Here is a 55434-nt window from a genome sequence, read left to right as displayed (position 1 = left end):
CGTGGTGGCGGATGAAGTCCGGCAACTGGCTTCGCGCACCAGCCAGGCCACCGACGAAATCGTCCTCGTGGTGCGGCAGAACCAGGACATGGCGCGCAACGCCGTGGCGCTGATGACCGACGGCAAGCTTCAGGCCGAACAGGGCCTGGCACTGGCGGCGGAAGCGGGTACGGTGATTGTCGAGATTCAGGACGGCGCGCAGAAAGTGGTCAATGCGGTGGGGCAGTTTGCCAATCAGTTGTCCAACTAGTGTCTGATCGTTAAGAGATCGCAGCGTGCAGCAACATCCTACAGGATGTACGCCAATCCAATGTAGGAGCTGCCGCAGGCTGTGATCTTTTGACCTTTTGCTTTTCTACTCAGGCGGATCAATCCGATCCAGTGCCCGGTTCACCGCCAGTTCCCCCAACAGGATGACTTGCGCGATGCCCAGCAGGGTATTGCGACTCGATCCCTCCGTCCGGTCCGCCAGATCCATGGTCATGACGTTGGCCGAGGCCAGCGATTCGCAGGCATGGGCCAGCAGGGTTGCGGTATCGAGTTCCGGGTTGACGAAAAACAGCGTGCACAGTTTGCGTGGAGTGGCGCGGATGTCGGCGGCCGAGGGAATGCGGTCGGCGGGTTCGTGAGGGGTGTCCGGCGGATTCGGTGTGACCTTGAACATGGGAATTTTCTCCAGATAAGGGCCACAACCATCTCGCGACTAAACGAAAGGGTGGTGGCCGTGCGCAAGTTAGTCGACCGGTAAAGTTTCCCAAAACCCGGCGCGCCCGAAGACGCCATGCGCACAGCCACCATCAAGTGCAGGCGGATGCCTGACTGGATGACACTGATGCAACCGAGGAAAACTAGCCGGGCGACTAAACCCGATCACCGACAATCAGTGACGCGGAGCAAGTTACCGAGCGGTCCCCAAGCGCACAAGCCGGCGGATTCTGGGGTAACTGTAGGCAACGACGCAAGGCGCTGTGGCTTTCACGAAGTAACCTTGAGGGCTTTTAAACAAGCTCGGTTTACGCTCTGGAGTAGCCTTCGATCCGAACGGTTCAACCTTGTCAAAAAGCAGCCGCGGCACTGGGCGCCGACAAGATAACGAACAGTCCTACAGGTTAGGTGCGTCAACACTCGGATGCATCCTACGCGTACGCCGGAAACATCCTATATCAACCTTTTTTCCCTTCCTGAAAGCTGTCGAGCGCTTGAACGAGGGGGGTTAACGAAAAGCCTCCCCATCCGTTTCGATAGGCCAGGGAGGTCTGAATCTTGTCCAACGCACTGCGCCCCTTCTTCGACCACAGCCGCCACAAACTGCAAGTCGACGGCCTCGACACCGCCCTCGACGTCCTCGCCTTCGAGGGCGAAGAACACCTCAGCCAGCCGTTCACCTACACCGTCGAATTCACCGCCAGCCACCTCGACCTCGGCGCCGAACAACTGCTCGGCCAATACGCCCAATTCAGCCTGCACGCCGCGCCGTCAACCCTGCCCGTGATGGCCTGGGAAGTGCCCAAGCCGGTCAAACCGCTGCGCACGTTTTACGGCGTGATCAGCGGCTGCCAGCGCCTGTCCGGCTCGGTCGACGAAGCGCGCTACGAAATCACCCTGCAACCACGCCTGGGACGGCTCGCCCGTGGCCAGCAAACGCGCCTCTACCTGCAGCAGTCGGTGCCGGAAATCGTCGAGAGCATCCTGCGCAGCCGCCACGCCTTCCTCGGCCAGGACTTCTTCTTCCGCCTGCACCGCGAGTACCCGCGCCGCGAACAGGTGATGCAGTACAACGAAAGCGACCTGGACTTCATCACCCGGCTGCTGGCCGAGGTCGGCATCTGGTACCGCTGCACCAGCGACGAGCGGCTGAACATCGACGTCGTCGAGTTCTGCGACGACCAGCGCGGCTACCAGTTCGACGTCGCCTTGCCGATGCGCTCGCCCTCCGGCCTGAGCAGCAGCGGCGAGGACAGCGTCTGGGCCCTGCAAACCCGCCACCAGGTGGTGGAACAGCAGGTCAGTGTGCGCGCCTATCACCCGCGCGACGCCCGCGCCCACCTCGACGGCGAAGTCGACCAGACCCGCGGCGAGCCGGCCACCCATGGCGCGCCCCACACCTACGGCGAGGCCTACCACTACGCCGAGCCCTACAGCGTGCTCGGCAACGCCTACCACCAGGACGAAGACCTGCTCAGCGAAAGCGGCTACTTCTACGCGCGCCTGCGCCACGAGCGTTACCTCAACCAGCAGACCCACCTCAGCGGCATCAGCAGCAGCGCCACCCTGGCCCCCGGCCAGGTACTGAACATCAGCGGTGGCGCCCCCCAGGCCTTCGCCCCCGGCGCGGTGCTCACCGGCCTCACCACCCACGCCGCCCGCGACCGCAGCTTCGAATGCCACTTCCAGGCCATGCCCTACGCCGAACGCCTGTGCTTCCGTCCGCCGCCCCCGCCCAAACCGCAAATCGCCGGCACCCTCCCGGCACGGGTCACCAGCCCCAAGGCCAACGACCCCTACGCCGACATCGACCTGGAAGGACGCTACCGGGTCAAATTCCTCTTCGAGCGTGACACCTGGCCGCCCGGCCAGGAAAGCAAATGGCTGCGCCAGGCCCGCGCCTACGCCGGCGACACCCACGGCCTGCACCTGCCGCTGCTCGCCGGCACCGAAGTGGCGATCGCCTTCGAACAGGGCGACCTGGACAAACCCTACATCGCCCACGCCCTGCACGACGACCAGCACCCCGACCACGTGACCCTGGGCAAGCGCGACTACACCCGCAACGTCCTGCGTACCCCAGCCAACAACAAATTGCGCATGGAAGACCGGCGGGGGGAGGAGCACGTCAAGCTCAGTACCGAGTATGGGGGCAAGAGTCAGCTGAACCTGGGGCATCTGGTGGATGGCAAGAAGCAGAAGCGTGGGGAAGGGTTTGAGCTGCGCACGGATGGATGGGGGGCGATTCGTGGCGGTAAAGGCCTGTTCATCAGTGCCGATGCGCAGGCCAAGGCGCAGGGCCCGGTGCTCGATATGGACGCCGCCGTCGGCCGCCTGCAACAGGCCGGCGAACAGCTGCAACAGCTCTCGGTCGACGCCCAGGCCGCCCATGCCGAACCGGCGGACGTGGCCGCGCAGTTGAACCTGCTGCGCCAGGACCTCGAACAGCTCAAGTCCCAGGTCTTGCTGCTCAGCGCCCCGCAAGGCATCGCCTTCACCAGCGGGAAGCACCTGCAACTGGCGGCGCACGACAACCTGATGCTCAACGCCGGCGGCGCAGCGCACCTCAGCGTGGTCAAGCGCCTGTTCATCGGCGTCGGTCAGGGGCTGAGCCTGTTCGTGCGCAAGCTGGGGATCAAGCTGATCGCCAATCAGGGGCCGATAAGCGTCCAAGCGCAAAACGACAAGCTGGAACTGATCGCCCGGCATGGTCTGGACATCATCAGCACCGAAGACGAAATCCACATCACCGCGAAGAAGAAAATCGTCCTCAACGGCGGCGGCAGCTACCTCAGCCTGGAACAGAGCGGCATCGAATCGGGCACGGCGGGCGACCACAAGGTCAAGGCGGCGCATTTCGAATACAGCGGTGCGGCGAGCATGACGGCCACACATCCGGATTACCCGCAAAGCCTGTCCAAACAAATGTTGCGATTCAACGTATCGCAAGCCCCCAACGCCAACCGCCAAGTCTGGGCAGGCATGCCCTACACGCTTTACGCCGACGGTGCCGAGCTCAAGCAAGGTGTGCTGGACAGGACCGGGCAAGTGTCGATTGACCATCAGGTGGTGACACGGGGCTACCGGTTGGTCATGGCCAACGGTGTGACCTACCAGATCCCGGTGCCTACCGATTACCGCAATGCCGAACAGGCGCAACTGGCCAATCGCGGCTTGCATAACCATCCCTCGCGAGCCCACGCCGAGGTGAGTCAACCCACATCGCACACGGATCACCGAGGCCTGTATGCCACGGTGATTGAAGGAGCCAGTGATCAGGAAGGGAAAACACCATGAGCCAATACGAGATCGTCACGCCGGTCGCACTCCAGCACACCCAAGAGGTGACCTGTACCCCGCCATGGTATGTGCGCAATACCGAATACCCTCCCGCCATGGCGACTTATCAACCATTGATAAATGGGGAAGAAACGTTCCGGGCCGTGCACCTGGCCATTTCAAAGGCTAAGGCAACTGTCGACATCATCTGCTGGGGTTTCCAGCCGTCGATGTACTTCATCCGCAATGGCCAGGAGCCGTGTATCGGTGAATTACTGATGGCCATGGCACGCGAAGGCGTCAAGGTGCGGATCCTGGGGTGGGAAATGCCATTCAATACCGCCGGCAAAGCCGGAGAAGCCAACCTGCCCGGTAAAGGCCCATTCCGATACTACGATCGGGAGCTGCAACCCTCCACGGATGATCAATATGCCTACGACCGCCAGTGGTTTGCCAGATGCGCGTTCAGTGACCATCTGGCGCCTGCGATGCGGGTGGCGCGCAACGTGCCGGTATTCGTCAGTCGTGGTTTCAGCGTGTTTGAACGGGCCGAAATAGCCCATCAGGCGAAATACAGAAGTCTCGACCCGCAGGTCAGCGCCACTACGCAATTCATCCTGACGGCGACAGCGACCCATCATCAAAAAACGGTCCTCGTCGATTATGAACTGCCGGACCGCGCCGTCGGTTTCGTGATGGGTCACAACATGCTCGACGAGTACTGGGACACCAATGACCATTTTGCGGTGAACCGTGACAAGGACACCAAACCCGCCCCCAACAAGGGCCCGCGTGGCGATACCCCACGTCAGGACATTTCAAGCCAGGTCAGCGGACCGATTCTGGAACACCTACATCACAACTTCGCCAGCGCCTGGCGCAAGGAAACCGGTGAGGACTTGCTCGACCTGCGCCGAGCCAAAGAGGTAGGGCCGCAACTGCAATGCTCCCCGGACGCCAACCGACAGATCGCGCAGATCCTGCGCACCCAGGCCCAGGAGGGCAAACGGGATATCGAGAAGCTTTACCTGCAAGCGGTGAACAACGCGACCCAGTTCATCTATATCGAAAACCAGTATTTCCGCTGGCCGCCCCTGGCCGAATTGATCAAGGCCGTTGCCGCCGGCCAGACCAAGGCCGGGCGCGACCCCGCCATACACGGTCCCTTGCATCTGTTTGTGATCACCAATGCAAGCAAAGCCGGCATAGGCTCCGGCACCGTGAACACCCAGCGCATGCTCGAAAGCCTCGGGCGCGGCCATACCATGCCTGCAATCACCAAGTTACGGCGGATTGAAAAGGCAAAAGCCGAGGCCGCCGCGCTGGAGTCCGGTCTGGGCGAACGCCTGGAGCAGCATGCCTTGGTCACGCTAACGAAACTCACCGACGCATTGGGCGGAACCGATCTCAGCGACGAGGCCAAGGAAGCTCAGCGGCGCAAGACTCTGGACAACGATTGGCGCAAAGCCTCACTCCAGGGCCAAATCGAGGCAATCGAGGGTGAGACTTTTGCCCAACTCCCGGAACTCTCCGGTCTGAAAGTCCATGTGTGCTCACTGGTCGCCCCCGACTCACCGGCGGGCAAGGAATGGATGCCGGTGTACATCCACTCCAAGTTGATGATCGTCGACGATGTGTTCACCACTCACGGCTCAGCCAACATCAACACCCGCAGCATGCAGGTGGATAGCGAACTGAATATTGCGCATGAGTGGGCCTGTGTGACGCAGGCGATGCGGCGGCGGTTGTGGGACATGCATACGAATGGATTGGGCGCACAAGATGATCCGAAGGAGGCGTTCAAAGCCTGGGAAGACATCATCAAACGGAATAAGAATTTTCAATCCAAACAATTGATTCCCTATGCCCCCCTCGTCGAGTTCTATTTCGGCGAATCCGACCTGTCGGACCTCGACTGATGCGCCGGGTCTTGTTGCTGACATGTCTGCTGCTGGTCGCCTGCGATACCAGTAATCCTACTTCTACTTCGACCAAGGAGACGCCCTTGAACCCATTAACTGAAGTCAAGGCCAAGCTGGCTTTCAGCTGTGTACACGAGCAGGTCCCTGCGGCCTCCGCCGAAGCCGATGTGCTGTTCCATTACGCACGCTGGTTGCAAAAAAACAACCAGCTCAAGCAGGACAAGGCTGTTGATGCAGAGATCGAGCGCTTGTACCGCATCGCCAGTGAGAACGGCCACTACAAGGCCAATATCAATCTGCAGAACGGTGCCATGCGCGGGAATTTCGGACTCCGCGGTGAAGAGCAACTGCGCATGAGTGAACAACTGATCAACGCGGGAGTGGCAACGGGATATTACTTTGTTGGTATCTTCCTGCAGCACGGCGTGGCTGGGTTGAAGCAGGATCACGAAATGGCGTTGCGTTACTACCGTAAAGCCGCTGATGAAGGTAATCCGCTAGCTCAAGCCTATGTCGCAGACAAGTTGGCGCCGATCAACATTGCCCCGGACGTTGCCCGGAAAATGCGCCGTTGCGCGGCCGAGCAGGGGCACGGTGATGCAGCCTCCGACCTAGGTGTTGATCTGTCGACAGATGGTTATTATCAGGAAGCACTTGAAGGATTCCAACTTGGCGTTGCGGCCGGTGACAGTACTTCGGCGTCTTTTTTGAGCGAGGGCTTCCGTGGGCCGGAGCCGGATGATCGGTTGTACTACCTGGGCCAACAGGAAGACCTCGAACGAGCCGATCGCTACAAAAAAATCTGGAAAATCCTCTCGGGCTACTCCTACGCCAATCCCAAAGTCCCCGAGATCAATGAGATCGTCCCGCTGCCCCCTGCCAAACTGCCCGCCTGGGACGGCAAGCTCAAATGGCTTGAAGAACGTCTGGCCAATGTCCCACCTGAAAAACCCAGCGAAGTGCTGATCAACCAACTGGCCAAAGCCAAGCTTCTGGATCCGGCCACTGGACAGGGACTACCGGGATCGCCTGCATTCAGCCAATCTCATTTATCGGCACCGAACTGCTACAGCGGCCAAGTCTGTCCGGTAAGTGGGTACTGGAAGGTCGGCTGGCTTCCCCGCCACCACTCGGTAGACAGGAGCGTCGCTCGGTATTTCAAACAGGGCGAGATCTTGCCGACGCAGTTGGTCGAGCACTACCAGATGCGCACTTGGCCCTTTTCCGACAAGATCACACGACAAGAACAAGTGGTTGAATGGTACCTGCTTGGGTGACACGTCGATATCGTGCCGTGTCGCTATTAAGGTGCGCGCCCCAGGTCGGGAGCATTCCCGGCATACATGGCCCCTTGCACCTGTTCGTGATCACCGATGCCAGTGAAGACAGGGTAGGGCCAGAGGTGTAGCTGCCCAGTTTCTTTGGACCACTCTGTAGGAGCTGCCGCAGGCTGCGATCTTTTCATTTGGGATGTCGCTACAATCGGCTCATTTCCCCCTAGAGCAGACTTCCATGAGCGTTTCCCACCGCCGTCCGGTTCCCTTGTCCAAGGCTTATCGTCTGCTCAATCACGGGCCGACCGTGCTGGTCAGCGCAGCCCACGGTGGCCAGCGCAATATCATGGCGGCAGCCTGGGCCATGCCGCTGGATTTCGAACCACCGAAAATTGCCGTGGTGCTGGACAAGTCCACCTGGACTCGCCAGTTGCTGGAAGCCTCGGGCACTTTTGTACTGAACGTGCCGTGTGCTGCCCAGGCCGACATTGTGCAGACCGTCGGTTCGACCTCCGGCCTGGAATTGACCCAGGGCCAGGGGCGCGACAAGTTTGAGACCTACGACTTGCAGACGTTTACCGGCCAGTCGGTTGATGCGCCGATGCTCGAAGGCTGTGTGGCCTGGCTGGAATGTCGCCTGTTGCCGGAGCCGAACAACCACCAGCAGTACGATCTGTTCCTGGCCGAAGTGATTGCCGCCCAGGCTGACGAGCGCGTGTTCAGCGAAGGGCGTTGGCACTTCGAAGGGCAAGATGCCTTGCGCACCTTGCACCATGTGGCGGGCGGGCACTTCCTGACCATTGGTGAGCCGGTGGACGGCAAGACCTTGCAGGCCTAAGTCGGCCGGTGCTCAGATCCACACATCATTTTCTGCCGTGCGCTCGCCACCTTCGCTGCCCGTGTTGAGCACGCCCTTGGGTTCGATCAGCAGGAGTTTTACCTCCTGCCCGGCACAGGGTTTGTGCTCGACGCCTTTGGGCACCACATACATTTCCCCGGCGTTCACCAGCACATGGCCATCGCGAAAGTCGATGCGTAACTGGCCTTCGAGAACGATGAAGGTTTCGTCGGTATCAAGGTGGTCGTGCCAGATAAAGTCCCCCAGCAGCTTCACTACCTTGAACTGGTAGTCGTTCATTTCAGCGATGACCCGGGGCGACCAGTGCGAGTCGATCCGGTTGATTTTTTCAGCGAAGTTCAGGCTTTCGTAAGCGTTCATGAAACTGCTCTCGCGGTTGTTTGTGAACCCACGATAGCCAGCGACTCAACGCGCTTCTTGTACGATTGTGCGTGGCTCAACGGCGCAGCATTTTCATCCAGCGGGCCGGTGACAGGCCGTAGGTTTTGCTGAATTGTCGAGTCATGTGGCTCTGGTCGGTGAAGCCGGCGATCAGCGCGGCACTGACCAGCGTCTGACCCTGAATCAGTAGCGCACGGACCATGTCCAGGCGCCGCATGGTCAGGTAACGGTAGGGACTGGTGCCGAACAACAGGCGAAAATCCCGGGACAGGCTCCAGCGATCCCGGCCGCTATGCTGCGCCAGCTCATCGAGTGTCACGGTACGATCGAGGGCGCCGTGGATGTATTCCCGCGCGCGTTGCGCGGCCACGTAATCGAAACCCGAGCGTTTGCCCGATGCACCGGAAACCGTGCTCATGGCTTGCGCCAGATCGAACAGCGCATCCTGTTCTTCCAGCGGGTCGAGCGGGCAATCCAGGCTGCGCAGCAACGCGCCCGTGGCGGCGAAAAGGCGGGGATCGTTCGACAGCCCGGTCTTGATGAATGGCAGTGCTCGCCCGCCGAGCATCTGCTGGATCAGCGCCGGTTCAATGTACATCATCCGGTACTGGAAACCGGACTCGGTACCGGCCTCGCCATCGTGGGCTTCGTCCGGGTGCAGCACGATCGTTGCGCCTGGCTGGCTGTGACGCCAGCCACCGCGATACTGAAAACTCTGCACCCCGGCCAGGGTGTGGCCGATGGCATAGGTGTCGTGGCGGTGAAGATCGTAGCCATGGCCGGCAAAAAACGCCTCGAAACGCTGAAGCCCACCGACATCGGGCGCGCGAAGGAACCAGTCATTTCGAGGCGGACGCTTGGCCATGGTGATGATCGTCTTGAGCTTGATGCACAACACGGTAACCCAGGCAGCGGTTCCCTGTCTTCTGATCGGATGGCGGCTTGCCCGCTAGAAAACCAAGGGCAAATACTGCACTGTGGGGCGCATTCGCTACAGGTCGTTTTTTATTTGTCAGGATGAGGCCAGGTCATGAGCAAGCTGCGCGTGGGGATCATTTTCGGGGGCCGTTCGGCGGAGCATGAGGTGTCGCTGCAGTCGGCGAAAAACATCGTCGATGCGCTGGATCGTTCGCGCTTCGAGCCGGTGCTGATCGGCATCGACAAACAAGGCCACTGGCACCTCAACGACCCTTCCAACTTTTTGTTGAATCAGGAAAACCCGGCGCTGATCGCCCTCAATCAATCCAATCGCGAACTGGCAGTGGTGCCGGGTAAGGCCAGCCAGCAACTGGTGGAAACTTCCAGCCAGGAGCTGCTCGGCCACGTCGATGTGATCTTCCCGATCGTCCACGGCACCCTCGGTGAAGACGGTTGCCTGCAGGGTTTGCTGCGCATGGCCGATCTGCCGTTTGTCGGCTCCGATGTGCTCGGTTCGGCCGTCTGCATGGACAAGGACGTCAGCAAGCGCCTGCTGCGTGATGCCGGCCTGGCCGTGACGCCGTTCGTGACATTGACCCGCGCCACGGCGGCGCGTACCGGGTTTGCCGAGGTTCAATCCCGGCTCGGCTTGCCGCTGTTCGTCAAACCGGCGAATCAGGGCTCTTCCGTGGGCGTGAGCAAAGTCACCGACGAGGCCGAATACACCTCGGCGGTGGAGCTGGCTTTGAGTTTCGATACCAAGGTGTTGGTCGAATCTGCCGTCAGCGGCCGCGAGATTGAATGCGCAGTGCTCGGCAATGAAGACGCCATCGCCAGTGGCTGCGGCGAGATCGTGGTACGCAGCGGGTTCTATTCCTACGACAGCAAATACATCGACGACACAGCCGCTGAAGTGGTGGTGCCGGCCAATATCAGCGTCGAGGCCAGCGAGCGCATTCGCGCCCTGGCCGTCGAAGCGTTCCAGATACTGGGCTGCTCCGGCCTGGCCCGCGTCGATGTGTTCCTGACCGACAGCGGCGAAGTGCTGATCAACGAAATCAACTCGCTGCCCGGCTTCACCCGCATCAGCATGTACCCGAAACTGTGGCAGGCCACCGGCATGACCTACAGCGAACTGGTGACGCGATTGATCGAGCTGGCGCTGGAAAAGCACCAGGTTCGGCGGGGGTTGAAGATCAGTCGATAAGTGAGCGGCTGATTTTCGCTTGCTCATAAACAAAGGGCCTACCAACCGGTAAGCCCTTTCTCATTCCTGCGTGCGACTCAATCCCCCAGCGCTTGCCCCTCACGCCGCGGGTCGGCACCTCCTGTCAGCGACGCTTTCCCCTGGGCGTCCTTCACCCGAACGATCGCCTGGGTGCCGCTGGTCATGTCGATTTCGCTCACGTTGTGCCCTTTGTCTTTCATCGCCTGAATCAGCATCGGGCTGAACTGGCCCTGTTCCAGTTCGGTCGGGCCATTGCGGCTGCCGAAGTTGGGCAGGTTGATGGCGGCTTGCGCATCGAGGTTCCAGTCGAGCAGGCCGATGGTGGATTTGGCCACGTATTCGATGATTTGCGAGCCGCCGGGGGAGCCGACGGTGGCGAGGAATTCGCCGCTCTGGCGGTCGAAGATCAGGGTCGGGGCCATGGATGAGCGCGGGCGTTTGCCGGGTTCGACGCGGTTGGCGACTTTCTGCCCGTTTTCCTCGGGGATGAACGAGAAGTCGGTCATCTCGTTGTTGAGCATGAAACCCTGAACCATGATGTGGGAGCCGAACGCCGACTCGATGGTGGTGGTCATCGACACGGCGCCGCCTGCGTCATCGACGGCCACCACTTGCGAGGTGGAAATCCGCAGCGGTGAACGGTCCGGTGCGTAGGCCACTTGAATGCCCGGCGGAGTGCCGGGTTTGGCCGTGCCCATGCTGCGTTCGCCGATCAGGGCGGCGCGGCTGGCCAGGTAAGCCGGTTCGACCAGACCCTTGACCGGCACGGGTACGAAGTCTGTATCGGCGACGTACTGAGCGCGGTCGGCGTAGGCCAGGCGTTCGGCTTCGGAGATCAGGTGCACGGCTTGCGGGTCGGGTTCGATGCCGGCCGGGGCCTTGGTCTTGACCGGTTTCAACGGCGCCAGCGCCAAGCGTTTATCGCGAGTCTCCAGGGCCTGCAGCGTGCCGAGGATCTGCGCCACAGCGATCCCGCCTGACGACGGCGGCGGCATGCCGCAGACTTGCCAGCGCTTGTAGTCGGTACACAGTGGTGCGCGTTCCTTGGCCTGATAGTTGGCGAGGTCGCTCACGGACAAGCTGCCGGGGTTGGCGTGGCCCTGAACCCTGGCCGCGATTTCCTGGGCAACAGGGCCTTTGTACAAGGCATCCGGGCCTTCATGGGCGATGCGTTTGAACACGGCGGCCAGTGCCGGGTTCTTCAGGTTTGTGCCGACGGCTTTTGGGCTGCCATCGGCATTGCGGAAATAAGCCATCATTTCCGGGGAGCGCAGCATGGACGAATCCGCAGCGATCAACTGGTGCAGGCGCGGCGAAATGGCGAAGCCTTGCTCGGCGAGCCGGATGGCCGGTTCAAACAGCTGCGCCCAGGGCAGGCGTCCGTGTTTTTGATGGGCCAGTTCCAGGGCGCGCAGCACGCCGGGGGTACCCACCGAGCGACCACCGATTTGTGCCTGGGTGAACCCCATCGGTTGTCCGTTGGCTTGCAGGAACAGTTTCTCGGTGGCGCCGGCCGGGGCGGTTTCACGGCCGTCGTAGGTGCGCACGGCTTTGCCATCCCAAAGTACGATCAATGCGCCGCCACCGATGCCCGAAGACTGTGGTTCTACCAGCGTCAACACCGCCTGCATCGCAATCGCGGCATCAATGGCCGAGCCGCCCCGGCGCAGCATTTCCCGTCCGGCTTCGGCCGCCAGCGGGTTGGCTGCTGCCGCCATGTATTTTTCGGCGTGTTGGGTGCGCAGGTCGGTGCGGAACCCGGAAGCGCTTTCCGGAGCGAGCGGTAATGTCGGCACCGAAGCGTTGTTGCACGCGGCCAGGGTCAAGGCACTGGCGAGCAGAACCAGGGCGGGCAGGCGATAGCGGCGCAAAGGGAAGTTCGAGAACACGTGGGGGTACTCCGTCCATTGGATCTACGATCAATGGACTTTATCGGCCGACCGGGAGGGACGCAAACCAGGTCCTACTGCACCGACGTTTTTGTCCTTCATCAATGGCAGGATTTTCTGTAGGGTCGTTGCCAACAGACAGGCCAGAAAATCAACAAGAGGCAGACATGCAAACCGAGTTTCCAGCTCAACCCGGCTATCGCACCCAGCGCGAACAGTTCCTGGCCGCCGCGACCACGGCAGGCGCAACGCTGACGGAATATCCACACCCGCTCAAAGGTCCGTTCGGCGAATCGCTGAGTACCGATGTGGCGGTGCTCGGTGATCCGGGCGCCAAGCGCCTGTTGATTGCGCTGAGCGGCACTCATGGGGTCGAAGGCTTCTATGGCTCGGGCTGCCAGATCAAATGGCTGCAGGAGTTAGGCAAGCGTTCCCTGCCAACGGATGTCGCCGTGGTCATGATCCATGCCATCAACCCCTGGGGCATGGCGTGGTTGCGCCGGGTCAACGAAGACAACATCGACCTGAACCGCAATCACCTGGATTTCCAGCGACCGCTGCCGGACAACCAGGCCTACAACGCCCTGCACGAAATCTATGCCTGCCCGCAGTTGCATGGCCCCGCGCGAGATCGCGCCGATGCCATGCTCGACGAGCAGATTCGCCAGCACGGCTGGACGGCGGTGATGTCGATCGTCGAGGGCGGTCAGCATGCTCATCCCGACGGACTGTTTTTCGGCGGGCTGGCACCGAGCTGGTCGAACCGCACGTTGCACCGGATCGTGCAACAGCACGTGGCCCATGCCGAGGTCGCCATGTGCTTCGACTTGCACACTGGCGCTGGCGAGTATGGTCATCCGATGTTGCTGACGATTACCGAGGCAGCCTATCCGGCGCTGGCGGACGCGCAGGCGATTTACGGTCCGTGGCTCTACAGCCTGCAAACCGGCGCCGACACCGTCAGCGAAACCGGCGTGGCGGCAACGGCCACCGGTTACACCTCGCAGGCGCTGATCAATGCGCTGCCGCAGGTACGGTTGATGCCTTTCGTCATCGAGTGCGGGACGTATCCGGGACCGGACGTTCATCGTCATCTGCGTGATGACCACTGGCTGCATCTGCACGGCAACCCGAATGACGCCGTAGGACGCGGGATCAAGTTGAATCTGCTGGAGCAGTTCTATCCGGCCGACAGTGATTGGCAGGCGATGGTCTGGTTACGGACGTGGCAGATCTGGGAGCGGGCGTTGTCTGCATTGCCAGCGGTGTAGGAGCGAACTTGCTCCGGGCGGCGTTCCGACGATGGACTCAAGAGCGCCGCGTTTAACCAGTAAACACGCGTTATCGTTAACGACCATCGTCGGAACGCCGCCCGGAGCAAGCTCGCTCCTACAGGGATAAAAAACGAGGCATAAAAAAACGGCCTACCTTTCGGTAAGCCGTTTTTAGTACTTGGTGGCTACACAGGGACTTGAACCCCGGACCCCAGCATTATGAATGCTATGCTCTAACCAACTGAGCTATGTAGCCAAGTGGCGCGCATTATTCACCGGTAACGGGGATGCGTCAAGCACAAATCTAAAATATTTCTCTGCGCTTTCAACCGTTTATCAAAATCCCTCCTCTGAGCAGCGGTGAAGGGCAGCGCTGGAACCAGCGACTGGCCTGTTCATAGGCGTGTGCCAATTGCAGGACAGCGAAGTCGGCCTGGTGTCTGCCGATGATTTGCAGGCCCATGGGCAGACCGTTCTGGTTGAAGCCCACTTGCACGTTAGCCACCGGGCTCCCGGACAAAGTGCCGGGAATCACCACCTCCATCCAGCGGTGATAGGTGTCCATGGTCACGCTTTCGATGGAAGTGGGCCACGGTTGAGTCTTATCGAACGCAAACACCTGAGCGCTGGGCAGCAACAGGTAGTCGTATTGTTCGAACAGCCTGGAGATCGCCCGATACCAGTCGCTGCGCGTCACCGAGGCAGCAAACACGTCGGTGGCCGAGAGTTTCAGGCCGTTTTCGACTTCCCAGCAGGCTTCCGGTTTCAACAGTGCACGTTTTTGCGGGTCGGAGTAAGTCGCGCCCAACGAGCCGGCGACCATCCAGTGACGCAAGGTCCGCCAACTGCTCCACAGTTTCTCTGGCGCGAATTCGGACTGTACGGGCTCGATATGGCAACCCAGGCTTTCGAAATCGGCAAAGGCCTTTTCGCACAACGAGAGGATGCCTTTTTCCATCGGCAGGTAGCCGTTGAAGTCGCCGAGCCAGCCCAGGCGAGTGCCTTTGAAGTCCCGATCCAGCGGTGCCGCAAATGCGCTGCCGGACTCGGCGATGGACAGTGGCGCCCGCACATCGGCTCCGGCCTGCACCGACAACAGCAACGCCGCATCGCGCACGCTGCGCGCCATGGGGCCTTCGTAGCCGAGTTGGTCGATAAACAGATCGGCACTGTCATCGAACGGCACGCGGCCCTGGGACGGACGGAAACCGAAGATGTTGTTGAAGGCGGCCGGGTTGCGCAGCGAGCCCATCATGTCGCTGCCATCAGCCACCGGCACCAGGTGCATGGCCAGCGCCGCCGCCGCGCCGCCGCTGCTGCCGCCAGCGGTCTTGCTCGGGTCGTAGGCGCAACCGGTCGCGCCAAACAGCGGGTTATAGCTTTGCGAGCCGAGGCCGAATTCCGGCGTATTGCTCTTGCCGATGATGATCGCGCCGGCGGCTTTGATCCGTTCGACCATGATGCCGTCGCGCTCGGGAATGAAGTCCTTGAACAGCGGCGAGCCGAAGGTGGTACGGATGCCGCGGGTCAGGGACAGGTCCTTGATCGCGTGAGGCAGGCCGTGCATCCAGCCGCGATACTCGCCACGGGCCAGTTCGGCGTCGCGCTGATCGGCCCGGGCCAGCAGGTCTTCCGGCGCTTGCAGGCTCACCAGCGCGTTGACCCGCGGGTTGAAGCGTTCGATATGGGCAAGATAAGTCTGCATCACTTCCCGGCAGGAAACCTGGCGCAGGCGGATGCGTTCGGCGAGTTCATGGGCCTGCAACAGGACCAGTTCGCTGATGTTGTTAGAAGTCATTGCAAGCGGCCTTTCAGACGGCTGGAAAAACGCCCCGTCATTGCGCCGGGGCGGCAGGGATCAACGCATCAGGTTGGTCCAGAGACGGTCGGCCAGGCGGATCGCGCCTTCGCCGCAGGTCTTGCTGAACACCACCTGGGTGCCTTCGGGAATGTGCAGTTCCGGAGCGTCTTTCAGCCCGGCGTCGAGGAACGGTTCCACACCTTTGATCGGGCTCTGGTGCTTGAGAAAGTTCTGGGTCATTGCCGCGTTTTCAGGCTGGCTGAGGAACGCGATGAAGGCCTTGGCGTTCGCCGGGTTCTTGCTGCCGGTCGGGATGACCATGTTGTCGACCCAGGCCAGCACGCCTTCTTTCGGGTACAGGTACTTCAGGCCCGGTTTCATCTCACGGGCGCGCATCGACGAACCGCCCCAGAAGGTCGACATGTCGATTTCACCCGAGGCGAGGTTTTCGCGGATCGAGCCAGCCTTGGAGCTGTAGGTTTTGACGAACGGTTTCTGCGCCTTGAGCAGGGTCAAAATCTGCTGCATCTGTTTCGGGTCTTCGCTGCACAAAGGAATGTTCAGGTACAGGCTGGCCATGTCCACCACGTCGCTGACCGAATCGAACATGTTGATCCGCCCTTGCAGCTCGGCAGGCGGCTCGTAAAGCACCTTGTAGCTGTCGGCAGGGCCTTTGTAGCGCCCGGTGTCGAGCACCACGCTGGTGGTGCCCCAGATGAACGGCACGGAGTACGCGCCTTCCGGATCCCAGGTGGGTTTTTTCAGATTGTCGACGACGCCGGCGTAGTAGGGCTCGTTGACCGGGTCAAAGCGCTCCAGCAGTTTTTCCTTGATCAGGATCGGAATGAACTGGTGGGACGGGATCGCCACGTCGTAGCCGGCACCGCCCTGTTTCAACTTGGCCAGCAAGGTTTCGTTGGAATCGTAGGAGTCGACGGTGACTTCGATGCCGGTCTGCTTCTGGAATTTGGCGAGAATTTCCGGTGAAAAGTAACCGCTCCAGCTCACCACGTTGAGTTTTTCCGCGGCCTGAACGCTGCCGGCCATGGTCAGCGGCAAGGTCAGGAATAACGAAGTGCCGATGCTTTTAATCCACTTGCTCATGCTATTTCCCCACAGTACGTAGAAGGTTCAGGATTTCTTTTTGCCCAGCAGATAGGAAAGGGTGACGAACAGCACCGAGACGCCCAGGATCAGTGTCGACACGGCGTTGACGTCGGGTGTCACACCCATGCGCAACAGGCCGAAGATGAAGATCGGCAAGGTCGTGGTGCCGGCCTGGGAGACCATCATCGAGATCACGAAGTTATCCAGCGACACGATGAAGGCGAGCATCAGCCCGGAGAAAATCCCCGGCATTAGCTGCGGCAGGGTGACCTTGCGGAAGGTCCGCCATGGGCCGGCATACAGGTCGGCCGAGGCTTGCTCCAGGGACAGGTCCATGTCGTTCAGGCGTGCCCGTATCGGCAGAAAGGCAAACGGAATACAGAACACCGTGTGAGCGATGATCAGGTTGCCGTAGCCCAGGGACAGACCGATGGTGGAGAACAGCGCGAGGGTGGCGACGCCGACCACGATTTCCGGCAGCACCAAGGGCAGCATGATTGCGCCCATGGACAATTGAAGGCCCTTGAACTTCGCACCCCGTGAAGTGCCGAGGGCGGCGAGGGTGGCGATGGCCGTGGCGACCATGCTGGCGCAGACGGCGATCAACAGGCTGTTGCCGGCCGCCTGGCGCAGGGCCTGGTTGGCGAACGCCGCGCGATACCAGTCGAGGCTGAACCCGGTCCACACCGTTGCCGACTGGTTGGCGTTGAACGAGAACACCACCAGCACCACGATCGGCGCGTAGAGGTACAGGTAGAACAGGAGGCTGAAGCCGCCGAAGCCCGGGAAGTCCTGCACGCCCAGCGTATTGCGTTTGAACAGGCCGATCATCACGCACCTCCTTTGGCGATGCGCTGGCGCTCTGCACGCAAGGCATAAACCGTCAGAACCAACATCACCGCCGCCATCAGCACCAGCGACAGTGCTGCACCGAATGGCCAGTTCCGCGCATCGCTGAACTGCCGGAAGATCAGGTTGCCGAGCATCATTCGCGTCCCGCCGCCGAGCAATTCCGGGGCGATCATCGCGCCCAGGCAAGGCACGAATGTGAGGATGGCGCCGGCGAGAATTCCCGGTTTGGCGATCGGCAACACCACTTTGCGCAGGGTGCGCACACGGCCGGCGTAGAGGTCCTGAGCGGCCTCGAGCAAGCGGATGTCCATTTTTTCCAGGGTGGCGTAGATCGGCAGCACGACAAAGGGCGCGTAGGTGTAGACCAGCCCCAGCAGCACCGCGCCGTCGGTGTAGAGCAGTTGCAACGGCTGGTCGATGACCCCGAGGCCCAACAGGCTGTTATTGATCACCCCGGTGTTACGCAGCAGCAGAATCCAGGCGTAGGTGCGAATCAGCAGGTTGGCCCAGAACGGCACGGTGATCAGGAAGATCAGCAAGCCACGGCGATGAGCCGGTTGCATGGCCAGCCACACGGCCACCGGAAAACCGATCAGCAGGGTGATGACGGTGGTCAGCCCGGCGATGCCGATGGAGCGCAAGGCGATGATCAGATAGGAGTCGGCGAAGGCCAGGCTGTCATCCAGTTGCCGTTCGAACAGCAGCGAAGTGTAGGCATCGCTGCTGAATACTTTGTTCACCCCGCCGTAGGGGTTGGCCTCCATCAGCGAGTAACCGATGACGATCAGGATCGGCACGATCAGAAACAGGCCGATGGCGATCAGCGCCGGGCTGACACCGAGAAAACTCTGGAAGGCCCGCCGACGTTCCAGCGTGTTGGCAATCGGTAAAGCGTGCATGGCAATTCCTCGTGCTCAATCGTGCAGGACGCTGGCGCTACCCTGGTCGAACAACAGACCGGCCTGGCTGCCGACGGCGAAGCGCTTGCTTTGGTCGACGCAGTTAGGCGTGCGCACAGTGAGGCGAGAACCATCGCTCAGGCTGACCTGGTATTGCAGGTCGGTGCCGAGGTAGATCTGCGCTTCGATCCGGCAAGGCAAAGCGCCTTCGGTACTGCCCGGCACCAGATGCAATCGTTCGGGGCGCACGGACAATGCAACGTTGGCCCCGACTCGCACATCGCTGCATGGCTGCGCAGGCAGCGGATGCCCGGACGGGCCGGCGAACCAGGCCAGGCCGTCTTCGACGCGGGTGACCGTACCTTCGATGAAGTTGGTTTCGCCGATGAAGTCCGCGACAAAGCGATTGCGCGGGCGTTCGTAGATGTCTTCCGGGCGACCGACCTGCTGCACTTCGCCTTCGGACAGCACGGCGATGCGGTCGGACATGGTCAGCGCTTCTTCCTGGTCGTGGGTGACGAAGATGAAGGTGATCCCGGTTCGCGCCTGGATGGTTTTCAGCTCTTCGCGCATGGCCTGGCGCAGCTTGAGGTCCAGCGCCGAGAGCGGTTCGTCGAGCAGCAGGACTTTGGGATGCGGCGCCAGCGCGCGGGCGAGGGCGACCCGCTGTTGCTGGCCGCCGGAGAGTTGCGCCGGCTTGCGGTTGGCGAAGCGTTCCATCTGCACCAGGGCAAGCATCTCGCGCACCCGTTCGGCCATTTGCGTTTTGTTCAGGACTTTGCCCATCGGGTGGGATTCAAGGCCGAAGGCCAGGTTCTCGGCGATGGTCATGTGCGGGAACAGCGCGTAGTGCTGGAACACCGTATTGACCGGGCGCTGGAAGGGCGGGCGGTCGGCGATGTTTTCGCCGTAGAGCAGAATCTCGCCTTCGGTGGGAAATTCGAACCCGGCGATCATCCGCAAGAGCGTGGTCTTGCCGCAGCCCGAAGGGCCGAGAAGGGTGAAGAACTCGTTGTCGCGAATGTCCAGGTCGATGCTTTTCAGTGCCACCGGACCGGTGCGTGGATCACCGTAGACTTTACGCACTGAGCGGATGGACACCGCCAGTGTTTGCAGCGAATGCAGGGCATTCATGCGTTACCTCCGATTCCCCCATCGTCCGCGAGTGCTGTAAACAGCTGAGCCATCAGACCATGGATATTATTTTTCTGGGCAGGATCGAGATTGCGTTCGGGTGTTGTAACCAGCTGTTTTTTGTTCTGCTGTGGATCGATTATCAGCGAGGGGTTGCGGGGGCGAAACTTCAATTTTAACATAGGGGCTGTTAAAAAATTTAACAGCAAAAGGCGCCCGGAAACCATGCCTGACCACCGTTTGCCGCCGCTCAACGCGGTGCGTGCCTTTGATGCCGCAGCCCGGTTGGGCAGTTATGTCGAAGCCTCCAAGGCCCTGCACGTGACCCAGCCGGCCATCGGCCGTCACGTGAAGTTGCTGGAAGACTGGCTGGGCATCCAACTGTTCGAGCGCACCTCTCGCGGGGTCAACCTGACGGTGGCGGGGGAGAAGTATCACCGCAAGATCGCCGCCGCTTTGCAGCTGATCATCGAAGCCGGAAAAGAGGCACAGCCCAAACACGCCGAGCGCTGGCTGCGCATCATGGTGGTGCCGGGGTTCGCCAAACGCTGGCTGATGCCGCGAATCGAGGCCATGCGTCATCTGCGACCGGGTTTGAAGTTCGCCATCGAACCCAATTCGACCTTCACCGAAGTGGATGGCAAGAGCGCTGACCTGGGCATCGTCTACGGGGTGGATGGCCAATATGCCCACTCCCGCACCAGCCTGATTTGTCCTCGGGTGTTTCCGATCTGTTCCCCCGAATATCTGGCCAGCGTCGCGCCCATTGGCAGCCCCGCGGACCTGGTGAAACACAACCTGATTCACGTCGATGACGGCGAGTGGTGGAACCTGTGGTTCGCCGCCAATGACCTCGACATCCACCTCAATTCGGACATGCTCTACGTCAACAATGACCACGCATTATCGGTGGCCGAGAGCGGGCAGGGCATTGCGCTGGCCAACGAAGTGCTGGTGCGCGAAGAGCTCGATACAGGCAAGCTGGTGCGGGTGGTGGACGCGCAAGTGAAGCTGGAAAGCTATCGGGTGCTGACGCCGTCCGCCGAGCTCTCGGCGGACGTGGCGTGGTTTATCGATTGGCTCAAGACCGAGCTGGAGCAGGACTTCCCGGAAGCGGTCATCCACACCTGAGAAGCACTGCCAGATTCAACTCAAGCGGAAGCGCCCGGTGTTGTCGCTGAGGGCCTTGCTGCCGTGGCTCAAGGTGTCCGCTGCCTGGTTCACCGCACGGGCACCTTCGAGCAGACGCAGCGCCGCTTGATCGACCTGCTGGATATTGCCGCTGACCTCGTCGGCGGTACTGGCCTGTTCCTCCACCGCCGTGGCGATTTGCGCCAGGGTATCGGTGACACTCTGCACCGCACTGGCGATTTCCCCGAGGCGTTCACCCAGGCCGGTGACCGCTTGCGCATCGGACTCTGCCTGACTGCACGCGGCTTGCATCAGGCTGACGGCCTCATTCACGGTATTACGGAGGCTGTCGACCGTGCCGGCAATCTGCGCGGTCGACGATTGCGTGCGTTGCGACAGGCTGCGCACTTCATCGGCCACCACCGCGAAGCCGCGCCCTTGCTCACCCGCCCGGGCCGCCTCGATGGCGGCGTTGAGTGCCAGCAGGTTGGTCTGCTCGGCGACGCCGCGAATGGTGTCGACCACCAGTTGAATCTGCTGTCCCTGCTCGCTGACCCGGCCCAGTGCTGCCGCTGTCTCGTTCAGGCGTTGATTGAGTTGCTGGATGCTCGCGGTGGTGCGCAGGCTGTCTCGGCTGCTGTCGGCGGCAATGCGCCGGGTGTGCTGGGCGCTGCCGGACGCCTGTTCGCAACTGTGGGCCACCCCTTGCGAAGTGGCGGCCAATTGCGTCGCTGCTGCGGCAATCTGGCTGATCTGCAACTGCTGGGCTTCGACTTCGCCCAGAGCGTCGCTGGAGTGATGGTTGAGGGTTTGCACCGCGTTGCTCAGTTGCAGGGTTTCGTGATCCACCCCTTGCAGGCTGCTGCGCAGTTGCACCACGGCGACGTTCAGCGCGGTGCTGATGACTGCCAGTTCGTCCCGCCCCTGAACCGGCACTTGCAGACTCAGATTGCCGTCGCGCAAGGCTTCGGCCAGTACTGTGATGCCGCTGGCACTACGGCGAATCGAAGCCTGCAAACAGATGAACAGATACAGCGCGGCCAGCAACAGGCAACCCAACACGGCGGCCACCACAGTGAACTGGCGGATCGCCGAGCCGTGGTAGTAATCCAGGCGTTGATCCAGCGATACCAGCGACTGCTGGCGCAACGAAGCGAGGTCGGCGAGCAGGGCATCGAGACTGCGCTCGAAGTCATCCGGCTTGAGGTTGATGCTGCCGCCGAACACGCCGTCATCCAGCACCTTCAGGCCGGCGTCCAGGTGCTTGAGGCTGTCATGGTATTGCCCGGCCCAGGTTTGCAGGGCGCTGGGCAAGCGCGCTTCGAGCAAACCCGCGGTTTTAACCAACTGCTCACGGGCGTCGCCAATGCGGCTGCGCAAGTCGCGCAATTGCAGACGGCTTTGCAGGGTGAACTGTCCGGACACCACCGAAGCCTGTCCCACTGCCGCCAGGCGACCAACCCGTTCGATCAGGTCCGGCGCATGTTGAGTGGAGATTTGCGTCAACAAATAAGTCTCCAGCCACGGCGCCAGTGTCAGGCGATTGTCCATGGCGATCTGCTCGCGCAAGGCTTGCAGGGCGCTCAGGGCGTTGGTGAAGCGATCATAGCCATCGGGCCACCAACCGACACTGCTCAGGCTTTTTGAGTCGAGGCCATCGAGGGCGGTTTGCAGGGCCTGGTAACGCGTCAGGCTTTCGCCCTCGGCGCCTTCTTTTTGCAGGGCATTGCCCAACTCGGCAGTGGCCTGGCTGACGGCGGGCTGAACCGCATCGAAGGCGGCCATCGCAGCGAGTGTGGCTGGTGTCGGTTGGCGATTGGTTTCCGTCGCGCGCCACCGTGCGGCGCGATCACGCTGGGCGGCGAGCAGGTCATCCAGCGTATCAAGAGCCAGCAGTTGCCGCACCCCGGCGCGTTCGCCGGAGATCAGGCTGAGTTTGTCGCGATAGTCCTGGCCGATCATCCACAGGCTGCCCGCCAGCGGCAGGATAAACAGCAAAAACAACAGCTGGAATTTGCGTGCAAAACCAAAACGCCCCAGCAGTCCGATCCCCGGTGATAAAAAAGCCTGCATGCCCCATGACTCCTCTGGACACCACGCACCATTGGCGTGCGTCGAAGGTTGTTGCACCTCCGACTCGTGCCCTCTAAAAAGGCCCCGAAAGTTCACCCTTGTCTGCTCTGTAGGCCGACTCTGTGGCGAAACTTCCCATTCTCGGCCTCCTTTGTAAGGGGGCCGCGTTCAAGCAGACAAGCAAGGCAAGATTCAGACCATGGCTTTGCGCTATCACTTTTCCGCGATGGAAATCGAGTTCGTTAGCTGGCTAAGGGGATGGCGCTGTCGCACCGAAAAATGGCACATTGACGCACCTGCCCGTTTGCACCCATCAGTTGTACGGAAAACCCCATGGCTATCAGCAACGCCCAGACCGGCTCAGTGCCGGCGTCCGCTACGCCCCAAAGCAGTCCCCTGGTGATGCGCATCATCGGCGCGGTGGCGCTGGCGCATTTGATCAACGACCTGATCCAGTCGGTGCTGCCGTCGATCTACCCGATGCTCAAGGCCAACTATGGCCTGACCTTCACCCAGGTCGGCCTGATCACCCTGACATTCCAGTTGACGGCCTCGCTGCTGCAGCCGTGGGTCGGTTACTACACCGACCGCCATCCCAAGCCGTGGTTGTTGCCGGCGGGTACGGTCTGCACCTTGGTCGGGATTCTGATGATGTCGGTGGTCGGCAGCTTTCCGTTGATTCTGCTGGCAGCGGGCTTGATCGGCATCGGTTCTTCGACCTTTCACCCGGAAGCTTCCCGCGTGGCGCGACTGGCTTCGGGTGGGCGCTTCGGGCTGGCGCAATCGACCTTCCAGGTTGGCGGCAACGCGGGCTCGGCGTTCGGCCCGTTGCTGGCGGCAGCGATCATCATTCCCTACGGCCAGGGGCACGTGGCGTGGTTCGGGCTGTTCGCGGTGTTTGCGTTGTTCGTGCTCTACCGGATCAGCCGCTGGTACGCCAACCACTTGAACCTGTTCAAGCTCAAGCAAGGTCAGGCGGCGACTCACGGCCTGTCCAAGGGCCGAGTGACCAGCGCGCTGGTGGTACTCGGGCTGCTGGTGTTCTCCAAGTACTTCTACATGTCCAGCCTCACCAGTTACTTCACGTTCTACCTGATCGAGAAATTCGACCTGTCGGTGGCCAGTTCGCAGTTACACCTGTTCCTGTTTCTCGGCGCGGTCGCGGCGGGGACATTCTTTGGCGGGCCGATCGGCGACAGGATCGGGCGTAAGGCAGTTATCTGGTTCTCGATCCTCGGCGTTGCACCTTTCACCTTGCTGCTGCCGCATGTCGACCTGTTCTGGACCAGCATCCTCAGCGTGGTCATCGGCTTCATCCTCGCCTCGGCGTTCTCGGCCATCGTGGTGTACGCCCAGGAACTGGTGCCGGGCAATGTCGGGATGATCGCCGGGGTGTTCTTCGGTCTGATGTTCGGTTTCGGCGGGATCGGCGCGGCGTTGCTGGGCCATCTGGCAGACATTCACGGCATCGAATACGTGTACTACCTGTGTTCGTTCCTGCCGTTGTTCGGGGTGTTGGCGATCTTTTTGCCGCGAACCAAAAAGGCCTGACTCGACACAAATCCCCTGTGGGAGCGAGCTTGCTCGCGATAGCGGTGTATCAGTCAACATCATCGTTGAATGTCATATCGTCATCGCGAGCAAGCTCGCTCCCACATGGGAATGTGGTGTGGCGGATGATTGTTTCAGGCATAAAAAAGCCGCGTATCAAACGCGGCTTTTTCTTGGGCGTGTAGCTTACACGTTGAAGCGGAAGTGCATCACGTCGCCGTCCTTGACGATGTAATCCTTGCCTTCCAGGCGCCATTTACCGGCTTCCTTGGTACCGGCTTCGCCCTTGTACTGGATGAAGTCGTTGTAGGCGATCACTTCGGCGCGGATGAAGCCTTTTTCGAAGTCGGTGTGAATCACGCCAGCGGCTTGTGGTGCGGTGGCACCGACGCGCACGGTCCAGGCGCGGACTTCTTCGACACCGGCGGTGAAGTAGGTCTGCAGGTGCAGCATTTCGTAGCCAGCGCGGATCACGCGGTTCAGACCAGGCTCTTCGAGGCCCAAGGCTTCGAGGAACATGTCTTTTTCTTCGCCGTCATCGAGCTCGGCGATTTCCGCTTCGATCTTGTTGCACACCGGTACAACCACGGCGCCTTCTTCTTCGGCGATGGCCTTGACCACGTCCAGGTGCGGGTTGTTGTCGAAGCCGTCTTCAGCGACGTTGGCGATGTACATGACCGGTTTGGTGGTCAGCAGGTGGAAGCCCTTGATCACCGCTTTCTCGTCGGTGCCCATGTTCTTCATCAGGCTGCGCGCCGGCTTGCCTTCGGTAAAGTGAGCGATCAATTGCTCCAGCAGGCCTTTCTGGACCACTGCGTCCTTGTCACCGCCCTTGGCATTGCGCGCGACTTTCTGCAGTTGCTTCTCGCAGCTGTCGAGGTCGGCGAAGATCAGTTCCAGGTCGATGATTTCGATGTCGCGTTTCGGGTCGACGCTGTTGGAGACGTGAATCACGTTCTCGTCTTCGAAGCAGCGGACCACGTGGGCGATGGCATCGGTTTCACGGATGTTGGCCAGGAACTTGTTGCCCAGGCCTTCGCCTTTCGATGCGCCGGCTACCAGGCCAGCGATGTCGACGAATTCCATGGTGGTCGGCAGGATGCGCTTTGGATTGACGATGGCTGCCAGGGCATCCAGACGCGGATCCGGCATCGGCACGATACCGCTGTTCGGTTCGATGGTGCAGAAGGGGAAGTTCTCGGCCGCGATCCCGGATTTGGTCAGGGCGTTGAACAGGGTGGACTTGCCGACGTTAGGCAGACCGACGATGCCGCAATTGAATCCCATGGTGTTTTCCCCGAGGAGTGAGTCAGGCCTTCTGGCTGTGCAGGTTTTTCATCGCGCGGTTCCATTCCCCGGCGAGGATATCCGGCAGCACGCCGAGGGCAAAGTCGATGCTGGCATCGAGTTTTTCCTGTTCGGCGCGTGGCGCACGACCCAGGACGAAATTTGAAACCATACTGGCAACGCCCGGGTGGCCAATGCCAAGCCGCAAGCGATGAAAGGTATTCTGATTGCCCAGTTGCGCAATGATGTCGCGCAACCCGTTGTGACCGCCATGGCCGCCGCCCACTTTGAGCTTGGCAACGCCTGGAGGCAGGTCGAGTTCGTCATGCGCCACGAGGATTTCTTCAGGCTTGATGCGGAAGAAACCGGCGAGTGCCGCCACGGCCTGGCCGCTGCGGTTCATGTACGTGGTGGGAATCAGCAGACGAACATCCTGACCCTGATGCGAATAGCGCCCGGTCAGGCCGAAATATTTGCGGTCCGCCACAAGGTTCACACCTTGTGCGTTCGCGATGCGCTCAACAAAAAGGGCCCCTGCGTTATGCCGGGTCTGTTCGTATTCAGCGCCTGGATTTCCCAGGCCAACGATCAGTTTGATGGCAGTCACGATAGGGGCCCTTCATTGGAGTGGTGGATAACATCGCCGCAATCAGGGAGAGCGGCGAAAGTGGACGAAAATTGCTCATTTACCATGATGTAAACTCCGCGTTCTCGCCCGCTTTCTCGCTATGCTCTAGTCCGCGATGTTTCCGGTCACTCCGGCGTACAGAGTAAAATTACTCTGCAGCGCCTTCTGCAGCTTCTGGAGCAACACGTGGAGCGTGGACGTTGGCAACAGCCTTGTCATCGCCGTGTGCCAGGGCCACGAACTCAACGCCTTTAGGCGCCTTGAGGTCCGACAGGTGAATGATCGAACCGATTTCAGCGTTAGCCAGGTCGACTTCGATGAACTCAGGCAGATCTTTCGGCAGGCAGGAAACTTCGATCTCGGCAACAACGTGCGAGATTTCGCCGCCTTTCTTGGTCGGTGCTTCTTCGTTGATGAAGTGCACTGGAACGATAGCGGTCAGTTTCTGGCCAGCTACTACGCGTACGAAGTCAGCGTGCATCACGTGGCCTTTGGCCGGGTGACGCTGCAGGGCTTTGATCACGACGTTCTGCTTGGTGCCACCAACGTTCAGCTCGATGATGTGGCTGTAAGCCGCTTCGTTTTCGAGCAGTTTGGCAACTTCTTTGGCCAGCATGCTGATGGATTCAGGGGCTTTGTCGCCACCGTAAACTACAGCTGGAACCAGGCTTGCGAGACGACGCAGGCGGCGGCTCGCACCTTTCCCCAGGTCGGAACGCACTTCAGCATTCAGAGTAAAATCGTTCATGTTGTATCTCCAAAATAACCACATTCGCCCCAGCGTTTGCGACCAGCGCTAAAGGCGATATGGGCAAAAAAGCCCCGCCCCGACATGAATGCCGGGGCGGGGCGCTTTTCGTCAACGAGACATTTCGAGAAGGGCAGGGCCCTTAGCGGAACATCGCGCTGATCGATTCTTCATTGCTGATGCGGCGGACCGCCTCGGCAACTACCGGTGCGATATCCAGTTGGCGGATACGCGAACAGGCTTGTGCTGCAGCGGAAAGAGGGATGGTGTTAGTCACCACCAGCTCGTCCAGCATGGAATTTTCAATGTTTTCGATCGCCCGACCCGACAGCACAGGGTGCGTGCAGTAGGCGAAAACCTTGGCAGCGCCATGCTCTTTCAGGGCCTTGGCCGCGTGGCACAGGGTGCCTGCGGTATCGACCATGTCATCGACCAGAATACAGGTACGCCCTTCGACATCACCGATGATATGCATCACTTCAGAGTGATTGGCTTTCTCACGGCGTTTGTCGATGATCCCGAGATCCACGCCCAGGGATTTGGCAACGGCACGTGCACGCACGACGCCGCCAATGTCCGGGGACACGATCATCAGGTTTTCGAAGCGCTGATCTTCGATGTCATCCACCAGAACCGGGGAGCCGTAGATGTTATCTACCGGAATATCGAAGAAACCCTGGATTTGGTCAGCATGCAGATCAACCGTGAGAACACGGTCGATGCCGACTACGGTAAGCATGTCAGCCACGACTTTCGCGCTGATAGCCACACGTGCGGAACGCGGACGGCGATCCTGACGGGCATAACCAAAGTAAGGAATAACAGCAGTGATACGAGTAGCCGAGGAGCGGCGGAAGGCATCAGCCATCACTACCAGTTCCATCAGGTTATCGTTGGTCGGAGCGCAAGTCGGCTGAATAATGAAGACGTCTTTACCGCGGACGTTTTCATTGATCTCGGCTGTAATTTCGCCGTCGGAGAATTTACCGACAGAGATGTCACCGAGAGGGATATGCAGCTGACGTACGACACGCCGAGCCAGATCGGGGTTAGCGTTCCCCGTAAAGACCATCATCTTGGACACGCGCAGTACCTGAAGGCTGAGGGTAACCTGGATGAGTATAGGAAAATGGCAGGGGCGGCTGGATTCGAACCAACGCATGGCAGGATCAAAACCTGCTGCCTTACCGCTTGGCGACGCCCCTGTATCTGTTGCAACGATTACCCAGTAATCGGTTCCTTTAGAGCAGACTTCGCAGCTTGCGATGCAACATCGAAATGTTGCTTCCTTTTGCTACAAAACCTGTAAGGGTCTCTGTCAGAAGGGCCGAGACTTTATCAGCTTCAGCTTTGCTTGGGAAGCCCCCAAACACACAACTTCCAGTTCCGGTGAGTTTTGCTTCGGTATATTTACCTAACAAATTCAAAGCGTTACGTACCTCTGGATAACGCCTTGTTACCACCGGCAAGCAGTCATTTCGACTGTTTCCCTTGGGAACGGGGCGCACTTTAATGGGAGGAGTGTTACGTGTCAACAACGGATCTGAAAAAATTTCTGCCGTACTTACAGATACTTGCGGCACCAGCACGAGATACCACGGTTCTTCCGGGTCGACAGGGGTCAGTTTCTCCCCCACGCCTTCGGCAAATGCCGCGTGGCCACGTACGAAAACCGGGACGTCGGCACCTAGCGTCAATCCCAGGCCAGCCAGGCGATCTTCATCCCAGCCCAATTGCCACAGATGATTGAGACCGAGCAAAGTCGTTGCGGCATTCGAACTGCCGCCGCCAATGCCGCCACCCATGGGCAGGATTTTTTCGATCCAGATATCGACGCCCAGCGAGCAAGCGGATTGCTCCTGAAGTTTTTTCGCAGCCTTGACAATCAGGTTGCTGTCGTGGGGGACGCCCGGGAACTCGGTGTGCAGTTGAATGACGCCGTCATCGCGCAGGGCATAGGTGATTTCGTCGCCGTAATCGAGGAACTGAAACATCGTCTGCAACTCGTGGTAGCCGTCTTCGCGGCGACCGAGAATGTGCAGCATCAGATTGAGTTTGGCCGGAGATGGCAAAGTCAGGCGATTGGCTGGCATGTCACGACCCCAGTTTGCGCGGTTGCCAGGCCTTGATCACCAGTGTGACGTCAAGGTCGGTGCCGTGCAGCTTGATTCGCTCGGGGAGCCAGTAACCGTTTTGCTGGGTGTAGTCGGTGTATTCGACTTGCCAGCCATCCTGTTCGAGGTTGGCCAGGCGACTGTCGGCATCCAGTGTCAGGTGACTTTTGCTATCCGGAGCCGGAAGCCCGCGGACCCACCAGGCCAGGTTGGACACCGGCAACTTCCAGCCCAGTTGCTCTTCGAGCAACACTTCAGGGGTCGGTGCGTCGTAACGCCCCTGGTTGGCGACTTCCAGCGAAACCTTGCCCGGCCGTCCGGTCAGGCGTGCCGCGCCACGACCCAGTGGTCCGGACAGGCGAATGTCGTAGTAATCCTGGCGTTGCAACCAGAACAACGTGCCGCTGCCCGAGTCTTTCGGGGCGCGGATGCCGATCTTGCCGTCGATCTGCCAGCCATCGAGGCCGGTCAGTTGCTGTTTGTGCTCGCGCCATTGGGCGGGGTTGCCGTGACCCTCGACTGATTCGCGGGGACCCAGGCCCGCGCAACCGGCGAGCAGGGCAATAAAACTGAAAACGATGAAATGGCGCAAAAACATAATCTTAAAGAGTCTCTGATCCGGTCAGGCGTTTGATGGTGCCGCGCAGGGTCGGGCTGTCGGGTTGTTCCTTGAGGAACTTGCCCCAGACTTGTCTGGCTTCACGCTGTTTGCCATTGGCCCACAGGACTTCGCCCAGGTGAGCGGCGACTTCCTGATCGGGGAAGCGTTCCAGGGCCTGGCGCAGCAGGCGCTCGGCTTCGTCGAGATTGCCCATGCGGTAATTCACCCAGCCAAGGCTGTCGAGTACCGCCGGGTCTTCCGGACTGATCTGGTGCGCCTGTTCGATCAGGGCCTTGGCTTCGGCGTAGCGTGTGGTGCGGTCAGACAGGGTGTAGCCGAGGGCGTTCAACGCCATGGCATTGTCCGGGTCGCGCTTGATGATCGTGCGCAGGTCTTTTTCCATCTGCGCCAGGTCATTGCGTTTTTCCGCCTGCATGGCGCGGGTGTAGAGCAGGTTCAAGTCGTCCGGGTATTTCTGCAAGGCCTGTTGCAGAACATTCCAGGCCTTGTCGCCCTGATTGTTGGCGGACAGGGTTTCGACTTCGATCAGGTACAACTGGATGGCGTAATCCGGCTGTTCATCGCGCTCTGCCGCCAGCTTGCGTTGCGCTTCGGCGGTCTTGCCGTTATTGATCAGGATGTCGGCCTGACGCAATTGCGCCGGCAGGAAGTCGTTGCCCGGGCCAACTTTGGCGTATTCGATCAGCGCGCCTTGCGGGTCGTTTTGTTCTTCGGCAATGCGACCGAGGTTCAGGTGCGCCGAATCGACGTGACTTTCCCGGGCGATCAGGTCTTCCAGATAGCCCTTGGCTTCATTCCAGGCCTTGGCTTCAAGGCAGACCAGTGCCAGCGAGTAACGCAGTTCGTCATCTTCCGGGTACTGCTGAACCAGGCTCGAGAACTCGGCCTTGGCGTCGTTCATGCGGTCCTGTTCAACCAGCATGCGTGCGTAAGTCAGGCGCAGGCGCTTGTCATCCGGGTATTTCTTGATGCTTTTCTGCAGCAACGGCAGGGCTTCGTCACCGCGATTCAGGGTTTGCAGCAGGCGTGCGCGCAGCAGGATCGGAGCGATTTCGCCGTCGTCGGGCGGATTGTTTTCCAGCAGCGTCAGCGCGCCTTTGGCATCGCCATCCTGTTGCATCAGCAGCGCCTTGCCGAAAATCAGCTGGCCGTTGTTCGGATGGCGTTGCAGCAAACGGTCGAAGCTTTTCATCAAGCCGTTGCGGGTGTCCTGGTCGGTATCGGCCGCAGACAGCGCGAGGAAGTCGAAATGGGTGTCGCCCTTGCCTTGCAGGACTTTTTCCATATAGACCATGGAGTCGTCGTAACGCCCGGCACGTGCCAGTTGTACGGCGGCGGCGCGTTGCGCTTCGAGGTCGTTGGGGGCGTTTTTGGCCCAGATCAGCGAGGTATCCAAGGCTGCCTGATCGGCACCCAGATATTCGGCGATACGGAATGCCCGCTCGGAGATACCCGGATCCTGGGTGTTGATGGCCTGGGTCACATAGTTGTCCAGGGCAATGTCGAAACGATTGCGCTGGCCAGCCAGTTCGGCACTCAACAGGCTGAAGATGGTTTCCTCGCTGAATGAGCTGTAGACCTTGGGCTTTTCAGGGGCCGGGGTGCTGTCTTCAACCGGCGACGTACCGTCCGACGATACGGGTGCCAAGGCCTGGCAGCCGCTGAGGAAGACAAGAGCGAGGAGCAACGCGGAAGATCTATTCATATAGGAGGAGGACGACTAACCTGCGGTCGGATCATCATGACACAAGCTTTCGGCCAAACATAACCGGCCCGCCAATTTACCCGCACGGTGGATCCGGCAACGCCTGGCTGCCTTGTAAACGAGAACCGCTCGCAACGTCGGCGTTGCCTACCGGAGCGATAGATATCGAGTAGTTGTTCTGATTCCGTCGAAGTAGGACAATTGTCGGCTTCACGTCACCATCAGCGACTTTGAATGGCCTTCCTTGCACTCGGTATTAACCACAAGACTGCTTCAGTAGACGTCCGCGAGCGCGTGGCTTTTACCCCTGAGCAGCTGGTTGAGGCCTTGCAGCAGCTCTGCCGACTCACCGACAGCCGCGAAGCTGCGATCCTCTCCACCTGCAATCGCAGTGAACTCTATATAGAACAGGATCACCTGTCGGCGGACACCGTGCTGCACTGGCTGGCCGAATATCATCATTTGAGCTTCGAGGAGCTGCGCGAAAGCGCCTATGTGCATGAAGATGATGCGGCAGTTCGTCACATGATGCGGGTCGCTTCCGGGCTCGACTCGCTGGTGTTGGGCGAACCGCAGATTCTCGGCCAGATGAAGTCGGCCTATGCCGTGGCCCGTGAGGCCGGCACCATCGGCCCGTTGCTCGGACGGCTGTTCCAGGCCACGTTCAATGCGGCCAAACAGGTGCGCACCGACACGGCCATCGGCGAGAACCCGGTGTCGGTGGCGTTTGCCGCGGTGAGCCTGGCGAAACAGATTTTCAGCGACCTGCAACGCAGCCAGGCGTTGTTGATCGGCGCCGGCGAGACCATCACCCTGGTCGCCCGCCATTTGCATGACCTGGGTGTAAAGCGCATCGTCGTCGCCAACCGCACCCTGGAACGTGCCAGCATTCTGGCCGAACAGTTCGGCGCCCATGCGGTGTTGTTGTCGGATATTCCGGCAGAGCTGGTGCGCAGCGATATCGTCATCAGTTCCACCGCCAGCCAATTGCCGATCCTGGGTAAAGGTGCAGTGGAAAGCGCCTTGAAACTGCGCAAGCACAAACCGATTTTCATGGTGGATATCGCCGTTCCGCGCGATATCGAGCCAGAAGTCGGCGAGTTGGACGATGTTTACCTCTATAGCGTCGACGACCTCCACGAAGTGGTGGCCGAGAACCTCAAGAGCCGCCAGGGTGCAGCCCAGGCCGCCGAAGAGATGGTCTCGGTCGGTGCCGAAGACTTCATGGTCCGCCTGCGTGAATTGGCGGCGGTGGACGTGCTCAAGGCCTATCGCCAACAGAGCGAACGCCTGCGCGACGAAGAATTGCAAAAGGCCCAGCGCATGCTGGCCAACGGCAGCAGTGCCGAAGAGGTGCTGGTGCAACTGGCTCGCGGGCTCACCAACAAACTGTTGCACGCACCCAGCGTGCAGTTGAAAAAGCTCTCTGCCGAAGGTCGCCTGGATGCGCTGGCGATGGCCCAGGAACTCTTTGCCCTCGGTGAGGGCTCATCGGATAGCTTTTCGGATAAAAAACCGCAATGAAAGCGTCACTGCTCAATAAGCTGGATATCCTCCAGGACCGTTTCGAGGAATTGACCGCCCTGCTGGGCGACGGCGAGGTCATTTCCGATCAGAACAAATTCCGTACCTATTCCAAGGAGTACGCGGAAGTTGAACCGATCGTGGGCGCCTATAAAGAACTGCTGAAAGTGCAGGATGACCTCGAAGGTGCCCAGGCACTGCTCAAGGACAGCGACCCGGACATGCGTGAAATGGCCGTGGAAGAAGTTCGCGAAGCCAAGGAACGCCTGGTCACGCTCGAAGCCGACCTGCAACGCATGCTGCTGCCCAAGGATCCGAACGACGGGCGCAACGTGTTCCTCGAAATCCGTGCCGGCACCGGCGGCGACGAGGCGGCGATTTTCTCCGGCGACCTGTTCCGCATGTATTCGCGTTACGCCGAGCGTCGTGGCTGGCGGGTGGAGATCCTCTCGGAAAACGAGGGTGAACACGGCGGTTATAAAGAGGTGATTGCCCGGGTCGAGGGCGACAACGTCTACGGCAAGCTCAAGTTCGAATCCGGCGCGCACCGTGTGCAGCGGGTTCCGGCGACCGAATCCCAGGGCCGCATCCACACTTCGGCCTGCACCGTGGCGGTATTGCCCGAGCCGGATGAACAGGAAGCGATCGAGATCAACCCGGCCGACCTGCGCATCGATACCTATCGCTCCTCCGGCGCCGGTGGCCAGCACGTCAACAAGACCGATTCGGCGATCCGCATTACGCACTTGCCGTCCGGCATCGTGGTCGAATGCCAGGAAGAGCGTTCGCAGCACAAGAACCGTGCCCGGGCGATGTCCTGGTTGTCGGCCAAGCTGAACGATCAGCAGACCTCCGCCGCGGCCAACGCCATCGCCAGCGAGCGCAAGTTGCTGGTCGGCTCCGGTGATCGCTCCGAGCGCATTCGCACCTACAATTTCGCCCAGGGCCGGGTCACCGACCACCGGGTCAACCTGACCTTGTATTCCCTCGACGAGATCCTCGCCGGCGGCGTCGAGGCGGTGATCGAGCCGTTGCTGGCCGAGTACCAGGCCGATCAACTGGCTGCGATAGGTGAGTAAATGACGATCATCGCCAGTTTGTTGCGCGCCGCCGATCTGCCCGACTCGCCGACGGCGCGTCTGGATGCCGAATTGCTGCTGGCGGCAGCGTTGGGCAAGTCCCGCAGTTTCCTGCACACCTGGCCGGAGCGCATCGTGCCGAGCGAAGCGGCGCTGACGTTCGCCGAGTATTTGCAGCGCCGCCGCAGCGGTGAGCCGGTGGCCTATATCCTCGGCCAGCAGGGTTTCTGGAAGCTGGATCTGGAAGTGGCACCGCACACACTGATCCCGCGCCCCGACACTGAGCTGCTGGTGGAAGCTGCGCTGGAACTGTTGCCGGCCACACCGGCCAAGGTACTCGACCTCGGCACCGGCAGTGGTGCGATTGCCCTGGCCCTGGCCAGCGAGCGTCCGGCCTGGAGCGTCACGGCCGTGGATCGCGTGCTGGAAGCCGTGGCCCTGGCCGAACGCAATCGCCAGCGCCTGCACCTGAACAACGCCAAGGTACTGAGCAGTCATTGGTTCAGCGCCCTGGAAGGTCAGCGTTTTCAACTGATCATCAGCAATCCGCCCTACATTGCAGCGGCCGATCCGCATCTGGTCGAGGGCGATGTGCGCTTCGAGCCGGCGAGCGCCCTGGTGGCGGGTGTCGACGGGCTCGACGATCTGCGCCTGATCGTCGCCCAGGCGCCAGATCATCTGGACGCCGGCGGTTGGCTGATGCTCGAACATGGCTACGATCAGGCCGAGGCGGTCCGCGATTTGCTGCTGACCCGCGGGTTTGAAGAAGTCCACAGCCGCACCGATCTGGGCGGTCATCAACGCATCAGTCTGGGGCGCCTGCCGTGCTGAATGATCAGGAGTTGCTGCGTTACAGTCGGCAGATTCTGCTGCAACACATAGATATCGACGGCCAGTTGCGGCTCAAGGAGAGCCGCGTATTGATCGTCGGTCTTGGCGGCCTTGGCGCGCCAGTGGCGCTGTATCTGGCGGCCGCCGGCGTTGGCGAGTTGCACCTGGCTGACTTCGACACAGTCGACCTGACCAACCTGCAACGCCAGATCATTCACGACACCGACAGCGTCGGCATGACCAAGGTCGATTCGGCGCTCAAGCGCCTGACCGCGATCAATCCCGAGATTCAACTGGTCGCCCATCGTTCGGCGCTGGATGAGGATTCCCTGGCCGCCGTGGTGGCCGGGGTAGATCTGGTCCTCGATTGTTCTGACAATTTTTCCACCCGTGAAGCGGTCAATGCCGCTTGCGTGGCGGCCGGCAAACCGCTGGTCAGCGGCGCGGCGATTCGCCTCGAAGGGCAACTGTCGGTGTTCGATCCGCGTCGGCCGGAGAGCCCGTGCTACCACTGTTTGTATGGGCACGGCAGCGAAGCCGAGCTGACATGCAGCGAGGCCGGCGTGGTCGGTCCGCTGGTGGGGCTGGTTGGCAGTCTGCAAGCCCTCGAAGCGCTGAAGTTGCTGGCCGGATTCGGTGAGCCGCTGGTGGGGCGCCTGCTGTTGATCGATGCCTTGGGTACACGCTTCCGTGAGTTGCGGGTCAAGCGCGATCCGGGTTGCAGCGTCTGTGGGTCGAAACATGCGTGAAGCGCCGATTGGCGTGTTCGACTCCGGTGTCGGCGGGCTCTCGGTACTGGCCGAGATCCAGCGTTTGCTGCCCAATGAGACTCTGTTGTACGTCGCCGATTGCGGGAATGTTCCCTACGGCGAGAAAACCCCGCAGTTTATCCAGCAGCGTTGCAGCGTGATGGCTGAATTCTTTCGGCAACAGGGCGCCAAGGCCCTGGTGCTGGCGTGCAACACGGCGACCGTGGCCGGTGTCGCCGACCTGCGTCGCGACTATCCAGAATGGCCCATCGTTGGTATGGAGCCGGCAGTCAAGCCGGCCGCCGCCGCAACCCGCTCCGGCGTAGTGGGGGTGCTGGCCACCACCGGCACCTTGCAGAGCGCTAAGTTCGCCGCGTTGCTCGACCGCTTCGCCACGGACGTGAAAGTAATCACCCAGCCTTGTCCCGGGCTGGTGGAGCTGATTGAAAACGGCGACCTGCGTAGCCCCGAGCTGCGTCAGCTATTGGCCGGGTATGTCGAGCCGCTGCTGGCCGCCGGCGCGGACACCCTGATTCTCGGCTGCACCCACTACCCTTTTCTCAAGCCGATGCTCCGGCAGATGATCCCCGAGGACATCAGCCTGATCGATACCGGTGCCGCCGTCGCGCGGCAACTCCAGCGGCTTTTGGCCGAAGGCGAACTGCTCGCCGATGGGCCTGCCCGTGAAGCGCAGTTCTGGACCAGCGCCGATCCGGTTCATTTCAGAAATATCTTGCCGATACTGTGGAATACGGCTGGCATTGTGCGAAGCTTCAACAGATAAGAAAGTCCCGGGGGAATCAAACGAAAAATTGGGGTGAGCTTCTGATAAATTGCCGATTTCTATAGCTTTTCAGGGCTGAGCAACAAAAAAACCATACGAAATTGTTCGGAAAAGGAAGTTTCTAATGAAGCGACTATTCTGCTTGGCCGCGATTGCGGCCGCACTAATGGGGCACACCTTTATCGCGCAGGCGGCAGGTGTGGAGTTCGCGGTTGGTCAGACCAGCGATTCGACCATGACGTATCGACTGGGCATGCAATTCGATTGGGACCAGAGCTGGTGGCAGAGTGACGTCGGTCGCGTGACCGGTTACTGGAGTGGCGCCTACACCTACTGGGAAGGCGACAAGACCTCGAGCAATAACAGCCTGTCGTTCTCCCCGGTATTCGTTTACGAATTTGCCGGCCAGAACGTCAAGCCGTACGTTGAAGCGGGCATTGGCGTGGCGGTGTTCTCCAATACCCGACTCGAAGACAACAACATCGGCAGTGCTTTCCAGTTTGAAGACCGGCTCGGTTTTGGCCTGCGCTTCAACGGCGGCCATGAAGTCGGGGTCCGTGCGACGCACTATTCCAACGCCGGGCTCGCCAGTTCCAACGACGGTGTAGAAAGCTACTCGCTGCATTACACGTTGCCGTTGTAAGCATCGACGCTGTTTTAAATGTGGGAGCGGGCTTGCTCGCGAAAGCGGTGGAACATTCAACACCTTGTTGTCTGACACACCGCCTTCGCGAGCAAGCCCGCTCCCACATTTGTATTGGGGTGGCTTCAAGACTAACGATACGCCGTCGAAATCCCCTGGCGTTCGTCGATGCACTCCGGAGCGCCCATCTCAAACTCCCGGCAAATCAGCGGGCGTTTTTCGTAGATGGTGCACATCATCGTGTTGCGATCCAGCGCAGCACACCAGCCGTCGTCCAGGCGCAACATCACTTCCCCGCCCCAGTCATCGGTATCGATGAACCGTTCAGGTACACCCGTATCGGTGATCAGCATGACTTCGAGCTGACAGCAACAGGCTGCGCAGGTCGAGCAGGTGACCGCGGGTTCCGCGATTTGCGTATGGGGGATGGTTTTCATGGCGCGCAGTGTAAGGCAGTCGCCGGGTGCTGTGTGAAAGGTCTGACGGACGCTCAAGTATCGAAACGTCCGGGATACCGCTGCCGAGATGGCGATTTTTACGGTTGATCCTTGATGGGTGGCTGGCTGCGCACCATACGCTTGCCGATCTCCAGTTTCACTTGTTCCGGCAGTTTGGAGAGCGGCCAGAGGGCGGCCATGAAGGCGGCCGGGAAAGCGATTTCCAGCGGGCGGTCCTTGAGTTTTTCGAAGATGTGCCGCGCAGCTTTCTCCACCGGCCAGCTCAAGGGCATGGGGAAGTCGTTGTTCGCCGTCAGCGGCGTTTCGAAACCCCCGGGGCTGACCACCGTGAGCTCTATGCCTTCGGGGGCCAGGTCGATACGCAGGGATTCGAACAGATAACGCAGCCCGGCCTTCGAGGCGCCGTAGGCTTCTGCCCTGGGCAGCGGCAGGTAAGTCACCGTACTGGCCATGGCCACCATATGCGGTGCGGTGCCGGCCCGCAGCAAGGGCAGGGCGGCTTCGATGCAATAGCTGCTGGCCAACAGGTTGGTGCGCACCACATGCTCGACAATCGATGCATCGAATTGCTTGGCGTCCACGTACTCGCAGGTACCGGCGTTGAGTATCACGGAGTCCAGCGAGCCCCAGTCCTCGGCAATCTGCTCGCCGATTTCGCGCACGGTCTGGCTGTTGGTCAAGTCACCGGCCACCACCAGCACCTGCCCCGGATAGCGTTGCGACAAGACTTTCAACTGCGCTACCGAGCGCGAACTGACGGCCAGGTGCGCACCGGTTTTCAGGATTTCTTCAGCCAGGGCGGCACCGATGCCGCTGCTGGCGCCGGTCAGCCAGTATCGTCGTGAGAGTGTACGGCTCATCCCAATCTCCTTTTCAGCCAGGCCATTGTCCGGCCCAATACGGGTAAATGTTCATTAAGCAGTGCCCCGGTATCGCAGTGATCCCGGTGGCGGTCACTCATGACCCAACGGCGGTGTATTGCCGTGACGGCAGATTTTTGAATGCCGCCAACGCGCGCGTACGGGAGGTACTCAAGTCGACGATCGGTGAGGGGTAATCCACACCACCGAAAAGGCCACCGAGATTGGCGGGGTTGTGCACTTGTTTTTTATTCAGCCCGGCCAGTTCAGGCAGCCATTGCTTGATGAACACGCCTTCGGGATCGAATTTTTCCGACTGGCTCAACGGGTTGAAAATCCGGAAGTACGGCACCGAGTCGGTGCCGGTGGAGGAACTCCACTGCCAGCCACCATTGTTCGCCGCCAGGTCGCCATCGATCAGGTGACGCATGAAAAAGCGTTCACCTTCGCGCCAGTCGATCAGCAGGTTTTTGGTCAGGAACATTGCTACCACCATGCGCAGGCGGTTGTGCATCCAGCCGGTGGCCAGCAGTTGGCGCATGGCGGCGTCGATGATCGGCAAGCCGGTGCGTGCCTGTTGCCAGGCGGCAAGTTCTTCGGGGGCGTTGCGCCAGGCTAGCGCTTCGGTTTCCGGGCGAAACGCGCGGTGCCGGGAAACCCGTGGGTAGCCCACCAGGATGTGTTTGTAGAACTCGCGCCACAGCAGTTCGTTGATCCAGGTGACGGCACCGGTGTTGCCGCTTTCGAATTCGCCTTGATTGCTGTGCAGGGCCGCGCGCAGGCATTGGCGAGCGGAGATCACCCCGGCGGCGAGATAGGCCGAAAGCTGACTGGTGCCTGGCTTCGCCGGGAAATCGCGTTCGCTTTGGTAGTGGTCGATCTGCGCATCGCTAAAGCTGTCGAGGCGATCTCGGGCTTGCGCTTCGCCCGCCGGCCACAGGCTGCGCAGGTTGTCACCGGGCGTTGCGAAACCGTCGACACTCGAGGGGATCGCATCGCTGGCAATGTTCAGCGGCGCTTGTTTCTGCGGTGCGCGTACCAGGCTGGGTAGCGAGTGGTGAAGTCGTTCGTAACAGACTTTGCGGAACTGGCTGAAGACCTGAAAGTAAGTGCCGGACCGGGTCAGCACGCTCCCGGGCTGGAACAGCAACTGATCGAGGTAGCGGCGAACCTCGATGCCTTCGGCCCTTAGCGTTCGGGCGACCGCTGCATCGCGACGGGATTCATGGATGCCGTACTCTTCGTTGAGGTACAGCGCGTCGACCTGCCACTGTCGGCACAGGTTCAGCAACACCGTTGGCGCGTCATCCCAGCGAGGTGCCTGGCGGATCAGCAGGGGAATGTTCAGTTGACCCAATTCGCGGCTCAACTCGCGCAGGTTGCGCAGCCAGAAGTCCACTTTGCAGGGCGCATCGTCGTGTTCCAGCCATTGTTCCGGGCTCAGTAGATAGACCGCCACGCACGGGCCGCGAGCCGCGGCGGCCGAGAGGGCGGTGTTGTCATTCAGGCGCAAGTCGCTGCGCAGCCAGATCAATTGCATTTTGGTATCCACGCGATTCATTTAAATCAGCCCGCGCTGAACGAGTGCCTGATGTGCCGACAATGGATCCTCGGCCAGGTACAAATCAGCGATCCCGGTAGTACTTGCGGATAACTCGGCGTGGTGGATGCATACCGTTGGTCCGGCAATCATTTTTGGGCAACTGACGCCTTTGAAAAGTTTCGCCAGTTGCACCAGGTTCATGGCCTTGCTGGAGTACAGCAGAACGCCACGGGGTTGTAGCAGTTCGACCGCCAATGTCAGTTCGCCGACAGGCAGCGGCCAGTCGAAGACCTCCACCGGGCAATCGGCACTGCTGATCAGCCAGGCCGTGAGCCAAAGATGGGGCTCCACGGGCAGGTCTGAGTGGTTGATCAGCAGCAGCGGCGCGGTGCGCAACTGACGATTGTTATGGTAGATGCGTGCTCCGAATTTGCTGCGCAGCCAGGCACAAAAAAACACCCGCTCCATCTGCGCACCGAATTGGCCTTGCCAGCGTTGCTCCAGAGCGGCCAGCAAAGGCATCAGCAATTGCGCGCACAGGGTTCGCGGCGGATACAGCGCCATCGCCTGATTGACGCTGTCATCCAGAGAGCGCTCCTGCAGTCCTCTGACCGCCTGCAGCAACGTTTGCAGCAAGGCGTGCCAATCGTTGTCGACGGACTTGCTGAAGGTTTGCGGTGTGTCGAGCAATGGCTTGACCTGGCTGACGGCAACGCCACGGTTGAGCCAGGTGAGGATGCTCTGGATGCGTTGTACATGGTCGGCCGAAAACAACCGGTGCCCCTTGGGTGTGCGTTGCGGCACGATCAGGCCGTAGCGCCGCTCCCAGGCGCGCAGGGTCACGGCATTGACGCCGGTTAGCCGCGCCACTTCACGGATCGGCAGCCAGCCTTCGTCCAACGCCTTTTTAAAGTCATCGCCGAGGTCTTCCCGGGCGCTGGTGTCGAGTGTTTTTTTCATCAAATGGAGTTTTGCAGGCTGAGGTTTTCCGGGTGCGGTTGCAGGTAGACCTGCTGTGCGATGTACGGATCGGGGTGTTGGCGAAAGTGATGTTTGAGCAGCGTCAGCGGCACCACCAGCGGCACGATGCCCAGGCGGTACTGGCTGATCACGTGCTGCACTTCCTGCTTTTCTTCATGGCTGATGGCCTGTTTCAGGTAGCCACTGAGGTGTTGCAGGACGTTGGTGTGGGTCCGGCGGGTGGCGCATTTTTTCAGCGCCGACATCAATTCGCTGAAATAGCGGGGGCCGAGTTCCTGCGGATCGGTATGACCCATGTTGCCCAGCAAGTGGCCCAGGGTCTTGTATTGCACCGGGTTGTGGGCCATCAGCAGGTATTTGTAGCGCGAGTGAAAGTCAATGAGACCGCGCCGGGTCAGGCCTTCCTGGCGTAGCTGCTGCCAGGCACTGTAGGCGAACACGCGGGTGAGGAAGTTTTCCCGCAGCACTGGATCGTTGAGCCGACCGTCTTCCTCCACCGGCAAGTCCGGGTGAAAGAGGCAGGCGTTGATGGCTATTTTCTGTTTGGCGGGGGCATGGGGCATCGGAGCACCTCGAATCTGAACCTGTGCAGAGGGTCGAGTCTGTACAAGATAACTTCATCATAGGTTCGAAGTTGTACAAGTCAAATGCTGTGTATAAGTTTTGTGGCGGGCTGCTGTCCATGGCGACAGCAGCGATGTGCTCGAGTTGGTGCTTTTACTGCAGGTGTTCATGCAAGCGGCGGGCGGCTTCCTGACCGCTGAGCCAGGCCCCTTCGACGCGCCCGGACAGGCACCAGTCGCCACAGGCATACAGCCCCAGGTCGGCATCGGCCAGGGTGCCCCATTCGTGACTGCTGGCGGGGCGGGCGTAGAGCCAGCGGTGGGCGAGGCTGAAGCTCGGCGCGGGCATGGAGTCGTGCAGCAGTTCGGCAAACGCGCCATGCAACTGTTCGATCACGGCTTCCTTGGACAAGTCGATGTGTTGTCGACTCCAGGCGCTGGTGGCGTGCAGTACCCAGGTGTCGAGGGTGTTGTCGCGCCCGGGTTTGCTGCGGTTGCGGGCCAGCCAGTCGAGTGGGCTGTCCTGTACGAAGCAGCCTTCCATGGGTGTTTCCAGGGGCGTTTCGAAGGCCAGGGCGATGGCCCAGGTCGGGTCCATTTTCACCCCGGCGGCGGCCCCGGCGAGTTTCGGCGCTGATGCCAGCAAAGCCGTGGCCTGTGGGGCCGGCGTTGCGATGACCACGTGGCTGAACGGTCCGTGGGTGAAGCCCTCGGCGTCCTGCAGGTGCCAGTGTTCTTCACCGCGATAGACCTCGGTGATCCGGCAGGCGAAATGCACTTCAAGGTCACCGAGCAGGGCGCGGGTGATGGCGCTCATGCGCGGCGTGCCGACCCAGCGGGTCTGCTCGTCCGGCGACAGGTTGAGCTGGCCGCCATGGTAGGTGTACAGCTGCGGCGTCCACTCGGCGACCCAGCCCTTGGCTTGCCAGCGCTGGACTTCGTTGACAAAGCGGCGGTCACGGGCGGTGAAATACTGCGCGCCCATGTCCAGAGCACCCGCATCGCTGCGCTTGCTCGACATGCGCCCGCCGCTGCCGCGGCTTTTATCGAACAGTTGAACCACATGCCCGAGGTCGGTCAGGGCCTGGGCGGCGGAGAGTCCGGCAATGCCGGTGCCAACGATTGCGATAGGTACAGTCATAGGGGCCTCGTTTGCCTTTCTGTACAGACTACGCCGGGGTTCAAACCTGTACAATGTTGTTTTTTGGTATAACTTTTAGCGTTCTCGTTCTGACAGCTTGGCCTATTGTTAAACATAGAGCCTGTTCGATACCAAAGATCCCTGCTTATAAAAATAGACTAATGGACAAGGTAAAACGCCACGCGAGGAAGAAGTCATGCACATATTGCTGACCGGCGGTACTGGTTTGATAGGACGTCAGCTCTGCCAGCACTGGTTGGGCCAGGGACATCGCCTGACAGTCTGGAGTCGCAAGCCTGAAAAAGTCGCGAAAACATGTGGTGCCCAAGTGCGTGGAGTTGCCCGGCTGGAGGATCTGGGGCAGGAGCCGGTGGATGCAATCGTCAATCTGGCCGGAGCGCCGATTGCCGACCGGCCCTGGACTCACAAGCGTAGAGCCTTGTTGTGGAGCAGCCGGATCACGCTGACTGAAACCTTGCTGACGTGGCTTGAAAGTCGCGAGCAGAAACCACGGGTCTTGATTTCCGGTTCGGCTGTCGGCTGGTATGGCGACGGTGGCGAGCGCGAACTGACCGAGGACTCGGGGCCAGTCAGCGAAGATTTCGCCAGCCAGTTATGCATCGCCTGGGAAGAGACTGCACAGCGGGCTGAAACGCTGGGCATTCGCGTCATCCTCATTCGAACCGGGTTGGTGCTGTCGGCAGAGGGCGGCTTTTTGTCGCGGCTGTTATTGCCGTTCAAACTGGGCCTGGGAGGGCCGATCGGCAACGGCCGGCAGTGGATGCCTTGGATTCATATCGACGATCAAATCGCCCTGATTGATTTTCTTCTGCATCGCAACGAAGGCAGCGGTCCCTATAATGCGTGCGCGCCCAAACCGGTGCGCAACCGCGAGTTTGCCACGGCGTTGGGCAGCGTGCTGCATCGCCCGGCGTTCATGCCGATGCCGGCCTTTGCATTGAAGGTGGGGTTGGGCGAGTTGTCGCTGTTGTTGCTCGGCGGCCAACGGGCCACCCCGGTGCGTTTGTTACAGGCTGGTTTCACTTTTAAGTTCACGGATTTGCGCGCGGCTCTGGACGATCTGTCCGGTCGCCTTTGAAATAGGACGTTGCATGACCGATCACGCGTTGCTTCTGGTCAACCTGGGTTCACCTGCCTCCACCTCGGTGGCGGATGTGCGCAGCTACCTCAATCAATTTCTGATGGACCCGTACGTGATCGACCTGCCATGGCCGGTGCGGCGTCTGCTGGTGTCGCTGATCCTGATCAAGCGTCCCGAGCAGTCGGCCCATGCATATGCTTCGATCTGGTGGGACGAGGGCTCGCCGCTGGTGGTGCTCAGCCGTCGCTTGCAACAAGCCATGGCCGGCCAGTGGCAGCATGGCCCGGTCGAGTTGGCGATGCGCTACGGTGAGCCGTCGATTGAATCGTCACTGGTTCGCATGGCTGCGGCGGGGCACAAGCGGATAACCCTGGCACCGCTTTATCCACAGTTCGCCGACAGCACCACCACCACGGTCATAGAGGAAGCCAAACGGGTCGTGCGCGAGAAGAGCCTCGACGTGCAGTTGTCGGTGCTCCAGCCGTTCTACGATCAACCTGAATACCTCGATGCACTGGCGGCCACGACCAGGCCCTATCTGGAGCAGGATTTCGATCACTTGCTGATGAGCTTTCACGGCTTGCCGGAACGGCATCTGAAGAAGCTCAACCCTGGTCACAGCTTCGAGGGTGGCGGTGATTGCTGCGCCGGGGCACCGCCGGAGGTGGTCGCCACCTGTTATCGCGGCCAATGCCTGCGTACGGCGGCAGAGGTCGCCAAGCGCATGGGGCTGCCGGAGGGCAAGTGGTCTGTGTCGTTCCAGTCGCGCCTGGGGCGTGCCAAATGGATCGAACCCTACACCGAAGCGCGCCTCGATGAGTTGGCCAAAAGCGGCGTGAAAAAGATTCTGGTGATGTGCCCGGCATTCGTTGCCGATTGCATCGAGACACTGGAAGAGATCGGTGATCGCGGCAAAGAACAATTCCGCGAGGCGGGGGGCGAGGATCTGGTGCTGGTGCCGTGCCTCAACGATGACCCGCATTGGGCGCGGGCGTTGGCGACTTTGTGTGAAAGGGCACCGATTGCATTGTAGGCATACAAGCTGTGGGTTGAGGGGCTGTTGTGGCGAGGGGGCTTGCCCCCGTTCGGCTGCGAAGCAGTCGTAAATCCAGCGAACGCGGTCTGTCAGGTGATTCGCGGTCGAAGGATTTAGGGTCGCTTCGCAACCCAACGGGGGCAAGCCCCCTCGCCACACGGTATTGTGTGATGCTTTAGATCAGCGGCTCATTCGCCTTCTTGTGCTTCCAGCTGTCATTACCCGGCAGGATCAGGTTCAAGCCAATCGCCACCACCGCGCACAGCGCGATGCCCTTGAGGCCGAAATCGTCCGGCCCGGTGCCAGTGCCGATCAGCACGCCGCCGATCCCGAACACCAGGGTCACCGAAACAATCACCAGATTGCGCGCCTCGCCCAGATCGATCTTGTGGCGAATCAGCGTGTTCATTCCCACCGCCGCAATCGAACCGAACAACAGGCACAGAATCCCGCCCATCACCGGCACCGGAATGCTTTGCAGCAGTGCGCCGAACTTGCCGATGAACGCCAGACTGATGGCGAAGATCGCCGCCCAGGTCATGATTTTCGGGTTGTAGTTCTTGGTCAGCATGACCGCGCCGGTCACTTCGGCGTAGGTGGTGTTGGGCGGGCCGCCGAACAGACCAGCCGCCGTGGTGGCTATGCCGTCGCCGAGCAGGGTGCGGTGCAGGCCGGGCTTCTTCAGGTAATCGCGACCGGTCACGCTACCTACGGCAATCACGCCGCCGATGTGTTCGATGGCCGGGGCCAGGGCCACCGGAACGATGAACAGAATCGCCTGCCAGTTGAATTCCGGTGCCGTGAAGTTCGGAATCGCGAACCACGGTGCCGCAGCAATCTTCGCGGTATCAACCACGCCGAAGTAGAACGACATGCCGAAACCGACCAGCACACCGGAGATGATCGGCACCAGGCGGAAGATTCCCTTGCCGAAAACCGCAACGATCAGTGTGGTGAGCAGCGCGGGCATCGAGATCAACATCGCCGTCTGGTAATGAATCAATTCGCTGCCGTCGCCGGCCTTGCCCATGGCCATGTTGGCGGCAATCGGCGCCATGGCCAGGCCAATCGAGATGATCACCGGCCCGATCACCACCGGCGGCAGCAGGCGGTCAATGAACCCGGTGCCTTTGATCTTCACCGCGAGGCCGAGGAAGGTGTAGACGAAACCCGCCGCCATCACGCCGCCCATGGTCGCGGCCAGACCAAATTGGCCCTTGGCGAGAATGATCGGGGTGATGAAGGCAAAGCTCGATGCCAGGAACACCGGCACCTGACGCCCGGTGACGATCTGGAACAGGATCGTCCCCAGGCCGGCCGTGAATAGCGCCACGTTCGGGTCGAGACCGGTAATCAGCGGCATCAACACCAGGGCGCCGAAGGCCACGAACAGCATCTGTGCACCCGACAGCACCGTGCGCCAGAGCGGATCGTTGAACTCTTGCTGCATGGTCACGCGTCCTTCTGCTTGGTGCCGAAGATCTTGTCACCGGCATCGCCCAGCCCTGGGATGATGTAACCATGTTCGTTCAGTTTTTGATCAATCGAAGCGGTGTAGATGATCACGTCCGGGTGAGCCTTCTCGACCGCAGCGATGCCTTCTGGCGCAGCGACCAGCACCATGGCGCGGATGTCCTTGCACCCGGCCTTTTTCAGCAGGTCGATGGTGGCAACCATCGAGCCGCCGGTGGCGAGCATCGGGTCGATGATCATGGCCAGGCGTTCGTCGATTTCCGGTACCAGCTTCTCAAGGTAGGTGTGGGCCTCGAGGGTTTCCTCGTTACGGGCCACACCCACGGCGCTGACCTTGGCGCCCGGGATCAGGCTGAGCACGCCTTCGAGCATGCCGATGCCGGCCCGCAGGATTGGTACTACAGTAATCTTCTTGCCGGCGATCTTCTCGACCGATACGGTGCCGCACCAGCCTTCGATATCGTAGGCTTCCAGCGGCAGGTCTTTGGTAGCTTCATAGGTCAGCAGGGCGCCGACTTCCTGAGCGAGCTCACGGAAATTCTTCGTGCTGATGTCTGCACGGCGCATAAGGCCAAGTTTATGACGGATCAGCGGGTGGCGGATCTCATGGATGGGCATGGGGAAAGGCTCCGGCGGCGGGCAAAAAAACCGGCCTAGATTAATCTATCCGAGGGTGTTGTCCTATAGACATACAGTACGTTAGTCCACAAAGGCTTGATCTGGCCTCGGTTGATGCGTACCTTTGCCCGCTTTTCCGAATCCGTCACCCCCTGGAGAGCGCCATGTCCGCTGATCTCGAGCATATCCGTCAAATCATGCGAGAGGCTGACTGCCTGTACACCGAAGCTGAAGTCGAGGCGGCCATCGCCCGCGTCGGTGCACAAATCAACGAACAAATGGCAGACAGCAACCCGGTGGTGTTCTGCGTGATGAACGGCGGGCTGATTTTCTCCGGCAAGCTGCTGACCTATCTGCAGTTCCCACTGGAAGCGTCCTACCTGCACGCCACCCGCTATCGCAACGAAACCAGCGGCGGCGACCTGTTCTGGAAAGCCAAGCCGGAAGTTTCCTTTATCGACCGTGATGTGCTGATCATCGACGACATCCTCGACGAAGGTCACACCCTGGGCGCGATCATCGACTTCTGCAAACACGCTGGTGCACGTAAAGTGCACACCGCCGTGCTGATCGACAAAGACCACGACCGCAAGGCCCGTCCTGACCTCAAGGCCGATTTCGTCGGTCTGCCGTGCATCGACCGCTACATCTTCGGTTACGGTATGGACTACAAAGGCTACTGGCGTAATGCCAACGGGATTTTCGCCGTTAAAGGAATGTAAGACATGGATACGCCGCGTTTTCTGGATCAGACCTTGTTCGCCGAGCTGGCCGGGAAAGCCGCGGCCAATCCTCGCGGGCGCCAGCATCACAATTTCCATCAGATGGAAGACGCTTGCCATCGCATGGCGGTGGGGTTGCAGCCGTCCACGTATATCCCGCCTCACCGGCATTTGGGCGACAACAAGGCCGAAACCCTGTTGGTCCTCAAAGGCCGGCTGGGCGTGCTGATCTTTGACGAGACCGGTACGGTGCTGAGCAAGACCGTGCTTGAGGCCGGTGGCGACTGTGTCGGCGTGGACCTGCCAACCGGTGTGTTCCATGGTTTGGTGGTGCTGGAGGCCGACAGCCTGATGTTCGAATGCAAGGCCGGTCCTTATCGTCCGGTCGGTGAAGGTGAGCTGGCGCATTGGGCGCCGCGCGAAGGCGAGCCCGGTGTTGCCGAGTATCAGGCCTGGATGCGCGCGCAGTTCGACTGATGTTCAACTTGTGGGAGCGGGCTTGCTCGCGAAGAGGGAGTGTCAGTCAACTTCAATGCGACTGACACACCGCTTTCGTCGGAACGCCGCCCGGAGCAAGCCCGCTCCCACAGGGTTTCCTGTGCTTGCCCATGCTAGAGTGCTCGGCCCCGATTCCGGAGCCTGCCATGAGCCGTTCCATCCGTTGCTGCGCCGCCCTGTTGCTGACCCTCAGCCTGCCCCTTGCCGCCGCGCCGGCGCCCATGCACAGTCAATTCCTGCCACCGGACGATCTCACTCTGCGCGATGCTGATCCCGAACAGCAGCAACTGATGCAGGTCACCGATTATTCGGTAGTGGTCGGTGCTCAGCGCCAATCCAATCAACAGCCGATTCCGGTCACGTCGCCGTTGCTGATTCGTCTCAAGGGCAAATCGCTGAACAAGGGCGCCACCATCAGTCAGGTGCTGGTCAATTTCGATGGTGAAAGCAAAAGCCTGAAGAAACCGGTTTACGACGAGCCGAGCAAAACCCTGACCCTCTATTACCCGCTGGCGCAATACCGGGTGGTGATCGATTTGTTGCGCAATGACACGGTGTATTGCCAGTTTCTCAGCTACGCCAATGGCCATGTCTGGGCCGATCTGCACACCGGCAGCACTCGTCCGCGTTGAGCCCTGTACCTGAGCGGGGGTAAACTGCCCGCCCGTGTAATGTCTGCGAGCTGGAGTCGGCAATGCGTAAAGATAAAAAACAAGTGATTGGTGACGAGATCGGCGATGAGCAGATCAGGTTGTTCCTCGATTTCGAACCGGTCGACGCGACTTCTCCGTCCCTGCACAAACTGGTCAAGGCCTACCGTGGCCTGCGCATCGACGATTTCGAGCGTTTCCTGACGTTCTTCGTCGAAGCGGGTTACGACGTAAATGGCAAGGATGAGCACGGTAATGACTTCGTTGCCCTGATCAAGGATCAGCGCAACGCGCCGGATTACATTGAGCTGATCGAAAAAGTTCGCGGCTGATTCAATTTCAGCCATAAAAAAACGCCCCGCTCTCAGTAAGAACGGGGCGTTTTTCATGGCGCCGAATCAAGCGTAGCTTTCGGTCTCGCTGCTGGCTTCAACCAGTTCCAGGGCAACGTTGTTCTGCGTGTTGATCTTGCGATACAACGCAGCGTCGGTTTCCAGAACCTTTTCACGGGCCGGGAAGATTTCGGCCAGTTTGCTGGCCCATTCGCCTTTGGCTTTGCCCGGGAAGCATTTCTCGATCAGTTCCAGCATGATCGATACGGTCACCGAGGCACCAGGCGAAGCGCCGAGCAGTGCCGCCAGGGAACCGTCCTTGGCCGCGACCAGTTCGGTACCAAATTGCAGGATGCCGCCTTTTTTCGGGTCTTTCTTGATGATCTGCACCCGTTGGCCGGCCACTTCCAGGCGCCAGTCTTCGGCTTTCGCTTCAGGGTAGAAGCGACGCAGGGATTCCAGGCGCTGCTCCATCGACTGCATCACTTCGCTGACCAGGTACTTGGTCAGGTCCATGTTGTTTTTCGCCACGGCCAGCATCGGACCGATGTTGCCGGCACGAACCGACATCGGCAGGTCCATGAAGGAACCGTGCTTGAGGAACTTGGTGGTGAAGCCGGCGTAAGGTCCGAACAGCAGGGACTTCTTGCCATCGACCACGCGGGTGTCCAGGTGCGGCACGGACATTGGCGGCGAACCTACGGCAGCCTGGCTGTACACCTTGGCCTGGTGGTGCTTGACCACTTCCGGGTTGTCGCAGCGCAGCCATTGGCCACTGATCGGGAAACCGCCGAAGCCTTTGCTCTCTTCGATGCCCGAGGCCTGCAGCAGCGGCAGCGCCGCGCCGCCAGCGCCAAGGAAGACAAACTTGGCGTCGACTTCACGGGTGTTGCCGCTGTTGACGTCCTTGATGCTGACAGTCCAGCCGCCGTTGCTGCGCTTGAGGCCGGTCACGCGCTTGCAGTACTTGACCTGGGCATCGGGTGCGCTGGTCAGGTGCTTGAGCAACTGGTTGGTCAGGGCGCCGAAGTTGACGTCGGTGCCATTGATCACGCGGGTCGCGGCGAGGGTTTCGCCAGGATCGCGGCCAGGCATCATCAGCGGCATCCACTCGGCCATTTTGGCCTTGTCTTCGGTGTATTCCATGTCGGCGAAGGCGTGGTGCTTGCTCAGCACCTTGAAGCGTTCCTTGAGGAAGGACACGCCGCTGTCGCCCTGCACGAAACTCAGGTGTGGCACCGGGCTGATAAACGATTTGCACGAGCCGAACGTGCCTTTTTTGGTCAGGTACGACCAGAACTGCTTCGACACCTCAAACTGGGTGTTGATGTGCACGGCTTTCTTGATGTCGACGGCGCCATCGGCTGCCTGCGGCGTGTAGTTGAGCTCACACAGCCCGGCGTGACCGGTACCGGCGTTGTTCCACGGGTTGGAACTCTCCGCGGCACCGGAATCCATCAACTCGACGACTTCCAGCTTGATCGCGGGGTCGAGCTCTTTGAGCAGCACCGCCAGGGTGGCACTCATGATGCCGGCCCCAACCAGTACTACGTCGACTGCTTCGTTATGCGCCATTTAACGCGTCTCCAAAATCTGCAGCACCAAATTGTCGGCATGGCTGCCAGGAGTGACGGGGCGTGTCAGTGTTGCCCCAGGTACCCATGGCAGGATCGCCATGTCCGAATCTTCGCAATTTATCGCAACTTCGACGGACGCTACCTGCCGGGTCTAATAAGAGCCATATGAACTCATTTCAACGTGCGACTGGCAATTCGACTTATGGTCGATACATCCGTTTGTGCAACCAAATCCGTAGCGGACAGGCTTCAGGCTCCGGTGTTCGAGGAATACTCGGTCCTGTGTCGTTGGGCTGTTGTAGACGCTAATGGTGCATGTTCAGACGCAAAACTATTCATTTGCTCGCCACACTCTTGTGAAGTTGTGAAAACCCGTTTTTTTCACGCTCTTTTGAAGACGTGAACCTCAAAAAGGGCTGTCCCAGCCTGGCACCGTGCCCGGATGGATTGCCGCCATGGGATGCAGGGCAGGCAAAACGGGCAAAAAGCTCAGTGACCGAGCGTAATGACAGCTCTGCAGATTCGCGAAAAGTGGAGGTTTTGCTCAACAAAACAGCAAGCGCGCCAGCTTCACTCGATCTGTGTGGGCGGCTCTCTGTGGGCGGTGCGGGGTGTCAACACAAGCGTATTGACGATGCTGCGAGGCCCGATCAGGAGACGTCCTTATAATCGGGGGGAGATTGTATCTAAGAAACGCAGGGAAATGGTCGTGTTTAATGACTTTTATTAGGTGTTTGGTCAGGTCGTCATCAGTTGCTGTGCACGCGAGCGTGACTGGTGCTGTTGCGAAACGATGCGGGCGCCGGCAGGCAACGGCTGATTCAGCCAGTTCAGGCGGATCTCTTCGATTTCAACCCAACCATCGCCCATGGGCTGGAGGCTGCACTGCTTGAAGGCCTGGCAGTGGCCGTTGCGGTCGAGCAGGGCGAAGCAGCGATGCAGCGGGCGTGGCGCGAACAGAGAGATCAGATGCCGCATGGTGGAGTACCTTGTTGGTTTTCTGAAGAAAACGATAATCGCAAGCCATTACGTGCAAGTGTATGGGCGGTGACAACTGTGTGACAAGAACTGCCTTTCCAAAGGGTTGTCAGAGATTTCATCAAACACCGTGAGGTGCTGGTTCCCCACAGTGGCGCACCGCTATACTGCGGGCCTGTTTGTGCCTGATTCTGGAGAGAAGAGCATGTTGCAACGCCTGTTGTTCGGTTTGATCACTGTGACCAGTTTGACCCTGGTTGGCTGCGCGCACAGCCCGCAACAACTGAGCCCGGAACCCAAGCTGACCGCCCAGTTGGCCCCGGTCGGCCATGGCCAGCCCGTCGTGGTGCGTGTCGTGGACGGTCGTCCGTCGCCGACACTGGGCACCCGTGGTGGTCTGTATCCGGAGACCAGCGCGATTACCGTGCAGGGCGCGCAGATCCTGCCGAAGCTGCAGGCCCAGGCTGAAGCCGCCGTGCGTCTGTTGGGCTTTACCCCGACGAACAATGCCATGAATGCACCGCAACTGACCGTGACCCTGACAGAGTTGAAGTACCAGTCGCCCAAGGAAGGCCTGTACGTGACTGAAGCCACCATCGGCGCGACATTCCGCTCCGATGTACAGAACGCCAACCGTCGCTACAGCGGCCGTTATGGTTCGTCCCTGGACCAGCGCTTCGGTATGGCGCCGAACCAGGAAACCAACACCAAACTGGTCAGCGATGTGCTGAGCGATGCATTGACCCGCCTGTTCAAGGACCCGACCGTGGGGCAGATTCTCGGCGAGTAATGCGAGCCCACTGTAGGAGCGAGCTTGCTCGCGATGGTCGTTAACGATTACGCGGGAAATCTGATTCCCCGCGGCCCCTCAAGTCCATCGCGAGCAAACTCGCTCCTACAGATCGGTATCAGGCGGCTTGCGAGTAAAAATCCAGCACGCTCACGCCCGTCAGCAAATCCGCTTCCGGCAAATCCGCATGCTGGTGGCCACCGAGTGCGCAATACACCAGCCAATGGCGGTCCTGAACATTGAAGGCGAGGCTGCCGACGAGGGCTTGTTGCTCTTCGCTGGGGGTGATGAGGTAAAGACGATCCTGGTTTTCGGCGTGGAGCATGACGTAGTCCGTGTCGGTTTCGAGGTGCGCATGGTCGCCGATACAGATGACGAAGCCGTGACTCAGGACAGCCATTGATCAATTGCTTCGTTATTTGTCGGAAACAGAGGGCAGGGGCGCAGGCTTTCGGTAGAATCCGCGCCGCGGTCGCCGGTCCGGCACCTGCCACCTGTTTTACTTGAGGTATGTGATGTCGCTGCACTTGATGACGCTGTTTACCGCCCATCCCGCCAAATTGATCAATCTGCTGGCTTTGCTCTTTGCCTTCCCGGGCGGCTGGTTGCTGCACTCCACCCGTCGTCGTGAACTGCGTGCGATGGCCAGTTTGCAGGCGCAGCGCCAGAGCAGCCCCAACGTAGAGCCCACCCTGGATTGGGCGACCTTGCGCATGAACCGGTTTTTCTACATCTTCGGCTTTGCCTGCATGGGGATGGCGCTGCTGGTGTCGTGGATCAGCACGCAAGTCTGAAGTCCAAGCGCATAACCCGTGGTGAACCGATACAAAAGCGGCGCCTCGAGGGCGCCGTTTTTGCATCTGGTTGAAACCGCTTAAAGCGGTAAGCCAGCCTTCACCCGGTACTGATTGCGCACCGGCGTCGCATATTGCAGCACCAGGAATGGACGATGCTCTTCCGGGCAGGCGTCCAGGCGGCGTTGCCATTCTTCCTGGGCCTTGGCAAGTTCCTCGGCCGGGAACACCTCGGCCGCTTTCGGCACCTGCAACTGCGGATCGGCGTCTTTCCACTGCGCGTAAGCCAGGTAGTGCACCGGGAACAAGCGGTATCCGCTGAGGATTTGCCTGTCCATCTCGACCGCCAATTGCTTGGTGTCTTCGAACAGTTCAGTGATCGGCGCGGCAAAGTTCACATGCACCCGGCCCTTGTAACCGGTGATGCCCTTGGCGATGCTCACGTCATCCTCACCCGGCACCTTGGTGTAGCTGCCGGTAGTGGCGCGGATGTACAGCTCGCGGGCCTTGGCCTGATCGCACGGGTCGTATTCGTAGCTGATCGACACCGGGGTCAGGTTCAGCGACTGAATGACTTCGCCGAACGGCTCGTCCTTGCGGCTCATGTGGAACATCTTGAGGATCGCCGATTCGGTACGGTCGTCACCATCCTTGGCGCGGCCCTCGGCCTGGGCGATCCAGATCGAGGCGCAATCGTTGCGGATCGAATGATTGATGTACGCCGAAAGCAATTGATAGGCCGCCATTTTTTCCCGGCGACCGCTGATCGAGCGGTGCACGATGAAGCTCTTGTTCAGGCGCATCAGGTCGCTGACGAAAGGCTTTTGCAACAGATTGTCGCCAATCGCGATGCGCGGGGTCGGCAGGCCGGCGTGGTACACGGCGTAGTTGACGAAGGCCGGGTCCATCACGATGTCGCGGTGGTTGGCGATGAACAGGTAGGCACTGCCGGACTTGAATTGCTCCACACCGGTATAAGTAACACCGTCGGTGGCGCGCTCAATGGTATGGTCGACGTAATGCTCGACTTTGTCCTGCAGCGTGGCCACGGAGTTAATGCCGGCAAACTCACGGCGCAGCCGATGGGCTATAAGAGGTTTGAGTGCCCAGCCTAAAGCGCCGGCGAAACGCGGGAAGCGAAAGTGGGTGAGGATATCTAGAAACGCCTTGTCGCCGAGCAGTCGTGCCAGCACTGCCGGGACTTCACTGTCGTCGTAAGGTCGGATGGCATCGAATTCGCCCATCATGCTCTCTTGTTAGAAACGGCTAGGGTAAGTAAAGGTTCTCATCGAAAACCGGCGGGGCACGGTCTGAAAAAGTAGCCAGACAAAAATAGCCCTGCAAATAGACCGGCGATTATACGCACAAGTCACCTAGGAGACCGCGATGCTGGAAACTGCGCAGTATGAATGTCCGTATTGTGGTGAGGAAGTCGAGACGACGCTGGATTTGTCCGGTGGCGATCAGACCTACATTGAAGACTGCCAGGTGTGCTGCCGGCCGATAACCTTCGTGTTGCAGGTTCATGGAGAGGAATGGCATCTCGAAGTGTTCAGTGAAAACGAATGAGGGGCGTGTATGCAGCGCATCTACGATCCGGAAAACCTGATGGAAGGCGAGTTGCTGCAAGGCATGCTCGCCAGCGAAGGTATCGAGGCGCATCTGGTGGGCCGTGATTTGCTCGGTGGCAGCGGCGAGTTGCCGATCTATGGCCTGCTCGGGCTGTCGGTCGATAACGACCAGGCCGAATACGCCCGCGAGCTGATCACCGCGTACAATGCCGCGCTGCCGCTGTCCGGCGATGAACCGGACAGCTTTCCCGGCACGCTGGTCTGTTAGGCTGGCGTTCGTTTGATCAAGAGTCGTGTTGCCCCATGTGTGGACGTTATGCCCTGTTTCGCTGGAATCCCGCTTTCGCGGCGCTGCCCGGTTTTCCCGCCGACCAGCAGGCGCAGTGGAACATTTCCCCCAATGATTCGGTGTTGATGCTGCGGGCCGGGCCTGACGGCCAACGCACGCTGGCCCGCGCCCGTTGGGGCCTGACGCCACCCTGGCTGACCGATCTGTCCCGCACCCCGGCCCATGCCCGCGCCGAAACCGTTGCCGAACAACCGATGTTCCGCGAAGCCCTGCGCTTGCGCCGCTGCCTATTGCCGGCCAATGGTTTCTATGAATGGCGCGGCACGACGCGCAAGCGCCCGTACTGGCTGACACCGGGGGAGGGCTCGTCATTGTTTTTTGCGGCGATCTGGGAGGCCTATCCGGTACAGGAGCAGGTTTGGCTGAGTACCGCCGTGATTACCCAACCGGCGGCAAGCCAGCGGCGG

Annotated in this window: 55 protein-coding genes, 2 tRNA genes and 2 pseudogenes (1 of these 59 only partly in view); 26 read left to right on the top strand and 33 right to left on the bottom strand. The window is 60.3% G+C overall.

Going from position 1 to position 55434, the window contains the following annotated elements:
• Positions 1-250 carry the end of a methyl-accepting chemotaxis protein gene (locus PMI29_RS33090; RefSeq protein ID WP_238541653.1) on the top strand. It extends 359 nt beyond the left edge of the window, so the window shows 250 of its 609 coding nt (coding positions 360-609); its start codon lies off the left edge, out of view; its stop codon occupies positions 248-250.
• Positions 251-355: 105 nt separating this feature from the next.
• Here PMI29_RS33090 and PMI29_RS17290 read toward each other — a convergent pair whose 3' ends face one another.
• A complete protein-coding gene (locus PMI29_RS17290; RefSeq protein WP_007997150.1) occupies positions 356-664 on the bottom strand; it encodes a DUF6124 family protein in 309 nt (102 codons plus the stop codon).
• A 599-nt stretch (positions 665-1263) separates the two neighbouring features.
• On the opposite strand from PMI29_RS17290, the gene PMI29_RS17295 reads away from it, so the two are divergent.
• From PMI29_RS17295 to PMI29_RS17310, 4 genes are all read left to right on the top strand, one after another.
• Positions 1264-4002: a type VI secretion system Vgr family protein gene (locus tag PMI29_RS17295; RefSeq protein ID WP_007997148.1), complete on the top strand. Its 2739-nt coding sequence runs from the start codon at positions 1264-1266 to the stop codon at positions 4000-4002.
• Positions 3999-5903 carry a phospholipase D-like domain-containing protein gene (locus PMI29_RS17300; RefSeq protein WP_007997146.1) on the top strand — a complete coding sequence of 635 codons (1905 nt, stop codon included), beginning with the start codon at positions 3999-4001 and terminating at the stop codon, positions 5901-5903. The genes PMI29_RS17295 and PMI29_RS17300 overlap by 4 nt, the downstream gene beginning before the upstream one ends.
• Positions 5903-7183, top strand: a complete 1281-nt coding sequence (locus tag PMI29_RS17305; RefSeq protein ID WP_007997144.1) for an SEL1-like repeat protein — start codon at positions 5903-5905, stop codon at positions 7181-7183. The genes PMI29_RS17300 and PMI29_RS17305 overlap by 1 nt, the downstream gene beginning before the upstream one ends.
• 235 nt (positions 7184-7418) lie before the next feature.
• Complete coding sequence (locus PMI29_RS17310; protein WP_007997143.1) at positions 7419-8018, top strand: flavin reductase family protein; 600 nt, start codon at positions 7419-7421, stop codon at positions 8016-8018.
• A gap of 12 nt (positions 8019-8030) precedes the next feature.
• On the opposite strand, the gene PMI29_RS17315 is transcribed toward PMI29_RS17310, so the two are convergent.
• Together PMI29_RS17315 and PMI29_RS17320 are read right to left on the bottom strand one after the other, a co-directional pair.
• Positions 8031-8399, bottom strand: a complete 369-nt coding sequence (locus PMI29_RS17315) for a cupin domain-containing protein (protein WP_007997141.1) — start codon at positions 8397-8399, stop codon at positions 8031-8033.
• 76 nt (positions 8400-8475) lie between these two features.
• Complete coding sequence (locus PMI29_RS17320; RefSeq protein ID WP_033052295.1) at positions 8476-9285, bottom strand: AraC family transcriptional regulator; 810 nt, start codon at positions 9283-9285, stop codon at positions 8476-8478.
• A 165-nt stretch (positions 9286-9450) separates the two neighbouring features.
• On the opposite strand from PMI29_RS17320, the gene ddlA reads away from it, so the two are divergent.
• Positions 9451-10545 carry a D-alanine--D-alanine ligase gene (gene ddlA, locus PMI29_RS17325; protein WP_007997136.1) on the top strand — a complete coding sequence of 365 codons (1095 nt, stop codon included), beginning with the start codon at positions 9451-9453 and terminating at the stop codon, positions 10543-10545.
• Positions 10546-10622: 77 nt separating this feature from the next.
• Here ddlA and ggt read toward each other — a convergent pair whose 3' ends face one another.
• Positions 10623-12455 (bottom strand): gamma-glutamyltransferase, encoded by a 1833-nt coding sequence (gene ggt / locus PMI29_RS17330; RefSeq protein WP_007997135.1) that lies wholly within the window; start codon positions 12453-12455, stop codon positions 10623-10625.
• A 167-nt stretch (positions 12456-12622) separates the two neighbouring features.
• On the opposite strand from ggt, the gene PMI29_RS17335 reads away from it, so the two are divergent.
• A complete protein-coding gene (locus PMI29_RS17335; RefSeq protein ID WP_007997133.1) occupies positions 12623-13726 on the top strand; it encodes a DUF2817 domain-containing protein in 1104 nt (367 codons plus the stop codon).
• Between the two features lie 182 nt (positions 13727-13908).
• Here PMI29_RS17335 and PMI29_RS17340 read toward each other — a convergent pair.
• From PMI29_RS17340 to PMI29_RS0130050, 7 genes are all read right to left on the bottom strand, one after another.
• A tRNA-Met gene (locus PMI29_RS17340) sits at positions 13909-13985 on the bottom strand.
• Between the two features lie 69 nt (positions 13986-14054).
• The gene (locus PMI29_RS17345) at positions 14055-15527 is read right to left on the bottom strand and encodes an amidase (protein WP_007997132.1); all 1473 of its coding nucleotides are present in this window, start codon (positions 15525-15527) and stop codon (positions 14055-14057) included.
• Between the two features lie 60 nt (positions 15528-15587).
• Positions 15588-16634, bottom strand: a complete 1047-nt coding sequence (locus PMI29_RS17350) for an ABC transporter substrate-binding protein (protein ID WP_007981817.1) — start codon at positions 16632-16634, stop codon at positions 15588-15590.
• A 27-nt stretch (positions 16635-16661) separates the two neighbouring features.
• Entirely contained in the window at positions 16662-17468 is an 807-nt protein-coding gene (locus PMI29_RS17355; RefSeq protein WP_007997130.1) for an ABC transporter permease, read from the bottom strand.
• Positions 17468-18388, bottom strand: coding sequence for an ABC transporter permease (locus PMI29_RS17360; RefSeq protein ID WP_007997128.1), 921 nt, complete (start codon positions 18386-18388; stop codon positions 17468-17470). The genes PMI29_RS17355 and PMI29_RS17360 overlap by 1 nt, the downstream gene beginning before the upstream one ends.
• Positions 18389-18403: 15 nt before the next feature.
• Positions 18404-19522: an ABC transporter ATP-binding protein gene (locus tag PMI29_RS17365; protein ID WP_007997126.1), complete on the bottom strand. Its 1119-nt coding sequence runs from the start codon at positions 19520-19522 to the stop codon at positions 18404-18406.
• Positions 19519-19749: a hypothetical protein gene (locus tag PMI29_RS0130050; RefSeq protein ID WP_033052289.1), complete on the bottom strand. Its 231-nt coding sequence runs from the start codon at positions 19747-19749 to the stop codon at positions 19519-19521. The genes PMI29_RS17365 and PMI29_RS0130050 overlap by 4 nt, the downstream gene beginning before the upstream one ends.
• On the opposite strand from PMI29_RS0130050, the gene PMI29_RS17370 reads away from it, so the two are divergent.
• A complete protein-coding gene (locus PMI29_RS17370; RefSeq protein WP_007997125.1) occupies positions 19748-20653 on the top strand; it encodes a LysR substrate-binding domain-containing protein in 906 nt (301 codons plus the stop codon). The two genes, PMI29_RS0130050 and PMI29_RS17370, sit on opposite strands and share 2 nt — an antisense overlap.
• Positions 20654-20668: 15 nt before the next feature.
• Here PMI29_RS17370 and PMI29_RS17375 read toward each other — a convergent pair whose 3' ends face one another.
• The gene (locus tag PMI29_RS17375) at positions 20669-22726 is read right to left on the bottom strand and encodes a methyl-accepting chemotaxis protein (RefSeq protein ID WP_007997124.1); all 2058 of its coding nucleotides are present in this window, start codon (positions 22724-22726) and stop codon (positions 20669-20671) included.
• Between the two features lie 333 nt (positions 22727-23059).
• On the opposite strand from PMI29_RS17375, the gene PMI29_RS17380 reads away from it, so the two are divergent.
• The gene (locus tag PMI29_RS17380; protein ID WP_007997122.1) at positions 23060-24277 is read left to right on the top strand and encodes an MFS transporter; all 1218 of its coding nucleotides are present in this window, start codon (positions 23060-23062) and stop codon (positions 24275-24277) included.
• A gap of 186 nt (positions 24278-24463) precedes the next feature.
• Here the strand turns inward: PMI29_RS17380 and ychF are convergent, their stop codons facing one another.
• The 8 genes from ychF to PMI29_RS17415 all read right to left on the bottom strand — a co-directional run bounded on the left by ychF (position 24464) and on the right by PMI29_RS17415 (position 31381).
• Positions 24464-25564, bottom strand: a complete 1101-nt coding sequence (gene ychF, locus PMI29_RS17385) for a redox-regulated ATPase YchF (protein WP_007997120.1) — start codon at positions 25562-25564, stop codon at positions 24464-24466.
• 22 nt (positions 25565-25586) lie between these two features.
• Positions 25587-26171: an aminoacyl-tRNA hydrolase gene (pth, locus tag PMI29_RS17390; protein WP_007973893.1), complete on the bottom strand. Its 585-nt coding sequence runs from the start codon at positions 26169-26171 to the stop codon at positions 25587-25589.
• Between the two features lie 169 nt (positions 26172-26340).
• Complete coding sequence (locus PMI29_RS17395; protein WP_007973891.1) at positions 26341-26940, bottom strand: 50S ribosomal protein L25/general stress protein Ctc; 600 nt, start codon at positions 26938-26940, stop codon at positions 26341-26343.
• A gap of 142 nt (positions 26941-27082) precedes the next feature.
• A complete protein-coding gene (locus tag PMI29_RS0130045) occupies positions 27083-28024 on the bottom strand; it encodes a ribose-phosphate pyrophosphokinase (RefSeq protein ID WP_003208392.1) in 942 nt (313 codons plus the stop codon).
• Between the two features lie 46 nt (positions 28025-28070).
• Positions 28071-28145, bottom strand: a tRNA-Gln gene (locus PMI29_RS17400).
• A 36-nt stretch (positions 28146-28181) separates the two neighbouring features.
• The gene (ispE, locus tag PMI29_RS17405; protein ID WP_007997118.1) at positions 28182-29033 is read right to left on the bottom strand and encodes a 4-(cytidine 5'-diphospho)-2-C-methyl-D-erythritol kinase; all 852 of its coding nucleotides are present in this window, start codon (positions 29031-29033) and stop codon (positions 28182-28184) included.
• Position 29034: 1 nt separating this feature from the next.
• Positions 29035-29652 (bottom strand): lipoprotein insertase outer membrane protein LolB, encoded by a 618-nt coding sequence (lolB, locus tag PMI29_RS17410; protein WP_007997117.1) that lies wholly within the window; start codon positions 29650-29652, stop codon positions 29035-29037.
• Between the two features lie 4 nt (positions 29653-29656).
• A complete protein-coding gene (locus PMI29_RS17415) occupies positions 29657-31381 on the bottom strand; it encodes a tetratricopeptide repeat protein (protein ID WP_007997115.1) in 1725 nt (574 codons plus the stop codon).
• Positions 31382-31615: 234 nt separating this feature from the next.
• On the opposite strand from PMI29_RS17415, the gene hemA reads away from it, so the two are divergent.
• From hemA to PMI29_RS17445, 6 genes are all read left to right on the top strand, one after another.
• The gene (hemA, locus tag PMI29_RS17420; RefSeq protein WP_007997113.1) at positions 31616-32905 is read left to right on the top strand and encodes a glutamyl-tRNA reductase; all 1290 of its coding nucleotides are present in this window, start codon (positions 31616-31618) and stop codon (positions 32903-32905) included.
• Positions 32902-33984 carry a peptide chain release factor 1 gene (gene prfA / locus PMI29_RS17425; protein WP_007981853.1) on the top strand — a complete coding sequence of 361 codons (1083 nt, stop codon included), beginning with the start codon at positions 32902-32904 and terminating at the stop codon, positions 33982-33984. Before hemA ends, prfA begins: the two co-directional genes overlap by 4 nt.
• Positions 33985-34815: a peptide chain release factor N(5)-glutamine methyltransferase gene (prmC, locus tag PMI29_RS17430; RefSeq protein ID WP_007973878.1), complete on the top strand. Its 831-nt coding sequence runs from the start codon at positions 33985-33987 to the stop codon at positions 34813-34815. It begins immediately after the preceding gene.
• Positions 34809-35564 (top strand): molybdopterin-synthase adenylyltransferase MoeB, encoded by a 756-nt coding sequence (locus tag PMI29_RS17435; RefSeq protein WP_007997111.1) that lies wholly within the window; start codon positions 34809-34811, stop codon positions 35562-35564. Before prmC ends, PMI29_RS17435 begins: the two co-directional genes overlap by 7 nt.
• Positions 35557-36348 (top strand): glutamate racemase, encoded by a 792-nt coding sequence (gene murI / locus PMI29_RS17440; RefSeq protein WP_007997110.1) that lies wholly within the window; start codon positions 35557-35559, stop codon positions 36346-36348. Before PMI29_RS17435 ends, murI begins: the two co-directional genes overlap by 8 nt.
• Before the next feature lie 124 nt (positions 36349-36472).
• Positions 36473-36991, top strand: coding sequence for an acyloxyacyl hydrolase (locus PMI29_RS17445; protein ID WP_007997109.1), 519 nt, complete (start codon positions 36473-36475; stop codon positions 36989-36991).
• Positions 36992-37122: 131 nt separating this feature from the next.
• On the opposite strand, the gene PMI29_RS17450 is transcribed toward PMI29_RS17445, so the two are convergent.
• From PMI29_RS17450 to PMI29_RS17475, 7 genes and pseudogenes are all read right to left on the bottom strand, one after another.
• Entirely contained in the window at positions 37123-37428 is a 306-nt protein-coding gene (locus PMI29_RS17450; RefSeq protein ID WP_007981864.1) for a YkgJ family cysteine cluster protein, read from the bottom strand.
• Positions 37429-37526: 98 nt separating this feature from the next.
• Positions 37527-38309 carry an SDR family NAD(P)-dependent oxidoreductase gene (locus tag PMI29_RS17455; RefSeq protein ID WP_007997107.1) on the bottom strand — a complete coding sequence of 261 codons (783 nt, stop codon included), beginning with the start codon at positions 38307-38309 and terminating at the stop codon, positions 37527-37529.
• Positions 38306-38401 (bottom strand): annotated as a pseudogene (locus tag PMI29_RS31020) (transcriptional regulator); the annotation flags it as partial. The gene PMI29_RS17455 and the pseudogene PMI29_RS31020, both read right to left, overlap by 4 nt.
• Before the next feature lie 5 nt (positions 38402-38406).
• Positions 38407-39849 carry a deoxyribodipyrimidine photo-lyase gene (gene phrB, locus PMI29_RS17460; RefSeq protein ID WP_007997104.1) on the bottom strand — a complete coding sequence of 481 codons (1443 nt, stop codon included), beginning with the start codon at positions 39847-39849 and terminating at the stop codon, positions 38407-38409.
• A gap of 21 nt (positions 39850-39870) precedes the next feature.
• Complete coding sequence (locus tag PMI29_RS17465) at positions 39871-40812, bottom strand: MerR family transcriptional regulator (RefSeq protein WP_007997103.1); 942 nt, start codon at positions 40810-40812, stop codon at positions 39871-39873.
• Positions 40812-41354: pseudogene (locus PMI29_RS17470) on the bottom strand (YbgA family protein); the annotation flags it as partial. The gene PMI29_RS17465 and the pseudogene PMI29_RS17470, both read right to left, overlap by 1 nt.
• A 196-nt stretch (positions 41355-41550) precedes the next feature.
• Complete coding sequence (locus tag PMI29_RS17475; protein ID WP_007997100.1) at positions 41551-42537, bottom strand: NAD(P)/FAD-dependent oxidoreductase; 987 nt, start codon at positions 42535-42537, stop codon at positions 41551-41553.
• A 196-nt stretch (positions 42538-42733) separates the two neighbouring features.
• On the opposite strand from PMI29_RS17475, the gene PMI29_RS17480 reads away from it, so the two are divergent.
• Together PMI29_RS17480 and hemH are read left to right on the top strand one after the other, a co-directional pair.
• Complete coding sequence (locus PMI29_RS17480; RefSeq protein WP_007997098.1) at positions 42734-43636, top strand: TIGR01777 family oxidoreductase; 903 nt, start codon at positions 42734-42736, stop codon at positions 43634-43636.
• 13 nt (positions 43637-43649) lie between these two features.
• A complete protein-coding gene (gene hemH, locus PMI29_RS17485) occupies positions 43650-44672 on the top strand; it encodes a ferrochelatase (protein WP_007997096.1) in 1023 nt (340 codons plus the stop codon).
• Positions 44673-44850: 178 nt separating this feature from the next.
• On the opposite strand, the gene PMI29_RS17490 is transcribed toward hemH, so the two are convergent.
• Together PMI29_RS17490 and upp are read right to left on the bottom strand one after the other, a co-directional pair.
• Entirely contained in the window at positions 44851-46125 is a 1275-nt protein-coding gene (locus PMI29_RS17490) for a uracil-xanthine permease family protein (protein ID WP_007997095.1), read from the bottom strand.
• 2 nt (positions 46126-46127) lie between these two features.
• Positions 46128-46766: a uracil phosphoribosyltransferase gene (gene upp, locus PMI29_RS17495; RefSeq protein ID WP_007997094.1), complete on the bottom strand. Its 639-nt coding sequence runs from the start codon at positions 46764-46766 to the stop codon at positions 46128-46130.
• A 164-nt stretch (positions 46767-46930) separates the two neighbouring features.
• On the opposite strand from upp, the gene PMI29_RS17500 reads away from it, so the two are divergent.
• The 4 genes from PMI29_RS17500 (at position 46931) to PMI29_RS17515 (ending at position 48968) form a co-directional block, all read left to right on the top strand.
• Entirely contained in the window at positions 46931-47488 is a 558-nt protein-coding gene (locus PMI29_RS17500; RefSeq protein WP_007981338.1) for a hypoxanthine-guanine phosphoribosyltransferase, read from the top strand.
• A 3-nt stretch (positions 47489-47491) separates the two neighbouring features.
• Positions 47492-47965, top strand: a complete 474-nt coding sequence (locus tag PMI29_RS17505; protein WP_007997093.1) for a WbuC family cupin fold metalloprotein — start codon at positions 47492-47494, stop codon at positions 47963-47965.
• Positions 47966-48132: 167 nt separating this feature from the next.
• On the top strand, positions 48133-48618 hold the full coding sequence (locus tag PMI29_RS17510; protein WP_007981334.1) for a hypothetical protein: 486 nt from the start codon (positions 48133-48135) through the stop codon (positions 48616-48618).
• 62 nt (positions 48619-48680) lie between these two features.
• Positions 48681-48968: a PA4642 family protein gene (locus PMI29_RS17515; protein WP_007997092.1), complete on the top strand. Its 288-nt coding sequence runs from the start codon at positions 48681-48683 to the stop codon at positions 48966-48968.
• 66 nt (positions 48969-49034) lie between these two features.
• On the opposite strand, the gene mqo is transcribed toward PMI29_RS17515, so the two are convergent.
• Positions 49035-50543 (bottom strand): malate dehydrogenase (quinone), encoded by a 1509-nt coding sequence (gene mqo, locus PMI29_RS17520; protein ID WP_007997091.1) that lies wholly within the window; start codon positions 50541-50543, stop codon positions 49035-49037.
• A gap of 740 nt (positions 50544-51283) precedes the next feature.
• Positions 51284-51523: a hypothetical protein gene (locus PMI29_RS17525; RefSeq protein ID WP_007997090.1), complete on the bottom strand. Its 240-nt coding sequence runs from the start codon at positions 51521-51523 to the stop codon at positions 51284-51286.
• A gap of 205 nt (positions 51524-51728) precedes the next feature.
• On the opposite strand from PMI29_RS17525, the gene PMI29_RS17530 reads away from it, so the two are divergent.
• Complete coding sequence (locus tag PMI29_RS17530; RefSeq protein WP_007981326.1) at positions 51729-52313, top strand: YajG family lipoprotein; 585 nt, start codon at positions 51729-51731, stop codon at positions 52311-52313.
• 118 nt (positions 52314-52431) lie between these two features.
• Here PMI29_RS17530 and PMI29_RS0130040 read toward each other — a convergent pair whose 3' ends face one another.
• The gene (locus PMI29_RS0130040) at positions 52432-52638 is read right to left on the bottom strand and encodes a hypothetical protein (RefSeq protein ID WP_033052291.1); all 207 of its coding nucleotides are present in this window, start codon (positions 52636-52638) and stop codon (positions 52432-52434) included.
• Between the two features lie 190 nt (positions 52639-52828).
• Here PMI29_RS0130040 and PMI29_RS17535 point away from each other — a divergent pair, with 190 nt between their 5' ends.
• The gene (locus PMI29_RS17535) at positions 52829-53107 is read left to right on the top strand and encodes a hypothetical protein (protein ID WP_007997088.1); all 279 of its coding nucleotides are present in this window, start codon (positions 52829-52831) and stop codon (positions 53105-53107) included.
• Between the two features lie 80 nt (positions 53108-53187).
• On the opposite strand, the gene PMI29_RS17540 is transcribed toward PMI29_RS17535, so the two are convergent.
• Positions 53188-54354, bottom strand: a complete 1167-nt coding sequence (locus PMI29_RS17540) for a 1-acyl-sn-glycerol-3-phosphate acyltransferase (RefSeq protein WP_033052285.1) — start codon at positions 54352-54354, stop codon at positions 53188-53190.
• Positions 54355-54493: 139 nt separating this feature from the next.
• On the opposite strand from PMI29_RS17540, the gene PMI29_RS17545 reads away from it, so the two are divergent.
• The 3 genes from PMI29_RS17545 to PMI29_RS17555 all read left to right on the top strand — a co-directional run.
• The gene (locus PMI29_RS17545) at positions 54494-54676 is read left to right on the top strand and encodes a CPXCG motif-containing cysteine-rich protein (protein WP_007981317.1); all 183 of its coding nucleotides are present in this window, start codon (positions 54494-54496) and stop codon (positions 54674-54676) included.
• A gap of 9 nt (positions 54677-54685) precedes the next feature.
• The gene (locus PMI29_RS17550; RefSeq protein WP_007997086.1) at positions 54686-54946 is read left to right on the top strand and encodes a putative signal transducing protein; all 261 of its coding nucleotides are present in this window, start codon (positions 54686-54688) and stop codon (positions 54944-54946) included.
• A 35-nt stretch (positions 54947-54981) separates the two neighbouring features.
• Positions 54982-55434 (top strand): SOS response-associated peptidase (locus PMI29_RS17555; RefSeq protein ID WP_007997085.1); only part of this gene is annotated, 453 nt, incomplete at its 3' end.

This window comes from Pseudomonas sp. GM49, assembly GCF_000282355.1.
In the GTDB taxonomy this organism is placed as follows: domain Bacteria; phylum Pseudomonadota; class Gammaproteobacteria; order Pseudomonadales; family Pseudomonadaceae; genus Aquipseudomonas.
The sequence above is the reverse complement of the archived record's forward strand: the minus strand, read 5'-3'. Positions and strand labels throughout refer to the sequence as shown.

What these genes read in the sequence shown, in the direction of transcription:
- PMI29_RS17290 (WP_007997150.1), bottom strand. Translation starts at nt 664, where the DNA reads ATGTTCAAGGTCACACCGAATCCGCCGGACACCCCTCACGAACCCGCC.
- PMI29_RS17300 (WP_007997146.1), top strand. Translation starts at nt 3,999, where the DNA reads ATGAGCCAATACGAGATCGTCACGCCGGTCGCACTCCAGCACACCCAA.
- PMI29_RS17305 (WP_007997144.1), top strand. Translation starts at nt 5,903, where the DNA reads ATGCGCCGGGTCTTGTTGCTGACATGTCTGCTGCTGGTCGCCTGCGAT.
- PMI29_RS17310 (WP_007997143.1), top strand. Translation starts at nt 7,419, where the DNA reads ATGAGCGTTTCCCACCGCCGTCCGGTTCCCTTGTCCAAGGCTTATCGT.
- PMI29_RS17315 (WP_007997141.1), bottom strand. Translation starts at nt 8,399, where the DNA reads ATGAACGCTTACGAAAGCCTGAACTTCGCTGAAAAAATCAACCGGATC.
- PMI29_RS17320 (WP_033052295.1), bottom strand. Translation starts at nt 9,285, where the DNA reads ATGGCCAAGCGTCCGCCTCGAAATGACTGGTTCCTTCGCGCGCCCGAT.
- ddlA (WP_007997136.1), top strand. Translation starts at nt 9,451, where the DNA reads ATGAGCAAGCTGCGCGTGGGGATCATTTTCGGGGGCCGTTCGGCGGAG.
- PMI29_RS17335 (WP_007997133.1), top strand. Translation starts at nt 12,623, where the DNA reads ATGCAAACCGAGTTTCCAGCTCAACCCGGCTATCGCACCCAGCGCGAA.
- PMI29_RS17345 (WP_007997132.1), bottom strand. Translation starts at nt 15,527, where the DNA reads ATGACTTCTAACAACATCAGCGAACTGGTCCTGTTGCAGGCCCATGAA.
- PMI29_RS17350 (WP_007981817.1), bottom strand. Translation starts at nt 16,634, where the DNA reads ATGAGCAAGTGGATTAAAAGCATCGGCACTTCGTTATTCCTGACCTTG.
- PMI29_RS17355 (WP_007997130.1), bottom strand. Translation starts at nt 17,468, where the DNA reads ATGATCGGCCTGTTCAAACGCAATACGCTGGGCGTGCAGGACTTCCCG.
- PMI29_RS17360 (WP_007997128.1), bottom strand. Translation starts at nt 18,388, where the DNA reads ATGCACGCTTTACCGATTGCCAACACGCTGGAACGTCGGCGGGCCTTC.
- PMI29_RS17365 (WP_007997126.1), bottom strand. Translation starts at nt 19,522, where the DNA reads ATGAATGCCCTGCATTCGCTGCAAACACTGGCGGTGTCCATCCGCTCA.
- PMI29_RS17370 (WP_007997125.1), top strand. Translation starts at nt 19,748, where the DNA reads ATGCCTGACCACCGTTTGCCGCCGCTCAACGCGGTGCGTGCCTTTGAT.
- PMI29_RS0130050 (WP_033052289.1), bottom strand. Translation starts at nt 19,749, where the DNA reads ATGGTTTCCGGGCGCCTTTTGCTGTTAAATTTTTTAACAGCCCCTATG.
- PMI29_RS17375 (WP_007997124.1), bottom strand. Translation starts at nt 22,726, where the DNA reads ATGCAGGCTTTTTTATCACCGGGGATCGGACTGCTGGGGCGTTTTGGT.
- PMI29_RS17380 (WP_007997122.1), top strand. Translation starts at nt 23,060, where the DNA reads ATGGCTATCAGCAACGCCCAGACCGGCTCAGTGCCGGCGTCCGCTACG.
- ychF (WP_007997120.1), bottom strand. Translation starts at nt 25,564, where the DNA reads ATGGGATTCAATTGCGGCATCGTCGGTCTGCCTAACGTCGGCAAGTCC.
- PMI29_RS17395 (WP_007973891.1), bottom strand. Translation starts at nt 26,940, where the DNA reads ATGAACGATTTTACTCTGAATGCTGAAGTGCGTTCCGACCTGGGGAAA.
- ispE (WP_007997118.1), bottom strand. Translation starts at nt 29,033, where the DNA reads ATGCCAGCCAATCGCCTGACTTTGCCATCTCCGGCCAAACTCAATCTG.
- lolB (WP_007997117.1), bottom strand. Translation starts at nt 29,652, where the DNA reads ATGTTTTTGCGCCATTTCATCGTTTTCAGTTTTATTGCCCTGCTCGCC.
- PMI29_RS17415 (WP_007997115.1), bottom strand. Translation starts at nt 31,381, where the DNA reads ATGAATAGATCTTCCGCGTTGCTCCTCGCTCTTGTCTTCCTCAGCGGC.
- hemA (WP_007997113.1), top strand. Translation starts at nt 31,616, where the DNA reads ATGGCCTTCCTTGCACTCGGTATTAACCACAAGACTGCTTCAGTAGAC.
- prfA (WP_007981853.1), top strand. Translation starts at nt 32,902, where the DNA reads ATGAAAGCGTCACTGCTCAATAAGCTGGATATCCTCCAGGACCGTTTC.
- prmC (WP_007973878.1), top strand. Translation starts at nt 33,985, where the DNA reads ATGACGATCATCGCCAGTTTGTTGCGCGCCGCCGATCTGCCCGACTCG.
- murI (WP_007997110.1), top strand. Translation starts at nt 35,557, where the DNA reads ATGCGTGAAGCGCCGATTGGCGTGTTCGACTCCGGTGTCGGCGGGCTC.
- PMI29_RS17445 (WP_007997109.1), top strand. Translation starts at nt 36,473, where the DNA reads ATGAAGCGACTATTCTGCTTGGCCGCGATTGCGGCCGCACTAATGGGG.
- PMI29_RS17450 (WP_007981864.1), bottom strand. Translation starts at nt 37,428, where the DNA reads ATGAAAACCATCCCCCATACGCAAATCGCGGAACCCGCGGTCACCTGC.
- PMI29_RS17455 (WP_007997107.1), bottom strand. Translation starts at nt 38,309, where the DNA reads ATGAGCCGTACACTCTCACGACGATACTGGCTGACCGGCGCCAGCAGC.
- phrB (WP_007997104.1), bottom strand. Translation starts at nt 39,849, where the DNA reads ATGCAATTGATCTGGCTGCGCAGCGACTTGCGCCTGAATGACAACACC.
- PMI29_RS17465 (WP_007997103.1), bottom strand. Translation starts at nt 40,812, where the DNA reads ATGAAAAAAACACTCGACACCAGCGCCCGGGAAGACCTCGGCGATGAC.
- PMI29_RS17475 (WP_007997100.1), bottom strand. Translation starts at nt 42,537, where the DNA reads ATGACTGTACCTATCGCAATCGTTGGCACCGGCATTGCCGGACTCTCC.
- PMI29_RS17480 (WP_007997098.1), top strand. Translation starts at nt 42,734, where the DNA reads ATGCACATATTGCTGACCGGCGGTACTGGTTTGATAGGACGTCAGCTC.
- hemH (WP_007997096.1), top strand. Translation starts at nt 43,650, where the DNA reads ATGACCGATCACGCGTTGCTTCTGGTCAACCTGGGTTCACCTGCCTCC.
- PMI29_RS17490 (WP_007997095.1), bottom strand. Translation starts at nt 46,125, where the DNA reads ATGCAGCAAGAGTTCAACGATCCGCTCTGGCGCACGGTGCTGTCGGGT.
- upp (WP_007997094.1), bottom strand. Translation starts at nt 46,766, where the DNA reads ATGCCCATCCATGAGATCCGCCACCCGCTGATCCGTCATAAACTTGGC.
- PMI29_RS17500 (WP_007981338.1), top strand. Translation starts at nt 46,931, where the DNA reads ATGTCCGCTGATCTCGAGCATATCCGTCAAATCATGCGAGAGGCTGAC.
- PMI29_RS17505 (WP_007997093.1), top strand. Translation starts at nt 47,492, where the DNA reads ATGGATACGCCGCGTTTTCTGGATCAGACCTTGTTCGCCGAGCTGGCC.
- PMI29_RS17510 (WP_007981334.1), top strand. Translation starts at nt 48,133, where the DNA reads ATGAGCCGTTCCATCCGTTGCTGCGCCGCCCTGTTGCTGACCCTCAGC.
- PMI29_RS17515 (WP_007997092.1), top strand. Translation starts at nt 48,681, where the DNA reads ATGCGTAAAGATAAAAAACAAGTGATTGGTGACGAGATCGGCGATGAG.
- mqo (WP_007997091.1), bottom strand. Translation starts at nt 50,543, where the DNA reads ATGGCGCATAACGAAGCAGTCGACGTAGTACTGGTTGGGGCCGGCATC.
- PMI29_RS17525 (WP_007997090.1), bottom strand. Translation starts at nt 51,523, where the DNA reads ATGCGGCATCTGATCTCTCTGTTCGCGCCACGCCCGCTGCATCGCTGC.
- PMI29_RS17530 (WP_007981326.1), top strand. Translation starts at nt 51,729, where the DNA reads ATGTTGCAACGCCTGTTGTTCGGTTTGATCACTGTGACCAGTTTGACC.
- PMI29_RS0130040 (WP_033052291.1), bottom strand. Translation starts at nt 52,638, where the DNA reads ATGCTCCACGCCGAAAACCAGGATCGTCTTTACCTCATCACCCCCAGC.
- PMI29_RS17535 (WP_007997088.1), top strand. Translation starts at nt 52,829, where the DNA reads ATGTCGCTGCACTTGATGACGCTGTTTACCGCCCATCCCGCCAAATTG.
- PMI29_RS17540 (WP_033052285.1), bottom strand. Translation starts at nt 54,354, where the DNA reads ATGATGGGCGAATTCGATGCCATCCGACCTTACGACGACAGTGAAGTC.
- PMI29_RS17545 (WP_007981317.1), top strand. Translation starts at nt 54,494, where the DNA reads ATGCTGGAAACTGCGCAGTATGAATGTCCGTATTGTGGTGAGGAAGTC.
- PMI29_RS17550 (WP_007997086.1), top strand. Translation starts at nt 54,686, where the DNA reads ATGCAGCGCATCTACGATCCGGAAAACCTGATGGAAGGCGAGTTGCTG.